The organism is Shinella sp. GW821-FHT10F02, assembly GCF_058809275.1.
Genome location: NZ_JBXASL010000001.1, coordinates 508380 through 564023, shown reverse-complemented (window position 1 = coordinate 564023; position 55644 = coordinate 508380). Strand labels below are relative to the sequence as shown.

53 protein-coding genes (2 of these 53 running past the window's edge) are annotated in these 55644 nt (G+C 64.5%); 24 read left to right on the top strand and 29 right to left on the bottom strand.

Features of this window, described 5'->3' with window-relative positions; all coding sequences use genetic code 11:
* A protein-coding gene (locus AC1RWL_RS02605; protein ID WP_493093393.1) for an ROK family transcriptional regulator crosses the window boundary here: on the bottom strand, positions 1-822 show its 5' portion. 366 nt of this gene lie to the left of the window's left edge; the window shows 822 of its 1188 coding nt (coding positions 1-822); its start codon is at positions 820-822; the stop codon falls past the left edge of the window.
* 341 nt (positions 823-1163) lie between these two features.
* Here AC1RWL_RS02605 and AC1RWL_RS02600 point away from each other — a divergent pair, with 341 nt between their 5' ends.
* From AC1RWL_RS02600 to ggt, 8 genes are all read left to right on the top strand, one after another.
* On the top strand, positions 1164-2741 hold the full coding sequence (locus AC1RWL_RS02600) for an ABC transporter substrate-binding protein (protein WP_493093394.1): 1578 nt from the start codon (positions 1164-1166) through the stop codon (positions 2739-2741).
* A gap of 74 nt (positions 2742-2815) precedes the next feature.
* A complete protein-coding gene (locus AC1RWL_RS02595) occupies positions 2816-3805 on the top strand; it encodes an ABC transporter permease (protein WP_256115129.1) in 990 nt (329 codons plus the stop codon).
* Positions 3795-4742 (top strand): ABC transporter permease, encoded by a 948-nt coding sequence (locus AC1RWL_RS02590; RefSeq protein ID WP_435264474.1) that lies wholly within the window; start codon positions 3795-3797, stop codon positions 4740-4742. The genes AC1RWL_RS02595 and AC1RWL_RS02590 overlap by 11 nt, the downstream gene beginning before the upstream one ends.
* A 7-nt stretch (positions 4743-4749) precedes the next feature.
* Complete coding sequence (locus AC1RWL_RS02585) at positions 4750-5940, top strand: amidohydrolase family protein (RefSeq protein WP_493093395.1); 1191 nt, start codon at positions 4750-4752, stop codon at positions 5938-5940.
* A 35-nt stretch (positions 5941-5975) separates the two neighbouring features.
* Complete coding sequence (locus tag AC1RWL_RS02580; protein ID WP_493093396.1) at positions 5976-6980, top strand: ABC transporter ATP-binding protein; 1005 nt, start codon at positions 5976-5978, stop codon at positions 6978-6980.
* Entirely contained in the window at positions 6973-7944 is a 972-nt protein-coding gene (locus AC1RWL_RS02575; protein ID WP_256115133.1) for an ABC transporter ATP-binding protein, read from the top strand. The genes AC1RWL_RS02580 and AC1RWL_RS02575 overlap by 8 nt, the downstream gene beginning before the upstream one ends.
* A 21-nt stretch (positions 7945-7965) precedes the next feature.
* Positions 7966-9462 (top strand): amidohydrolase family protein, encoded by a 1497-nt coding sequence (locus AC1RWL_RS02570; RefSeq protein WP_493093397.1) that lies wholly within the window; start codon positions 7966-7968, stop codon positions 9460-9462.
* A 165-nt stretch (positions 9463-9627) separates the two neighbouring features.
* Positions 9628-11232: a gamma-glutamyltransferase gene (gene ggt / locus AC1RWL_RS02565; protein ID WP_493093398.1), complete on the top strand. Its 1605-nt coding sequence runs from the start codon at positions 9628-9630 to the stop codon at positions 11230-11232.
* Between the two features lie 63 nt (positions 11233-11295).
* On the opposite strand, the gene AC1RWL_RS02560 is transcribed toward ggt, so the two are convergent.
* Positions 11296-12003: a fumarylacetoacetate hydrolase family protein gene (locus AC1RWL_RS02560; RefSeq protein WP_493093399.1), complete on the bottom strand. Its 708-nt coding sequence runs from the start codon at positions 12001-12003 to the stop codon at positions 11296-11298.
* Positions 12004-12129: 126 nt separating this feature from the next.
* On the opposite strand from AC1RWL_RS02560, the gene AC1RWL_RS02555 reads away from it, so the two are divergent.
* The 4 genes from AC1RWL_RS02555 (at position 12130) to AC1RWL_RS02540 (ending at position 15502) form a co-directional block, all read left to right on the top strand.
* Positions 12130-13164 carry an ABC transporter substrate-binding protein gene (locus tag AC1RWL_RS02555; protein ID WP_493093400.1) on the top strand — a complete coding sequence of 345 codons (1035 nt, stop codon included), beginning with the start codon at positions 12130-12132 and terminating at the stop codon, positions 13162-13164.
* Positions 13165-13229: 65 nt separating this feature from the next.
* Positions 13230-13970 (top strand): ABC transporter ATP-binding protein, encoded by a 741-nt coding sequence (locus AC1RWL_RS02550; RefSeq protein ID WP_493093401.1) that lies wholly within the window; start codon positions 13230-13232, stop codon positions 13968-13970.
* The gene (locus AC1RWL_RS02545; protein ID WP_492647740.1) at positions 13967-14818 is read left to right on the top strand and encodes an ABC transporter permease; all 852 of its coding nucleotides are present in this window, start codon (positions 13967-13969) and stop codon (positions 14816-14818) included. The genes AC1RWL_RS02550 and AC1RWL_RS02545 overlap by 4 nt, the downstream gene beginning before the upstream one ends.
* Positions 14819-14821: 3 nt before the next feature.
* Positions 14822-15502, top strand: a complete 681-nt coding sequence (locus AC1RWL_RS02540) for a GntR family transcriptional regulator (protein WP_256115141.1) — start codon at positions 14822-14824, stop codon at positions 15500-15502.
* 24 nt (positions 15503-15526) lie between these two features.
* Here AC1RWL_RS02540 and AC1RWL_RS02535 read toward each other — a convergent pair whose 3' ends face one another.
* Positions 15527-16426, bottom strand: a complete 900-nt coding sequence (locus AC1RWL_RS02535) for a LysR family transcriptional regulator (protein WP_493093402.1) — start codon at positions 16424-16426, stop codon at positions 15527-15529.
* A gap of 146 nt (positions 16427-16572) precedes the next feature.
* Between AC1RWL_RS02535 and AC1RWL_RS02530 the strand changes: the two genes are divergently transcribed.
* Positions 16573-17346, top strand: coding sequence for an SDR family oxidoreductase (locus AC1RWL_RS02530; RefSeq protein WP_493093403.1), 774 nt, complete (start codon positions 16573-16575; stop codon positions 17344-17346).
* A gap of 21 nt (positions 17347-17367) precedes the next feature.
* Here AC1RWL_RS02530 and AC1RWL_RS02525 read toward each other — a convergent pair whose 3' ends face one another.
* Genes AC1RWL_RS02525 through AC1RWL_RS02510 form a run of 4 tightly spaced genes read right to left on the bottom strand, consistent with a single transcriptional unit; the run spans position 17368 to position 21660 of the window.
* The gene (locus AC1RWL_RS02525; protein WP_493093404.1) at positions 17368-18330 is read right to left on the bottom strand and encodes a nucleoside hydrolase; all 963 of its coding nucleotides are present in this window, start codon (positions 18328-18330) and stop codon (positions 17368-17370) included.
* A 30-nt stretch (positions 18331-18360) separates the two neighbouring features.
* Positions 18361-19431, bottom strand: coding sequence for an amino acid ABC transporter permease (locus tag AC1RWL_RS02520; protein ID WP_493093405.1), 1071 nt, complete (start codon positions 19429-19431; stop codon positions 18361-18363).
* Positions 19428-20627 carry an amino acid ABC transporter permease gene (locus AC1RWL_RS02515; protein ID WP_493093406.1) on the bottom strand — a complete coding sequence of 400 codons (1200 nt, stop codon included), beginning with the start codon at positions 20625-20627 and terminating at the stop codon, positions 19428-19430. The genes AC1RWL_RS02520 and AC1RWL_RS02515 overlap by 4 nt, the downstream gene beginning before the upstream one ends.
* 10 nt (positions 20628-20637) lie before the next feature.
* Positions 20638-21660 (bottom strand): amino acid ABC transporter substrate-binding protein, encoded by a 1023-nt coding sequence (locus AC1RWL_RS02510; protein WP_493093407.1) that lies wholly within the window; start codon positions 21658-21660, stop codon positions 20638-20640.
* Between the two features lie 147 nt (positions 21661-21807).
* Between AC1RWL_RS02510 and AC1RWL_RS02505 the strand changes: the two genes are divergently transcribed.
* The 5 genes from AC1RWL_RS02505 (at position 21808) to AC1RWL_RS02485 (ending at position 25791) form a co-directional block, all read left to right on the top strand.
* The gene (locus AC1RWL_RS02505; RefSeq protein ID WP_493093408.1) at positions 21808-22722 is read left to right on the top strand and encodes a LysR substrate-binding domain-containing protein; all 915 of its coding nucleotides are present in this window, start codon (positions 21808-21810) and stop codon (positions 22720-22722) included.
* 183 nt (positions 22723-22905) lie between these two features.
* Positions 22906-23793 (top strand): helix-turn-helix domain-containing protein, encoded by an 888-nt coding sequence (locus tag AC1RWL_RS02500; RefSeq protein WP_493093409.1) that lies wholly within the window; start codon positions 22906-22908, stop codon positions 23791-23793.
* A gap of 143 nt (positions 23794-23936) precedes the next feature.
* Positions 23937-24338: a GlcG/HbpS family heme-binding protein gene (locus tag AC1RWL_RS02495; RefSeq protein WP_493093410.1), complete on the top strand. Its 402-nt coding sequence runs from the start codon at positions 23937-23939 to the stop codon at positions 24336-24338.
* 49 nt (positions 24339-24387) lie between these two features.
* Positions 24388-25191, top strand: a complete 804-nt coding sequence (locus AC1RWL_RS02490) for an SDR family oxidoreductase (protein ID WP_493093411.1) — start codon at positions 24388-24390, stop codon at positions 25189-25191.
* A 51-nt stretch (positions 25192-25242) separates the two neighbouring features.
* Positions 25243-25791 (top strand): nuclear transport factor 2 family protein, encoded by a 549-nt coding sequence (locus AC1RWL_RS02485; RefSeq protein ID WP_493093412.1) that lies wholly within the window; start codon positions 25243-25245, stop codon positions 25789-25791.
* On the opposite strand, the gene AC1RWL_RS02480 is transcribed toward AC1RWL_RS02485, so the two are convergent.
* Positions 25683-25961 (bottom strand): helix-turn-helix domain-containing protein, encoded by a 279-nt coding sequence (locus AC1RWL_RS02480; RefSeq protein ID WP_493093413.1) that lies wholly within the window; start codon positions 25959-25961, stop codon positions 25683-25685. The genes AC1RWL_RS02485 and AC1RWL_RS02480 overlap by 109 nt on opposite strands.
* A gap of 104 nt (positions 25962-26065) precedes the next feature.
* On the opposite strand from AC1RWL_RS02480, the gene AC1RWL_RS02475 reads away from it, so the two are divergent.
* Positions 26066-26566, top strand: coding sequence for a nucleoside deaminase (locus tag AC1RWL_RS02475; RefSeq protein WP_493093414.1), 501 nt, complete (start codon positions 26066-26068; stop codon positions 26564-26566).
* Positions 26567-26599: 33 nt separating this feature from the next.
* On the opposite strand, the gene AC1RWL_RS02470 is transcribed toward AC1RWL_RS02475, so the two are convergent.
* Both AC1RWL_RS02470 and AC1RWL_RS02465 read right to left on the bottom strand, forming a co-directional pair.
* Positions 26600-28057: an FAD/NAD(P)-binding protein gene (locus tag AC1RWL_RS02470; protein ID WP_493093415.1), complete on the bottom strand. Its 1458-nt coding sequence runs from the start codon at positions 28055-28057 to the stop codon at positions 26600-26602.
* 49 nt (positions 28058-28106) lie between these two features.
* A complete protein-coding gene (locus AC1RWL_RS02465) occupies positions 28107-29522 on the bottom strand; it encodes an LLM class flavin-dependent oxidoreductase (protein ID WP_435264456.1) in 1416 nt (471 codons plus the stop codon).
* A 195-nt stretch (positions 29523-29717) separates the two neighbouring features.
* On the opposite strand from AC1RWL_RS02465, the gene AC1RWL_RS02460 reads away from it, so the two are divergent.
* A complete protein-coding gene (locus tag AC1RWL_RS02460) occupies positions 29718-30929 on the top strand; it encodes an acyl-CoA dehydrogenase family protein (protein WP_493093416.1) in 1212 nt (403 codons plus the stop codon).
* A gap of 122 nt (positions 30930-31051) precedes the next feature.
* Here AC1RWL_RS02460 and AC1RWL_RS02455 read toward each other — a convergent pair whose 3' ends face one another.
* The 18 genes from AC1RWL_RS02455 to AC1RWL_RS02370 all read right to left on the bottom strand — a co-directional run bounded on the left by AC1RWL_RS02455 (position 31052) and on the right by AC1RWL_RS02370 (position 50306).
* The gene (locus AC1RWL_RS02455; RefSeq protein ID WP_493093417.1) at positions 31052-32266 is read right to left on the bottom strand and encodes an SfnB family sulfur acquisition oxidoreductase; all 1215 of its coding nucleotides are present in this window, start codon (positions 32264-32266) and stop codon (positions 31052-31054) included.
* Between the two features lie 31 nt (positions 32267-32297).
* Positions 32298-33275: an ABC transporter permease gene (locus AC1RWL_RS02450; protein ID WP_493093418.1), complete on the bottom strand. Its 978-nt coding sequence runs from the start codon at positions 33273-33275 to the stop codon at positions 32298-32300.
* A 1-nt stretch (position 33276) separates the two neighbouring features.
* Positions 33277-34323, bottom strand: coding sequence for an ABC transporter permease (locus tag AC1RWL_RS02445; RefSeq protein ID WP_493093419.1), 1047 nt, complete (start codon positions 34321-34323; stop codon positions 33277-33279).
* Positions 34313-35848, bottom strand: coding sequence for a sugar ABC transporter ATP-binding protein (locus tag AC1RWL_RS02440; protein WP_493093420.1), 1536 nt, complete (start codon positions 35846-35848; stop codon positions 34313-34315). Before AC1RWL_RS02440 ends, AC1RWL_RS02445 begins: the two co-directional genes overlap by 11 nt.
* A gap of 69 nt (positions 35849-35917) precedes the next feature.
* A complete protein-coding gene (locus AC1RWL_RS02435) occupies positions 35918-36922 on the bottom strand; it encodes a sugar ABC transporter substrate-binding protein (RefSeq protein WP_439617805.1) in 1005 nt (334 codons plus the stop codon).
* 147 nt (positions 36923-37069) lie between these two features.
* Positions 37070-37918, bottom strand: coding sequence for a serine O-acetyltransferase (gene cysE / locus AC1RWL_RS02430; protein WP_439623251.1), 849 nt, complete (start codon positions 37916-37918; stop codon positions 37070-37072).
* 54 nt (positions 37919-37972) lie between these two features.
* Positions 37973-39013: an isopenicillin N synthase family dioxygenase gene (locus tag AC1RWL_RS02425; protein ID WP_319315103.1), complete on the bottom strand. Its 1041-nt coding sequence runs from the start codon at positions 39011-39013 to the stop codon at positions 37973-37975.
* Positions 39010-40404 carry an LLM class flavin-dependent oxidoreductase gene (locus AC1RWL_RS02420; protein WP_493093421.1) on the bottom strand — a complete coding sequence of 465 codons (1395 nt, stop codon included), beginning with the start codon at positions 40402-40404 and terminating at the stop codon, positions 39010-39012. Before AC1RWL_RS02420 ends, AC1RWL_RS02425 begins: the two co-directional genes overlap by 4 nt.
* Positions 40405-40412: 8 nt before the next feature.
* On the bottom strand, positions 40413-41678 hold the full coding sequence (locus AC1RWL_RS02415; RefSeq protein ID WP_493093422.1) for an SfnB family sulfur acquisition oxidoreductase: 1266 nt from the start codon (positions 41676-41678) through the stop codon (positions 40413-40415).
* A gap of 75 nt (positions 41679-41753) precedes the next feature.
* On the bottom strand, positions 41754-42566 hold the full coding sequence (locus tag AC1RWL_RS02410) for a MetQ/NlpA family ABC transporter substrate-binding protein (RefSeq protein WP_493093423.1): 813 nt from the start codon (positions 42564-42566) through the stop codon (positions 41754-41756).
* Positions 42567-42585: 19 nt separating this feature from the next.
* The gene (locus AC1RWL_RS02405; RefSeq protein WP_439623259.1) at positions 42586-43245 is read right to left on the bottom strand and encodes a methionine ABC transporter permease; all 660 of its coding nucleotides are present in this window, start codon (positions 43243-43245) and stop codon (positions 42586-42588) included.
* The gene (locus tag AC1RWL_RS02400; RefSeq protein WP_493158204.1) at positions 43235-44341 is read right to left on the bottom strand and encodes a methionine ABC transporter ATP-binding protein; all 1107 of its coding nucleotides are present in this window, start codon (positions 44339-44341) and stop codon (positions 43235-43237) included. The genes AC1RWL_RS02405 and AC1RWL_RS02400 overlap by 11 nt, the downstream gene beginning before the upstream one ends.
* The gene (locus tag AC1RWL_RS02395) at positions 44314-45546 is read right to left on the bottom strand and encodes an acyl-CoA dehydrogenase family protein (protein WP_493093425.1); all 1233 of its coding nucleotides are present in this window, start codon (positions 45544-45546) and stop codon (positions 44314-44316) included. The genes AC1RWL_RS02400 and AC1RWL_RS02395 overlap by 28 nt, the downstream gene beginning before the upstream one ends.
* Positions 45547-45772: 226 nt before the next feature.
* Positions 45773-47134: an O-acetylhomoserine aminocarboxypropyltransferase/cysteine synthase family protein gene (locus AC1RWL_RS02390; RefSeq protein ID WP_493093426.1), complete on the bottom strand. Its 1362-nt coding sequence runs from the start codon at positions 47132-47134 to the stop codon at positions 45773-45775.
* 54 nt (positions 47135-47188) lie between these two features.
* Positions 47189-47488, bottom strand: a complete 300-nt coding sequence (locus AC1RWL_RS02385) for a hypothetical protein (RefSeq protein ID WP_439623267.1) — start codon at positions 47486-47488, stop codon at positions 47189-47191.
* Entirely contained in the window at positions 47478-48266 is a 789-nt protein-coding gene (locus AC1RWL_RS02380) for an ABC transporter ATP-binding protein (protein ID WP_493093427.1), read from the bottom strand. The genes AC1RWL_RS02385 and AC1RWL_RS02380 overlap by 11 nt, the downstream gene beginning before the upstream one ends.
* A complete protein-coding gene (locus tag AC1RWL_RS02375) occupies positions 48266-49267 on the bottom strand; it encodes an ABC transporter permease (protein WP_493093428.1) in 1002 nt (333 codons plus the stop codon). The genes AC1RWL_RS02380 and AC1RWL_RS02375 overlap by 1 nt, the downstream gene beginning before the upstream one ends.
* A gap of 4 nt (positions 49268-49271) precedes the next feature.
* On the bottom strand, positions 49272-50306 hold the full coding sequence (locus tag AC1RWL_RS02370) for an ABC transporter substrate-binding protein (protein ID WP_439623273.1): 1035 nt from the start codon (positions 50304-50306) through the stop codon (positions 49272-49274).
* A 539-nt stretch (positions 50307-50845) separates the two neighbouring features.
* Here AC1RWL_RS02370 and AC1RWL_RS02365 point away from each other — a divergent pair.
* The 4 genes from AC1RWL_RS02365 (at position 50846) to ssuD (ending at position 55392) form a co-directional block, all read left to right on the top strand.
* Positions 50846-51808, top strand: a complete 963-nt coding sequence (locus AC1RWL_RS02365) for an amino acid ABC transporter substrate-binding protein (RefSeq protein WP_439623759.1) — start codon at positions 50846-50848, stop codon at positions 51806-51808.
* The gene (locus tag AC1RWL_RS02360) at positions 51808-53007 is read left to right on the top strand and encodes an amino acid ABC transporter permease (protein ID WP_493093429.1); all 1200 of its coding nucleotides are present in this window, start codon (positions 51808-51810) and stop codon (positions 53005-53007) included. The genes AC1RWL_RS02365 and AC1RWL_RS02360 overlap by 1 nt, the downstream gene beginning before the upstream one ends.
* The gene (locus AC1RWL_RS02355) at positions 53004-54056 is read left to right on the top strand and encodes an amino acid ABC transporter permease (protein ID WP_493093430.1); all 1053 of its coding nucleotides are present in this window, start codon (positions 53004-53006) and stop codon (positions 54054-54056) included. Before AC1RWL_RS02360 ends, AC1RWL_RS02355 begins: the two co-directional genes overlap by 4 nt.
* A gap of 166 nt (positions 54057-54222) precedes the next feature.
* On the top strand, positions 54223-55392 hold the full coding sequence (gene ssuD / locus AC1RWL_RS02350) for an FMNH2-dependent alkanesulfonate monooxygenase (RefSeq protein ID WP_439623279.1): 1170 nt from the start codon (positions 54223-54225) through the stop codon (positions 55390-55392).
* Between the two features lie 54 nt (positions 55393-55446).
* Here the strand turns inward: ssuD and AC1RWL_RS02345 are convergent, their stop codons facing one another.
* Positions 55447-55644: the end of an ABC transporter ATP-binding protein gene (locus AC1RWL_RS02345; protein ID WP_493093431.1), read on the bottom strand. It continues 555 nt past the right edge of the window; the window shows 198 of its 753 coding nt (coding positions 556-753); its start codon lies off the right edge, out of view; the stop codon is at positions 55447-55449.

The window sequence follows — 55644 nt, the reverse complement described above, 5'->3', positions numbered from 1 at the left end:
TTCCTCGATCGCGGACTGGCTGAGGAGATTCTCAAGCGGCGCGAGGCCATCGGGCTGCGAGCCGTCAGTCCGGTGCGCGACGACGATGCCACCCAGCTCGCCCGCCGCTCCTGTCGTTCCGCGCAGGAGCTTGCCATCGATCACCACGCCCGCCCCGACGCCGTCGCCCATCCAGAACAGGATGAAGGACTGGATGCCCCGCGCCACACCCGAGGACATTTCCTCCAGGGCAGCCAGGTTGACGTCATTTTCGATCAGCACATGGCCATGGCCGATCCACTCGCTGATGGCGTCGGCGATGTGGAAGCTCTCCCAGTTCGGAAGCTGCTGGCCCTTGCGGAGATTGCCGTGTTCGATGTCGACGATGCCCGGCAGGCCCACGACAAACTGGTCGATCGCACCGGGTTGAAAGGCGGCCTGCTGCGTCAGCTCCTCGACGACGTTGAACAGCCGGTGATGCGCATCGTAGCGTTCGTCCGGCTCGCAGGCCCGGTAGGCCGTGGCGATGGTTTTGCCCGTCAAATCGGCCAGCGCGGCATTGATGCCGTGGCGCGTGACATCGATGCCGACGACGAAGCTCGATGTCGGCTCGATCGACCAGAGGCCCGCCTTTGGGCCGGACGTGCCGGCCTTTTCACCATCCCGGTAGATCAGCCCGGCCGCCTCCAGGCGCCGCAGCAATTCGAACATTGCCGGCTTCGAAAGGCCGGTGAAGGCTTCGAGCTCCGTACGGGTCAGGGGACCGGCCGAAAGCAGCCTTTCCAGCACGGCTTTTTCGTTGAGCGTTCGCAACACGCGGGGGCTGCCGGCAAGAACATCCATTTTCACACAAACCGTCTGGTAACTTTCCTAACAGTCTGATACGACTCCCCTTGTGAGGTTGTCAAGGCACCTTCCGGCCCTCGGCGACACGCCCGACCGATACCCATTTTCAAGAAATGACTCCGCTTACGGATGTATAGCGGAGGGTGTATTCGCGCTTTATTTGCAATAATTGCATACAAAAAAATTATACAAAGTAGCGTTGACATTTCATACATTCCTCATGACACTAAATTGTGAACTGGCGCTGAACGCATACGGTAGCCCATTCACTCCGCCATGCGGGCAAACACAAAAACCGGGAACGTCAAGACAGACTAACTGTCAAACAGGAGGTGGGAATGTTGACTATAAAATCAGCAGCGATGGCGCTTGCGCTCACGACAGCGATGGCGGCACCCGCTATCGCCGCCACGATGCGGTGGGCGCCTCAGCGCGACATCGTATCCATGGATCCGTATTCGTACGGGGATACGTTCACGCTCTCCGTTCTGAACCACGTCTATGAAGGCCTCGTGCGCTACGACGCGACGTTGCAGATCGAGCCGGCTTTGGCCGAAAAATGGGAAGTCGTCAGCCCGACGGTCTGGCGGTTTCATCTGCGCAAGGGTGTGAAGTTCCATGATGGCGCGGACTTCACCGCCGACGACGTGCTTGCCTCGCTGAAGCGGGTGAGCGACCAGACGTCGCCCCTTCGCGGAAACCTGCCGGCCTATGTGAGCTCGGAAAAGATCGACGACCATACCGTCGATATCCATGTCACGGAAAACTATCCGCTGCTGCTGAATGACCTCACCAACATCCACATCTTCGACCAGGGCTGGCTGGTGACCAACAAGGCGGAGGCGCCCACCGACGTGGCCAAGGGCGTGGAGGGCTATGCCACCAGCCATGCAAACGGCACCGGCCCGTTCAAGTTCATTTCCCGCAAGCCGGACGTCGAGACCGTCTTCGACGTCAACCCGGATTGGTGGGACAAGCGGCAGCACAATATCGACCGCATCGTCATGACGCCGATCACCTCGCCGGCGACGCGCGTGGCGGCCCTCATCTCGGGCGAGATCGACTTCACGAACCAGGCGCCGCTGCAGGACATTCCCCGCCTGCAGGCATCGTCGAACGTCAAGGTGCTCTCGAACAACGAACTGCGCACGATCTTCCTGGTCATGAACCAGTCTCCCAAGGCGTTCGAATCCGATGTCACGGACAAGAACCCGTTGCAGGACATCAAGGTGCGCCAGGCGCTGTATCACGCGATCGATGCGGACGCGATCCAGAAGGTCGTCATGAGCGGCCTGTCGCGCACCACCGGCTCGCTGGTCGCTCCGGCCATTCCCGGCTACGTGCCCGACCTCGACAAACGCCTGAGCTACGACCCCGACAAGGCCAAGGCGCTGCTCGCGGAAGCCGGCTATCCGAACGGCTTCTCGTTCTCCTTCCTGTGCAGGAACACGGAATTCGTGAACGAGGAGCAGATCTGCCAGGCGGTCTCCGCCATGTGGGCGCGCGTCGGCCTTCGGCCCAACCTCAATGTGGGACCGACGACGATCCAGGATGCCAAGTTCGACACGCTGCAATTCGACGTCGGCACGCTTGGCTGGGCCAATGAACCGATGCTCGACAGCTATTCCATCCTGGTCCAGGTCGTTCATTCCAAGACGGGCAATGCCGGCGTCTTTAACTGGGGCGCATGGAAAGACGCAGAGATCGACGGGCTGATCGACGAGGCCGGCCGCACCATCGACCGCACCGCCCGGCTCGCGCTTCAGTCCAAGGCGCTGCAACGCGCCAACGACCTGTCGATGTTCATTCCCGTTCACCAGCAGCCCATGGCCTGGGCGGTCGGATCGAACGTCAAGGATGTGCTTCAGCTGTCCGACAACAAGGCGCGTCACTGGCTGACCCACATGGCCGAATAGCGCCCTGACCACGCCGCCGCGTGCCGTTGCCCGCGGCGGCGTGGACATCATGCAATTACATCGGGAAATCACGGATGTTGCTTCTCGTCCTAAAGCGACTGGCCAATGCCGTCGTCGTCCTTCTCTTCGTGGCCCTGCTCGCCTTCACGATCTTCAAGTTCCTCGGCGATCCGGTGCAGTTGATGCTGAACCCGCAGGCGACGCAGGAAGAGCGCGATGCGCTCACGCAACGCCTCGGCCTGAACGATCCGGTGCCGGTGCAGTTCGTCAAATTCGTCGCCAATGCCGTTCAGGGCGACTTCGGCATGAGCTACCGAAACCAGCTGCCCGTGATGGGGGTGATTGCGGAGCGCTTCCCCGCGACCTTCGAACTCGTGATGGTCTCCTCCATTGCCGCCCTGCTCATCGGGCTGCCGCTCGGGGTTTTCGCGGCGATCAACGGCGGCTCCTTCATGGTCCGCGTGGCGCATATCATCTCGATGATCGGCGTATCGGTGCCCGCCTTCGTGATCGGCATCCTGCTGATCCTGGCCTTCTCCATCGAGCTTCAGGTCCTGCCCGCTTTCGGGCGCGGCGAGGTGGTCGATCTCGGCTTCTGGACGACGGGGCTGCTGACGAGCAGCGGGCGCTACGCCCTGATCATGCCGGCAATCTCGCTCGCCCTGTTCCAGATCTCCTTCATCATGCGGCTGGTGACGTCGGAAATGCTTGAAGTCCTTCGAACGGATTTCATCCGCTTCGCAAGGGCACGCGGACTGCGGGCACGCGCCATCTATTTCCGCCATGGCCTGCGCAACTGTCTGATGCCCGTGGTCACCATCACGGGCATGCTGATCGGCGACCTGATCGCTTTCGCGCTCGTCACCGAGATCGTCTTCCAGTGGCCGGGAATGGGCTTCCTCTTCGTGCAGTCGGTCCAGTACGTGGATATCCCGGTCATGGCGGCATACCTCATGATCGTCTGCTGCATCTTCATCCTGATCAATCTCATCACCGACCTGATCTATGTCGTTGTCGATCCGCGCATGGGCGCCACGGCGATTGGAGGCAGCAATGTCCGTTGAACCCAAGGTCGAACGCGAGACCCTGCGCGTCCATGTCGCACGGCTGTGGGATTCCGATCTCGCCTGGAATTTTCGCAACAGCCCGTTGGCCGTGGTGTCGGCGACGGTTCTCCTGGTCATCGCCTTCACGTCGATCTTCGCCGGCGTGCTGATGCCGCAGAACCCCTTCGACATCATGCAGCTCTTCCTGGACAAGGCGAACCTTCCGCCCGTCTGGTCGGAAGGCGGGGCGATGCCCTATGTGCTGGGCACCGACATGCAGGGCCGGGACGTTCTTTCGGCCATCGTCTACGGATCGCGCATCTCGCTTGTCATCGGCGTGGCCAGCGTCGCCGTGTCGATGACGATCGGCGTGCTCGTCGGGCTTCTGGCCGGCTATATCGGCGGTGCGCTCGACAATCTTCTGATGCGGCTTGCCGATGCTGTCATGTCGATCCCGACACTGCTTGTCGCCATCCTCGTCAGCGCGATCTTTCGCGGACTGCTGCCGGTCGAATACCGGGATACCTTCGCACCGCTGATCCTCGTGCTCGCCCTGTCGCTCACCAGTTGGGTGGTCTACGCCCGCATGGTGCGCGCGGTGACGATGGTCGAGGCGCGCAAGGAATATGTCATGGCCGCCCGCATCATCAACGTGCCGCGGCGGCGCATCATCCTCAAGCACATCCTGCCGAACGTCATGACGCCGGCCCTGGTCACGGGCACGCTCAACCTCGGGCTGGCGATCCTCGCCGAAGCGACGCTGTCGTTTCTCGGCGTCGGCATGCCCAGCGCACAGCCCTCGCTTGGAACGCTGATACGGCTGGGAAACCAGTATTTCTTCTCGGGCACCTGGTGGATCGTGCTGTTCCCCGCCCTTCAACTGACGCTGATCATCCTCGCCGTCAACCTGCTCGGCGACTGGCTGCGCGACGCCCTCAACCCGAAATTGAAATAGGCTCGATATGTTTGACCTCGTACTTTCTAACGTCCGCGTGGACAAGGTGATCACCGACGTCGGCATCAGCAACGGCCGCATCGCAGCCATCGCGCCGGGCCTCGACCGCACCGGTGCTGCCGTCGAGGACTGCGACCATGCGCTCCTGCTGCCCGGCCTCGTCGAGGCGCATACCCATCTCGACAAGACGCTTCTCGGCATGGACTGGGTGGAAAACAGGCTCGGCCCGGAAATCCGCGAAAAGATCGACAACGAGCGGCAGATGAAGCGGGTCGTCGGGCTCGATACAGCACGGCAGTCCGCGCGCCAGGTGGTCATGTCCATCGCCAAGGGCTCGACGGCAATCCGCAGCCATGTCGATATCGACACCGAAAACGGGCTGGCAGATTTCGAGGGCGTGAGCGCGACGCGCAGCCGATACAGCGATGTCATCGACATCGACATCGTCGCCTTCCCGCAATCGGGCCTCGTGAGCCGCAAGGGCACCGCCGAACTGATGGATGAAGCCCTCAGGCAGGGTGCGGACGTGGTGGGCGGGCTCGATCCGTGCTCGATCGACCACGACCCGAAAGGCCATCTCGACCTGGTCTTCGACCTCGCGGTCAAACATGCAAAGCCCATCGACATCCACCTGCACGAACCGGGCGAACTCGGCATGTTCTCATTCCGGATGATCCTTGAGCGCACGCGGGCGCACGGCCTTTCCGGCAAGGTCACGGTCAGCCACGCTTTCTCGCTCGGTGCAAACGACTATCTCGGCATTTCGCGCCTGCTCGACGAGATCGCAACCGCCGACGTCGCGCTGATGTCGACCGGCCCCTCGATGGTTCCCGTGCCGCCGCTCATCCGGGCGCTGGATGCCGGCATCACGGTTTGTTCGGGCACGGACGGCATGCGCGACCTCTGGGCGCCCTTCGGCAATGCCGACATGCTGGAACGCGCGCAAATCCTCAGCCAGCGCAACAATCTGAGCCAGGACATCGAGATCGAGCGCGCCGTCGATGTGTGCACCTACGGCGGCGCAAAGGTCATGGGACTGGCCGATTACGGCCTCACCGTAGGCGCCTTTGCGGATCTCGTCGTCGTCGCCGGCCGAAACGTCACGGAGGCCGTCGTGACGCTTCCGCCCCGCAAACTGGTGCTGAAGCGCGGTCGCGTGGTGGCGCGTGACGGCAAGGCCCTGGTGGAGGCGCCTTGATGCTTGTGGATCTCGAAAGGCCAGGCGGAAATCCCATGACGAACACACCGACGGACCGACCCGATCCCTCCCCTCTTCTCACCGTGCGCGACCTCAGTATCGACTTCGTCACGCGGCGCGGCAGCGTGCGTGCGCTGGACCGGGTCAGTTTCGACATGGCGCCGGGCGAAATACTCGGCCTGGTCGGAGAATCCGGCGCCGGCAAATCCCTGTCGGGCAATGCCATCATCGGGCTGATCGATCCGCCGGGACGGATCGCCGAGGGCCAGATATCGCTCGATGGCCGGCGCATCGACACGCTTGCGCCGCGTGACATGCGCAAGCTTCGCGGCCGATCGATCGCGGCCATCTTCCAGGATCCACTGACCTCTCTCGATCCGCTCATGCGCATCGGCGACCAGATCGCGGAAACCATCCTCACACATCTGCCGGTGAACCGTCGTCAGGCGCGGCAGCGCGCGCTCGACCTGCTGCGCGCGGTGGGCATTCCGGCACCGGAGCTGCGCATCGATCACTATCCGCACCAGTTTTCGGGCGGCATGCGCCAGCGCGTCGTGATCGCCCTGGCACTCTGCGCCGATCCAAAACTGATCATCGCGGACGAGCCGACGACCGCCCTGGATGTTTCGATCCAGGCCCAGATCATATCCCTGCTCAAGACCATGTGCCGCGAGCACCAGACGGCGATCCTGCTGGTCACGCATGACATGGGCGTCATCGCGGAGGCGGCGGACCGCGTGGCAGTGATGTATGCCGGGCGGCTGGTGGAAATCGGCCCGGTCGAGGAGGTGCTGAGGTCACCCAAGCATGTCTATACCGCCGGATTGATCGGCTCGATCCCCAGCCTCAACCGCCGGCGCGAGCGGCTGGTGCAGATCGATGGCGCCATGCCCCGACCGGGCTCGGTCCCGTCCGGCTGTCCCTTCGCACCCCGCTGCCCGAAACGCATCGACAAATGCGCCGAGCGCCCGGAACTCTTGCCCATCGGCAACAGTCAGGCGGCCTGCTGGCGCGCAGGAGAAGGACATTCCTATGCATGACGACATCGCCCTTAAAGCCTCGGACCTGGCCCTCTGGTTCGATGCCTCGGAGCCATGGCTGGTCCGCATGCTGGGACGAAAGCCCAAGCGCACCCTGAAGGCGGTCGACGGCGTCAGCTTTGCCGTTCCGCGCGGCAGCACGTTCGCGATCGTCGGGGAAAGCGGCTGCGGCAAGTCCACCATCGCGCGCCTTGCGGTCGGGCTTTACACGCCGACCAACGGCAGCCTGACCTATTCCGGCGGCGCAGGCTCGGGCGGCCGCATGCGCGTCCAGATGATCTTCCAGGACCCTTATGCGAGCCTCAACCCGCGCTGGCGGGTCAAGGACATCATCGCCGAGCCCATCCGCGAGCTCGGAATCCGGAAGGGTGCGGCGATAGGAAAACGCGTCGACGAGTTGCTCGGTCTTGTGGGCTTGATGCGCGGCGACGGCGAAAAATATCCGCATGCCTTCTCGGGTGGCCAGCGGCAGCGTATTTCCATCGCAAGAGCGCTTGCGACCGAGCCGGAGTTCCTGGTCTGCGACGAGCCCACCTCGGCGCTCGACGTGTCCGTCCAGGCGCAGATCCTGAACCTGATGAAGGAAATCCAGGGCCAGTTTCACCTCACCTATATGTTCATCAGCCACAATCTTGCGGTGGTGCGGCATGCCTCCGACCATATCGCCGTGATGTATCTCGGCGGCATCGTGGAACAGGCGCCGACCGAACAGCTGTTCCGCAATCCGCGCCATCCCTATACACGGCTGCTGATCGACACGATCCCTGATCTGGAGGCTCCGAATCGGCAGCGCAAACAGCTCGCCGGCGAAGTTCCAAGCCCCCTCGACCCTCCCTCTGGGTGCCGTTTCCACCCGCGCTGCCCGCAGGCCCAGGACATCTGCAAGCGGGTCGCGCCCGCGCTGGAGGAGCAGAACGGCCGCCGGGTGGCCTGCCACTTTCCGCTCCAGCCTGCAACGCCCTGATCTCATTGAAGGAACATGAACATGAATGAGCAGACCGGCCGCACCATGCTTTCGGCACGCTGGATCGTCGGGCACGCCGAGGGTCGCCACACGCTCGTGCATCGCGGCGAGATTGTCTTCGAGCGCGGCCAGGTGATCTTCGTGGGCCATGGTTTTCCCGGCGTGGTGGCGCGCCGCATCGACTATGGCGAGGCGCTGATCGCGCCGGGCATGATCGACCTCGATGCCTTGTCGGATCTCGACACCACGGTTTTTTCCTACGACAACCACCCGGAATGGAAAAAAGGCCGGACCTGGCCGCAAAGCTATATGGACCGCGGCCCCTATGAAATGTATTCGCCCGACGAGCTCGCCTTCCAGAAGCGCTATGCCTTTGCCCGGCTGATCCGCAACGGTATCACCACCGCATTGCCGATCGCCTCGCTCTATTACCGGGAGTGGGGCGAGACCTATGCCGAATTTGCCGCCGCGGCCGTGGCTGCCGAAGACCTTGGCATGCGGGTCTATCTGGGACCGGCCTATCGAACCGGCAACCCGTTCGTTTCCGACAATGGCGCCGTATCCCTGTTCTTCGACGAAGAGCGAGGTCTTCGCGGGCTCGCCGACGCGGTGCGCTTCTGCAAGGATTTCGAGGGCAAGGCCTTCGGCCGTGTTCGAACCATGCTTGCCCCGGATCGTATAGAGACATGCACTGAAACTCTGCTGTCGCAAACGGCTCTGGCGGGCTCAGACCTTGCGGTGCCTGTCCGGCTTCATTGCAACCAGGGCCGCTTCGAGCGGGATACGGTTCGGCACCTGCACGGCAAGACCTCCGTCGAATGGCTGGACAGTCTCGGCTTCCTGAACCGCCGCACGCTTTTGCCGCATGGCACCTATGTCAGCCCATCGCGCAACATGGACGAGGCTGGCAACGATCTCGATATCATCCGGGATCGCGGATCGGTCATCGTGCATTGCCCGCTGGTGGCGGCGCGCCACGGAGACGCGCTCGCGACTTTCTCCAGCTTCCGCGAAAAGGGCATGAGGCTGGCGCTCGGCACCGATACCGCGCCACCGGACATGGTTCTGAACATGCAGGTCGGCATGCTGGTCAACCGCGTGCTCGACCGCAGCGTGACCACGGTACGGTCGGAAGACTATTTCGACGCCGCGACGGTGGGCGGCGCCGACGCACTCGGCCGGCCCGACCTCGGACGGCTGCAACCCGGCGCACGGGCGGATATCGTGGTGTTCGATCTGTCGACCCCCGATGTCGGCCCGGTGATCGACCCGATCCAGACGCTGATGCTCACAGGCAGCGGCCGCGACGTCAGGAGCGTCTTCATCGATGGAAGACCGGTCATGGAGGACCACATCATTCCCGGCGTGGATTTCGACGCCTATGGACGCCAGGCGCAACGGCAGTTCGATGCCATGACCGCCAAATATCCCGACCGCACCGTGCATCACCCGCCCATGTCGGAGATTTTCTCGTCGGCCTACCCTCTTGTTGAATCGCACTCATCCGTTCAAGGGTGATTTTAAAAAATGTATGATTTTGCCATTTATGCAAAAATTCGCTATGATATGTGTTGACGCCACCGGCCCCATCCTTATTTAGTTCACCCTCTCTTTGCGTCATAAAATGCTGCGGGCAGTTGTCATCTGCGACACGGCGGCAGCCACATATCTTGAGGATCTGCCATGATTGGCGACACCATTGTCGAACGCGATTTCATGCGCCCTGGAAAGTCTGTCGCCCTGGCAGGTAGGGCCATGGTCGCGACCTCGCATCCGCAGGCCACCAAGGCGGCGCTACGCATCTTGGAGGCCGGCGGCAATGCGGTGGACGCGGCGATTACAGCGGTTGCGTTGCAGGGCGTCATCGATCCGCACATGACGGGCATCGGCGGCGACTGCTTTGCGCTTTACGCACCGGCCGACAAGACGCCGATCGCCCTCAACGGCTCGGGCCGCGCCCCGGCCGCCGCGACGGTCGAGCGGCTGACCGCCCTCGGCCTCAAGGCGATACCCGATGGCTCGGTTCATGCCGTGACCATCCCCGGTGCCGTCGATGCCTGGAGCCATCTCAGCACGCGCTACGGCAAGCTCGGGCTCGCAGCGATCCTGAAGCCCGCCATCGACGCCGCCTATGAAGGCTTCGTCATCACCCCGCGCGTGGCACACGATTGGGCGCGTTATGCCGACCGGCTGCGCCCCTACCCCGCCTCCGTCGCCCAATACCTGCCGGGCGGCCTGCCACCCGCCGTCGGTGCCCGGCTGGACAATCCGACGCTCGGCGCAACGCTGGAGCACATCGCCCGCGAAGGCCGCGACGCCTTCTACAAGGGCGCGGTCGCCGAAGACATGGTCGCCACGCTGCAAAGCCTCGGCGGCCTGCACACGATCGAGGACTTCGACACCTATTCCGCTTTCGAGACGCAGCCGATCAGCGCTTCCTACCGTGACTACGACCTGCTCGAATGCCCGCCCAACGGTCAGGGCCTTGCAGCCCTGATCATCGCCCGTATTCTGGATGGGTTCGATCTCGGCGATCCGGACCTCGGCGAAGCCGATCGCATTCACCTGTTCACCGAGGCCACCAAGGCGGCCTACCGCCAGCGCGACCTCTATATCGCCGACCCGGACGCGATGCGCCATTCGGTCAACGACCTTCTGGCCGAACCCTTCATTGCCGGCCTGCGCGGCAAGATCGACATGGCGCGCGCCAGCGCTGTGGCGGACTACGACATGCCGGTGCACCGCGATACGGTCTACGTCACCGTCGTCGATGCCGAGGGCAATGCGATCTCGCTGATCAACTCGATCTTCTTCGCCTTCGGCAGCGGCATCTATGCGCCCAAGGCCGGCGTGCTTCTTCAAAACCGCGGCTGCGGCTTCTCGCTCGATCCCGAAAGCCCCAATGCCATCGGCCCGCGCAAGCTGCCGTTCCACACGATCATTCCCGCCATCGTCCTGCGCGACGGGCGGCCCGTCATGTCCTTCGGCGTCATGGGTGGGCAATACCAGGCGGTCGGCCATGTCCATATCCTGTCGCAGATCGTCGATCGCGGCCTCGACGTGCAGATGGCGAGCGACCAGCCGCGCAGCTTCTTCACCGACAGCGCGATCAGCCTGGAGCCGACCATCCCCGCCGAGGTAAAACATGAGCTCGAACGGCGCGGCCACGCCACGCGCTGGGCGGACGAGCCGCTCGGCGGCTGCCAGGCGATCTGGATCGATCGCGAGCGCAACGTGCTGTGGGGCGCATCGGACCATCGCAAGGACGGTATTGCGCTCGGATTGTGAGACAGAAAAGACCCAGGCGACACAATCGCCCGGGTCTTTTCATGATCAGATTTTTCGCCCGTCTCAGACCGGGTCGCTGATGGTGACGGAGAGCGAACCCAGCTTGTCGATGCTGCCGACCAGCACGTCGCCGGGCACGACCGGGCCGACGCCGTTCGGCGTGCCCGTCAGGATGATGTCGCCCGCCTGCAAAGCGAAATAGCGCGACAGGTTCGAAATGATCTCCGGCGTGCGCCAGATCATCAGTCCGAGGTCCGAATCCTGCTTCGCATCGCCATTGACGGTGAGCCGGATCGCGCCCGTATCGACATGGCCGACCTTTTCAACGGGATGGATGGTGCCGACGGGGCAGGAATTGTCGAACGCCTTGCCAAGCTCCCAGGGCTGGTTCGGACGGTCCGACTGTCCGTTGACGCTGCGGCGCGTCATGTCGAGGCCGACGGCATATCCATAGACGTGGTCCAGCGCCTCCTCGACGGGGATGTTGTAGCCGCCCGACTTCATGGCGACGACGAGTTCCAGCTCGTAGTGATAGTTGTCCGTCATCGTCGGATAGGGAAGGATTGCGCCGTCCTGCTCGATGCTGTCGGTCGGCTTCTGGAAGACGATCGGGAAATCCAGCTTCGGATCGCCGCCCATTTCCTCGACATGCGCAACATAGTTGCGGCCGATGCAATAGATGCGGCGAACCGGATAACGCCCCTCGCCACCGGAGACAGGCAATGACGGCCGTTCGCCGAGATCGACCACGAATTTTTCGGCGCTGCTCATATCTGTATGAATCCTCACTTTTACAAAAATAATGTACGATTTCACTTTTTCATACCGAATATGGATTGACGTATCAATGCATATTTCATTACATTTTCCAAAATCATACATTATAAGGAGGTGGACATGATTACGACAACGAGACGCACGGCGCTCTGCGCTGCACTGACAACGGCACTCTGCAGCTTCATCGCCGCAACGCCGCTCCATGCCCAGGAACTCAAGCAGGTGACGGTGGTCCTGCCGCATCCGGGCGCGATCGGGCATTTCCCGATGCACGTGGCGCGGTGCGAGGGCTACTTCGAAAAACAGGGCCTCAACGTCACCGTTCAGGCGGTCGACGGCTCGGGTCAGGTCATTCAGGCCATCGCCGCCGGCCAGGGCGATATCGGCAATCCCGGCCCCGGCCCGCTGCTCTCGGCGCGCGCCCAGGGCGTCGATGTCGTGATGTTCTACAATCACTTCGCCAAGAGCCAGTTCGGCATTCTCGTCGCCCAGGATGCGCCGTTCAAGGAACTGACCGAGCTGAAGGGCAAGGTCATCGGCGTCGGAACGGCCGACGGCGCGGAAGTCTCCTTCGCGCGTTCGATGCTCACGGCCGCCGGCATGACCGAAGGCACGGACTACACCTTCCTGCCGGTCGGCGATTCCGGCCCGGCGGCCGTCGCCTTCCAGCGCGGCGACATTTCGGCCTATGCGGCTGCAACCGCCGACGCCGCCATCCTGCGCACGCGCGGCATGGAAGTGCGCGACTTTACGCCGGAAGCCTTCCAGGGCTTCTTCGGCAATGGCTACATGGCCACCCGCGCCTATATCGACGCCAACCCGGATGTCATCAAGGGCTTCGGCCGGGCGCTGGTGCAGGGCGCGATCTTCGGGTCGGACCCGGCAAACCGCGAGAAGGTGCTCGCCTGCTCGGCAAAGGCGAACCCGCAGGAGGCAGAGGACAGGGTGATGCTCGAAGCGCTGTTCGACAATATCCGGCTGCGCGTCCAGCCGCTGGATCCGTCCAAGGGCTGGGGCTACTATTCACCTGAGGCATGGAAGGCGTGGGAGGACTCGCTCGTCGCCTCCGGCAGCCTGAAGGCCCCGCTTCCCGACCTCGACAAGGCCTATACAAGCGAGTTCGTCAGCTATTGGAACGAAGGCGTCAATCCGTGACGGCATCCTCTGCAAGTGTATTGGGCGATCGCATCAGCGATCGCCCTCTGTTTCAGGTACGCAGGGTGACGAAGTCCTATTCCGGACGCAATTTCGTCGCCCTCGAAAATATCGATCTCGACCTGCCCCGCGGCAGCTTCGCCTCGATCATCGGCTCCAGCGGCTGCGGCAAGTCCACGCTGCTGAAAATCATGGCGGGCCTCACCCCGCCGACGTCGGGCAGCGTCATGCTCGCCGGAAAGCCGGTCATGGGGCCGCGCGTCGAGACCGGCATGATGTTCCAGCAGGCGACGCTGTTTCCCTGGCTCACAGCAATCGAAAACGTGCTGCTGCCCATCGGTATCAAATCGGGAAAGGCGGCGGCCGAGCAAGCGCGCCAGCGCGCGCTGGAATTGCTATCGCTGGTCGGCCTCAGTGGTTTCGACAATGCCTATCCAAGCGAACTGTCGGGCGGCATGGCGCAGCGCACCGCCATGTGCCGCATGCTGATCACCGATCCGGAAATGCTACTCCTCGACGAACCGTTCTCCGCGCTGGACGAACTGACGCGCGATTTCATGAACATGGAGTTGCAACGCATCTGCATGTCGCGCCAGGCGACGGCGCTGCTCGTCACCCATTCCATCTCCGAGGCCGTCATTCTCTCCGATACGGTCTATGTCATGGCGGCGCGCCCCGGCCGCATCGTCAAGCGGCTGGAAATCGACTTGCCGCGCCCGCGCACGCTCGACATGATGACCCAGCCGGAATTCGGCGCCTACGTCAGCGAGATCCGCAGCCATCTCGACAAGGGGGCCTTCCTTTGACCATAGCGACCGACCGGCAGCACGAGTTTCCCGAGACCGTCTGGACCCAGCGCGTCTCCTTCATCAACCGCCTGCCGCAGCCCGTGGCGATCACGCTTCTCGTGCTTGCCATCCTCGCGATCTGGCAGCTCGTCGCCATGAGCGGCACGGTTTCACCGATCATCCTGCCCTCGCCCGCGCGCACCGCGCAGGACATCGTCGAGGTCGGCGCGAGCCTGTTTACCGGCGGTTATGTGTTCAGCGCCTTTCTCATCACGCTCCAGGAAGTGGTCATCTCCTTCCTGATGGCAACGGCGATCGGCGCTACCTTGGGCATGATCGTCGGCGGCACGGCCTTTGGCGAGCGCGCCCTGATGCCGGTCATCGTCGCCATCGACACCATGCCGAAAGTCGCCTTCGCACCCCTGTTCCTGAGCTGGCTCGGCTTCGGCATCGCCTCCAAGGTCGCGCTTGCCACCTTCATCGCCTTGTTTCCGATCATCGTGGGTGCTGCGGCTGGCCTGCATGCGGCGGACGAGAATGCGCGCATGCTTTTCCGCAGCATCGGCGCGACGCCCTGGCAGACCCTGGTGCGGCTCCGCATCCCGATGGGCCTGCCGCATTTCTTCACAGGCCTGAAAATCGCGGCCATCGGTGTCGTCGGCGGGGCCATAACCGGAGAACTGGTCGGCGGCGGACAGGGTTTCGGCGCGTTGATCCGCGTCGCGGCCTCCCAGCTCGACACACCTCGCGTCTTTTCGCTGATCTGCTATCTCAGTGTCATGGGCCTGATGACGTTCGGGCTGGTGGCCTGGGTGCAACGACGCTTTGTTTTCTGGCATCGTAGCAGTTCAATCGGTAATGGCTGAGGCATGACAAAAGTAAACGAAAAATCGGAAAAGGCGACGACGGCAACGCTGGCCTACGAACAGATGCGCAGCGACATCCTGCGCGGCAACCTGCGGCCGGGGCAGAAGCTGGCGATCGACGTCGTGGCACAGCGGTACGGCGTCGGCACCAATCCGGTGCGCGAGGCGCTCAACCGCCTCTCGTCCGAGCGGCTGGTCGATCGCCATGACCAGCGCGGCTTCTCCGTGCCGGAAATCAGCCTGGAAAACTGGCGGGAACTGGTGGGGACGCGCTGCATGCTCGAGCCCCTGGCGCTGGAGCAATCCATTCTGCGCCGCACCACGGAATGGGAAGAGCAGGTCGTGCTCGCCCTGCACCGGTTGTCGCGCACGCCATGGACGCAGGAAGACCCTGACATGGAGCGCCGCAAGCAATTCGAAGGCTTTCACCGCGACTTTCACCTCACGCTGATCGCCAATTGCGGCTCGTCGTGGCTCGTGCAGTTCTGCGAGGTGCTGATGGACCACGCGCAGCGCTACATCTTCATATCCGCGAGTGCCGCCTATCCCCGCCGCGGCGGCCAGGACGAGCACAAGCGCATCGCCGACGCCGCCCTCGACGGAAATGTCGCGGAAGCCAAGCAATTGCTCGTCGCGCACTACATGCGGACGCTCGAATACATCGAATCCGAAATCGCCAACTGACCTTTGGACGACATCGCGGCAGGACTACAGAAGCGCGCGCTTCATCAGGGCATCCAGCCAGTCCGCGAAAACCTGAAGCCGGCGGGAGAGATGCTGGCGATGCGGGTAGAGCAATGTCATCGGCATCGCCGCCGCCCGGTGGTCCGGCATCACCTCGACAAGCTCGCCTGCGTCGAGGTGGCTTCTTACATCATAGGCCGGGATCTGGATGAGGCCGAGGCCGGCAAGGCAACAGGCGATGTAGGCTTCGGCGCTGTTGACCGTGGCGCGCGCCCGCATCGGCACCATCCGCACCTCGCCGCCCTCGATCCACTCCCAATCCTCGACGCGCCCGGTCGAGGGCGATGCATAATTGACGGCGAGATGGCCGCCGAGATCGTCGGGCGCGCCGGGCGTACCGTAGGTGGCCAGATAGGCGGGGCTGGCGACGTTGATCAAGGCAAGGTCGCCGATCTTGCGCGCGACAAGGCCTGAATCGCTGAGCGGCCCGACACGCAGGACGCAGTCGACACTCTCTTCGACAAGGTTGACCGTGCGATCGGTGATGCGCAGCTCGATGTCGAGTTGCGGATAGCGTGCGAGAAACTCTGGAAGCGCTGGCGCGAGGATGAGGCGGCCGATCCGGCCCGGCACGTCGATGCGCAGCTTTCCGGAAAGGCCGACCGCCGTCTGGCGGAACAGGCCCTCCGTCTCCTCCACGTCGGCGATCAGGCGAAGGCAGCGCTCGTAGAACGCGGCGCCGTCCTGTGTCGGCGAGACTTTTCGCGTGGTGCGATGAAGCAGCCGCGCGCCGACGCGTGTTTCAAGATCGATGACCGCGGCCGATACCGAGGAACGCGGAAGGCCCAACGTATCGGCCGCGCGGGTAAAACTCGCGCATTCGACGACGCGGCAAAAGGTGCGGAAGAGATCGATACGGTCCAAGCGCGGGAGCCTGTTTGATTGTGCGCGATTCCTGACAGGTGATGTCAGAATATGGAACTTTATAAGCACAGCGTAGACGATATGGTGCGTCTTAGGAAGTGGCCGCGCTCGCGGCCGCTCGGGTAGTGCCAAGGAGATCCACCACCATGACCGACCACAGCATCAAGGGAAAAACCGTTCTCATCGCCGGCGGCGCGAAGAATCTTGGCGGGCTGATTGCGCGCGATCTCGCGGCACACGGCGCGAAGGCCGTCGCCGTCCACTACAATACCAGCGCCACGAAGCCCGCTGCCGATGAGACGGTGGCCGCAATCAAGGCGGCAGGCGCGCAAGCCTTCGCCTTCCAGGGCGACCTCACCGCCGCCGGCGCCGTCGAGACGCTGTTTGCCGACGCGAAGGCCGCGATGGGCAGCATCGACATTGCCATCAACACAGTGGGCAAGGTGCTGAAGAAGCCGATCGTCGAGATCTCCGAAGCCGAATATGACGAGATGACGGGCGTGAACTCGAAGAGCGCCTTCTTCTTCCTCAAGGAGGCCGGTAAACATGTCAGCGACAACGGCAAGGTCTGCACCCTGGTCACCTCGTTGCTGGGCGCCTTCACCCCCTTCTACGCCGCCTATGCCGGCACCAAGGCGCCGGTGGAGCATTTCACCCGGGCGGCTTCGAAGGAATTCGGCGAGCGCGGCATCTCGGTGACGGCGATCGGCCCCGGCCCCATGGACACGCCCTTCTTCTATCCCGCCGAGGGCGCCGATGCGGTCGCCTATCACAAGACCGCGGCAGCCCTTTCCGGCTTCTCCAAGACGGGGCTGACCGACATCGAGGACATCGTGCCCTTCATCCGCTTCCTCGTCACGGACGGCTGGTGGATGACCGGCCAGACCATCCTCGTCAACGGCGGCTACACGACGAAGTAAGACGCCATGCGGCCGGGGGCACTATCCCCCGGCCGCTATGGTCATCCGGCGTGACCAGCGACGGCCGTCGCCCATCCGGTCGACCAGAATCGACAGCAGTTTCTCGGCATCGCAATCCGTGACGACGAGGCAATTCGGCGGGCGGCCATCGCGATGGCGCTCGCTCACGGCTGCGACCGTCGCGCCACGCGCCTCCGGCGGATTGGCGAGCACCCGGACATGAGCCTCCACGCCGGAAAACAGGTCCGGCGCGATGTAATAGAGGATCGCACAGGGATCATGCAGGCACGGGTCGTTGCTGCCATAGGCCCGCAGCATCGCGCCGATCGCCACTGCAGCCGCCGTTCCCGCCTGTTCCAGCGCGGCGATATGCGCCTCCCCGATCCGCACCTTCTGCGTGACATCCAGCCCCAGCATGACGAGGGGAATGCCGGACGACATCACGATCTCCGCCGCCTCTGGATCGACGAGGATATTGAACTCGGCGAGCGGACCGGAATTGCCGGGGCAAAAGGCCGCCCCGCCCATGAACACGACGGAACGGATCAAGGGTGCGATATGCGGCGCCTTGACGATGGCGAGCGCAATGTTCGTCATCGGGCCGATGACGCAAAGGCTGACCTCGCCGGGCGCCGCCAGCACCTGGCGAATGATGAAATCCACCGCATGCTCCTCGACCAGAACACCCGGCTTGCCCGGCAGGTCGAGGTCGCACAGGCCATCCGTTCCATGCACCGAGGGCCATTTGCGCTGGTAAGGCCCCATCAGCGGCCGGGTGCAACCGGCATAGACCGGGACATCGCTGCGGTCGGCCAGCGCGCATATCCTGAGCGCGTTGTTCGCCGTGAACGACAGGTCCTTGTTGCCCGTGACGCAGGTGATGCCGAGCAGCTCGATTTCCGGGCAGGCGAGAGCGAGCAGTATGGCGATCGCATCATCCACGCCGGGGTCGCAATCGAGAATTATGCGGTGTCGTGCCTGCACGGAGGCTTCCTTTCAAAATGGGCGGATGGGTCAGTGCTTCTGGCGCGCGGAAAGGTCGGCCTCGACCCGACGGGAATAGCGCGAAACCGAAAAGCAGATGGCGAAGTAGATGAGGGCGACAAAGACGTAGGCCTCGCGATAGAAACCCAGCCATTCCGGATCGGACAGCGAGCGTTTCGACGCGCCGAGCAGATCCACGAGGCCGATGATGGCGACAAGGGAGGAATCCTTGATAAGGCCGATCAGCGTGTTGGTGAGCGGCGGAACGGAGATGCGTAGCACCTGCGGCAGCACGACGAGCCGCATGCCGGCCCAATAGCCGAGGCCCAGCGCATGAACCGCCTCGAACTGTCCCTTGGGAACGGCCAGCAATCCGCCCCGGATGACCTCCGCAAAATAGGCGGCAACGAAAAGCGTCATGCCGACAAGGGCGCGAAGCACGGCATCGATTTCCACACCCGCCGGCATGAACAGGGGCAGCATGACCGACGCCATGAAGAGAACCGTGATGAGCGGCACGCCGCGCACGAACTCGATATAGCCGACGCAAACGGAGCGGATGAGCGGCATGTCCGATGTGCGGCCGAGGGCGAGCAGGATGCCAAGCGGGAAGGCAAATGCCGAGCCGACCACGGCGAGCAGCAAGGTCAGCGGCAGGCCGCCCCATTGCGCCGTGGGCACCGCCGCCATTCCGGCAAACCCGCCGGCCATGACGGCGAGCACCGCCGCGATGACAGCCGGCCAGATCACCAGCAGCCAGGGCGTCCAGCATCGCTTGTTGGCGCTGACCAGCACGAGACCGACAAGCAGCAGCACCGCGAGCAAGGGACGCCACTGCTCGCCATAGGGATAGAGGCCGAACAGGATGAAACGGGCCTTTTCCCGGATGAAAGCCCAGCAGGCGCCTGCCGCCACGCGGCATGCATCGGCAGAGGGACTGCTCCAGACGGCATCGAACACAAGCCAGTTTGCGAGTGGAGGCACGGCCTTGAAGGCGACGAACAGGAGCGCCAGCGTGATCAGCGCATTGTACCAGGTGCTGAACAGGGAGCGCAGGAAGTCGGCACTGCGACGGCGTGATGGACGGAGCATCTCGGTCATCGCGTCACCAGCGCCATGCGATGGTTGTACCAGTTCATGAAGCCGGAAATGGCGAGGCTGATCGTGAGATAGACGATCATGAAGATCGAGACCACCTCGATCGCCTGGCCGGTCTGGTTCATCGTGACGTTGCCGACCGCAACGAGATCTGGATAGGCGATCGCGACGCCAAGCGAGCTGTTCTTCGTCATGTTGAGATATTGGCTGGTGATCGGCGGGATGATCATCCGGATCGCCTGCGGCAGGATGATCAGGCGCATGACGAGGCCGGGGCGCAGCCCGAGCGAACGACCGGCCTCCGATTGCCCCACGCTGACGGCCTCGATGCCGCCGCGCACCGTCTCGGCGATGAAGGTGGCGCTATAGGCCGTCAGGCCGAACAGCAAGGCGGCGAATTCCGGCGACAAACGCACGCCGCCGACAAAATTGAAACCTTGCAGGTGCGGCATGTCCAGCGCTGCCGGCGCCCCGCCGAAATACCAGCCCGCAAGGACCGGAACGACCAGAACAAAGAGGACCGCCGGCGCGATCACGGTACGCCGGCCGGTTCTCTCCTGACGGCGGGCGGCAAGCCGGTTCAGCAGCACGGCAAAGGCAATGCCGAAGGCAAGGCAAATCCCTGCATAGCCAAAGGCGGCATGCGGTTCCAGAATCGGCAGAACGACGCCCCGATTGCTAAGATACACACCTTCGAACGGATTGAGCGCCGCCCGCGGCACCGGCAATGTGACGGTCAGCAGCCCATACCAGAAGGACAGTTGCAACAGCAGCGGAATATTGCGCAGCCCCTCCACATAGGCGCCGGCAACACCCGCCAGCAGCCTGTTGCTGGAAAGCCGGGCAATGCCGACGGCGGTGCCGATCACCGTTGCCAGCACGATCGCCAGCAGCGACACTTTCAACGTGTTGAGAAAGCCCACGAGCAGCGCCCGGCCATAGCTGGTCGCCGCGGAATAGGCGATCACGCTTTCGCTGATTTCGAACCGTGCCTCGCCGGTGAGGAAGCCATATCCCGTCGCGATGCCCTGGCGGGCGAGGTTGCCCGCCGCGATCGCGACCAAGAGGCCGATAAACGACACGAGGGAGAGGGTGACGGCGAGCTGGAAAACCCAGCGCCGCACCGTCCGGTCCCGCAGGAGGGCTGCGAGGCTCTCGAAGAGCCCCGCCGCCGGTTTGTTTTCCGCTGGATGGGACATGGACCGCCGATCAGCGCGCCGGCGGCGCGTAGATCAGGCCGCCCTTATTCCACAAAGCGTTCGTACCACGCTGCAATCCAAGCGGCGTCTTGGCACCGACATTGCGTTCGAAGATCTCGCCGTAATTGCCGACGGCCTTGATGGCGTTGAGCGCCCAGGCCTCGTCAAGGCCGAGCGCCTTGCCGTTACCCGGCGATACGCCGAGAAGCGCCTGCACCGTCGGATCGGCGCTCGACTTCATTTCGTCCGCATTGGCCTGGGTAATGCCCTTTTCCTCCGCCTCGATCAGCGCGAAGCCGACCCAGCGGACGATATCGCCGAACTGCTGGTCGCCATGACGCATCGCTGCGGCAAGCGGCTCCTTGGAGATCAATTCCGGAAGAATGACGTAATCGTCCTTATTCTGGGCAAGCGACGAGCGCCATGCCGCAAGCCCCGACGTGTCGCCGGTATAGACATCGCAGCGACCGCTGTTGAAGAACGCATTGTTCAGTTCGTTGACGTCTTCGATCGCCAGTGGGCTGAACGGCTTGCCGATGGAGCGGAAGAAATCCGCGACGTTGAGTTCGTTGGTGGTGCCCGTCTGCATGCAGATCGTCGCGCCGTCGAGTTCCCTGGCCGAGGTGATGTTCAGCTTGGCTGGAACCATAAAGCCCTGGCCGTCATAGAACAGCACGGCGCCGAAATCCAAACCGAGCGCGGTATCGCGCGTCAGCGTGTATGTGGTCACGCGCGACAGGATGTCGACCTCGCCGGATTGCAGCGCGGTGAAGCGGTTCTGTGCGGTCAGGGGCTTGAACGTCACCTTGGTCGCATCGCCCAGGATCGCGGCCGACAGCGCGTGGCAGAAGTCGACGTCCATGCCCGCCCATGTGCCGGTGCTGTCGGGCGCCGAGAACCCGGCTATGCCCTCGCTGACACCGCAGACGAGCGATCCGCGCGCCTTGACCTTGTCGAGTGTTTCCCCCGCCAGCGCAGCGGAAAAAACCGCCGTCGAAGCCAATAGTGTTGCCAGAAGTACTTTCATCATCATCCCCTCTTTTGCTTTTTCCCGATGCGCGGCTACCCAGCACCGCTTTTCGTATTTCATTAGAAATCGTAACCATTGGTCCGGTCAATCAACCAAGCTCTGCTTTTCTCTTTAGTTTTTCTAATCTAAATAGAATGGAGGAGCACCGTTATGTCCGTTCGTCTACCCACATTGCGCGCCTTGCAGGCCTTCGAGGCAATCGGCCGTTTTGGCAGCGTCGCCGCCGCCGCCCGCGATCTCGGCATATCGTCAGGAGCCGTCAGCCAGCATATCGGCCGGCTCGAAGAGGAAGTGGGCGTCGCCCTGTTCGAAAGGAAAGGCCGCAGCCTGGTCCTCACCTCATGGGGGCAGATCTATCTGGAAAGAATACGCGTCGGTTTCGATCATTTGCGCGCCGCCAGCACCGTCCTGCAAAGGGCGCGCCTGAAATCGGGCATCGTGGTGAGCGCCCCGCCGTCGTTGACGATACGATGGCTTGGTCCTCTTCTCGCAGAGTGGCAGACCATTTCTCCGGGCTTGAGCGTGCGGCTGATCGGCGAGGACGACGAGCCGGTCTTCGAGGAAGAGCAGGTGGATTTCCGCATTTCCTATGGCAGCGCGCGCCATCGCTATGCCCATTTTTCCGAACTGTTCGTCGACAAGGTCGCGCCGCTGTGCTCGCCCGCGTTTCTCGAAAAACACCCCGTGACCACGCCCGCCGACATCTTCAAAGGTCCCCTGATCGGCATCGAATGGGAGAACCCCTACCAGTCCCCGCCCACCTGGTCCGACTGGGCCGCCCAAGCCGGCCTTGCCCGGCGCGAACCGCAATGCGACCTGTCCTTCTCGCTGTCCAGCGCGGCGATCGACGCCGCGGTCAACGACGCGGGCTTCGTGCTCGGCCAAACCTCCATGATCGCCAACGACCTCGCACAGGGAAAACTCGTCGTCGCCTGCAACTGCTGGATCGCCCTTTCCGAGCCCTACGCGCTCGCCTGGAACAGGGCGGCGCTCGATCGCCCGTTCGGCCGGGAATTCAGGGACTTCATCATCCGCTCAGGACGCCGCCTCGGGAACACCGCTTAGGTTTGCCGAGCGGCCCTATGGCAATCACTTGCACTCGCCAGAATTCTCGTCAAAATCCTCACCGCAATGCGCAGGCTCCCGACGGGAAACATGGATCCGTTGACGGCAGCGTGAGGGCGGCAATCGACCGCCGATACCGGACATTTCAAATTTTCGACCCTATCTTCACCGCGAGGATGCGACATGACTTTCATGGCATCGCAAGGAGACAGAAAATATCGGACCAGCGAGCGCGTGGGCGAGCTGGTCGAATGTTCATCGCTGCAAGTCGAGCTCCGGCGTTTCGATCCTGGGTGGCAGATCGACCTCACGCTCGAATGCACGGAAGTCGCCGTCCTGCTCTCGGGCCAGTCGAAGATCCGGTGGGCCGGTGACGGCCACAAACATGAGGCTATCGCCCGCCCGGGCGTCGCATGGATATGTCCCGCGGGTGTCCATGAGAGCGGCGTGGAAATAATCGGCACCATGCCGGAGTCCCTGCACATCTTCCTACCACCGTCGCTCGTGGGCGAAAGCGCGCTTGCAAACTTCGACATGGACCCGGCCAGGGTGCAGCTCGCCTATGCGGGCGGCGTGCCCGATCCCATGGTCCTGCAGATCGGCCAGCTCTTTCGCAGCTTGCTGAATCGAAATCTGGAGCCGACGGATCAGTTGTTCCTCGACGGGATCCAGCTTGCGCTGGCAGCGCACTTGCTCGGCACCTATTCGTCCGCGCGCTGGCAACCCGCCGAGCGGGCGCTGAGCATCGGTCCGAAAAGGTTGCAGCGCGTTCTCGATTTCATCGAGGCCCGCATCGCGGCGGTGATCTCGCTGGACGATCTTGCCGCCGAGGCCTGCCTCAGCCCCTTTCACTTCGCCCGCCGGTTTCGACAGGCCATCGGCCTCACCCCGCACCGCTATGTCACCGAGCGTCGGATCGAGGCCGCCAAGCAGAAGCTGCGGCTCGGGCAGTCCTCGCTCGTGGAGATCGCGCTCGACACGGGCTTCGGTTCACAGGCGAATTTCACCCGCGTCTTCCGCAAGACGACCGGCCTGACACCCGGCCAGTACCGCGCGGTCGTCAAGGGCTGACGCTGTCCGCCTGGCCGACGCTAGAGCGCAAGATCTGCACATAGCGTAGCAAGAGCTGAGAATACCCAAACGCCACTTCCGGCCTACACCTGTCTCATCGAACGGGCGCACAAATCCCCGTCCGAAACGGAGGAGGCAGGGAGATGATTACCCTTGACGACGCCCGCAGGATCATTGCCGCCGGTGAGGCGCGGGCACGAGAAATCGGCGTTCCGGCCAATATCGCAGTCCTCGATGCCGGCGCCCACCTTAAGGCCTTCGGCCGCATGGACGGCGCCTTGCTCGGCTCCATAGACATCGCCACCAACAAGGCCCGGACGGCCGCGCTGTTTTCCATGCGCACTGAAGCGATCGGCGAATTCTGCATGCCTGGCGGCACCTCGTTCGGCCTGGAGCAGAGCAATGGCGGCCTCGTCGTCTTCGCCGGCGGCATTCCCCTCTTCGATGAAAGCAACGTCCTGATCGGCGCCGTCGGCGTCTCCGGCGGCGCCGTCGCCCAGGATCTCGACATAGCCGAGGCAGCGGCAGCCGCTCTGCGCCCGTAGGCGGGCCACGGCAATTCGACCCCACCCAGATCGACGAAAGGATCATCTCATGAGCAAGACCATTCTGATCACGGGCGCCGGCTCCGGCTTCGGCAAGGCCGCCGCCATCGGCATGGCCAGGAACGGCCACAACATCATCGCGACGACGCAGGCTTCATCGCAGGTCACGCCGCTGCGCGAGGAGGCCGCAACACTCGGACTGAAGAACATCCGCGTCGAGCGCCTCGACCTCACCGACCCTTATGACATCCGGCAGGCACAAGGCTTTGACTTCGACATCCTCTGGAACAATGCCGGCATGGGCGAGGCCGGCCCGGTCTGGGAAATTCCGGTCGAGCTCGTTCGCAAGAACTATGAGATCAACGTCTTCCTGCCGCTCGCCCTCACCCAAGGTGTCGTCCAGAAGTGGGTGCGGGAGGGCAGGAAGGGCAAGGTGGTCTTTACCTCCTCGATGGGCGGCCTCTTCACCCCGGCCAACTGGGGCACCTACGTCTCTACCAAACACGCACTGGAAGCGATTGCCGAAGCGCTACAGCAGGAGCTGTCGGCCTATGGCATCAAGATCCAGACGATCAACCCGGGCGCCTATTACACCGGCTACAACGAAACCATGGCCGACAATCCGTTCCGCTGGCTGGACGACAGCCGGAACTTCACCAAGCGCGCCGACCTGCGCAAGGGTTTCGACGATTTCTTCTCCACCCCCGAAGGCAAGATGGACCCGCAGGAAATGATCGACCGCATGATCGAGATCGTGCCTTCCGACACCGGCAAGTTCCGCAACGTCGTTCCGAAGGTGATCGAGGACATGCTGAAGGACCATCAGCTCAAGGCCTGGGAAAACCAGATCTGATCGGCACCGCAAACGGCTGCCGCGCCACCACCGTGAACCTTGGAGGAAGCCATGTCCATTACCGCAAGCCCGGCGGCTCCCGGCCTGAATTCCTACGCCCGCCGCATCTTCAATGTGGCCCTCGGCGTTGCCGCCACCATCCTGTCCCTGATCGGGCTTGAAGCCCGCGCCTCGGCACAGACGCTGACCGAAACCGAACGCCGCAACAAGGCGGCGGTCGAGGCCGGCTTCGAGGCGTGGGCGACCGGCACGGGCAGCCCCTATGACCTCCTCGCCGACGACGCCCGCTGGACGATCGAGGGCTATTCGCTGGCATCGAAAACCTATCCGAGCCGCGAGGCGTTCCTGAGCGAGGTGATCCGCCCGTTCAATGCCCGCATGAAGTCACCGCTGAAGCCCGCGATCCGTAACGTCTATGCCGACGGCGACACCGTGATCGTCTTCTTCGACGCCCGCGGCATCGCCCGTGACGGGAAGCCCTATGTCAACACCTATGCCTGGTTCCTCGACATGCGCGACAACCGCATCGTCCGCGCCTCCGCCTTCTTCGATTCGGTCGCGTTCAACGATTTCTGGACCCGCGTGATCCCGTCCGAATAGGCCAACTGGACACAATGGGCATCCTGCGCGATCGCAGCGCTCGGGATGCCCATTGTCTGCTCCGTCAGTTGCACGCCCAGCGGCCTGCGCACGAACAAGCCTGCGCCAAAAGTCTGTTCGAGGATCTGCATCCGGCGACTGAGGACGGAGGCGGACACAGCCGCCTCCATGCGCAGTTTCTTCGCACACTATGCGCAATTCATTCCAATTGGCGCGAGGCCCCATCTCGGGCACTCTGATTGCTGAAGTTTCCAGCGTTGAGGAGGAGTGGCCGATGCTCGACGAACAGAACAGGGGACAGGCGACGGAGATCGACCTGCGCAATCTGCGCGAGACGATGAAGATCGCGGAGGAAAGCCGGGCGGCGGGGAATCACCCGTTCGGCGCGCTGCTGGCGGGAGCGGATGGGGCGGTGCTGCTGACCTCCGGCAATACATTCAAGGACGACAAGGGTGTCGGCCATGCGGAGATGAATGTCGCGCGCGACGCCGCCAAGGCCTATACGGCGGAATTTCTTGCCGAATGCACGCTCGTCACCTCGGTCGAACCGTGCTGCATGTGTGCGGGTGGCACCTATTGGGCGGGCATCGGCCGCCTCGTCTACGGCATGACGGAAAAGCGCCTGGCGGAACTGACCGGCGACAACCCGGAAAACCTGACGATGGACATGCCCTGCGAGCGCATTTTCGACGCCGGGCAGCGCAAGGTGGAGGTCATCGGCCCCGTTCCCGCGCTCGAAGGGGAGATTGCGAAGGCGCACGAAGGTTTCTGGTGATCGCCGGAAACCACCAACCTTGCGGCCGTGGCCTCAAACCTCGATAGCTCGTCCCACGGTGAGCACGGGCTCGACGGTATCGAGAACATCGACAAGATCGTCGGCGATGCGCGTTGCGACGAAAACGGCGTGGTCGGTCACCTGGGGCAGGCCCATCAGCTCCCCGAACGTGCCGCGCGCCAGCGGACCGGCGATGAAGAGAGTTTGTGCTGTGCGTCCGTCCGGGCGGATGGCGCGGCTTTGCTCGTCGACGGCGAGGCCGAGGCCGACGCTGTCGAGTTGCAGCACGCCGGCCCGGGCGAGGCCCTCCAGGAACGGCTGGCTCGCAAGGATCGATCGGTGGCCGGGGCCGGTCGTCACGACGACCGCGTCATAGCGCCCTTCGAACGGTTCGCGTCCGTGACGGGGCCGGAATGTCACGGCGATCTCGCCATCCGCTCGCCGTGTGACGCGGGCGATGGAGGCGGCGTGGAGGACGAACGTGCCGGTCGCCTTGCGCCGGTCGATGGCCGCTTCCACCTGCGGTGCGATACGGAAACGGTGCACATCCCAATAGGGGCGCAGGAAGCGCACGATGCGCCGCCTTTCGGCCACGGGCAGCGCCCGCCAGATGTCGCCGCCCTGCCCGCGCAACCGGTCGAACACCGCATGCCAGGTCACGCCCGATGCTTCAGCCTCGGCAAGGGTTTGGCGAACCCGGCGCAACAGGGCACGCGCCGAGCGGGCCGGAAAATCGATGAAGTCGCCGAACGGGTCCTGGGGGCTGAGATTGTGGCCGCGGGAGCGCAGCCCGCGGCGCGACACCGCCGTCACCAGGCCCCGGTGCCCGGCAGCGTCGAGGGTGGCGATCACATCCGCGGCGGTCAGGCCTGTGCCGACGACGAGCACACGATCATCCGGCCGGATCGACGACAGGGCCGCTGGAAGGGTAGCGTCCGGAATGTAGCGGTCGTGCCCGGCGAGCACCTTGTCGAGAGCCGCCGGGGACTGCGGGCTCGGATGGCTCGTCGCCAGCACCAGACGGTCGGCCCAAAGCTCCGATCCGTCATCGGCCGTTATATGCCACCCGCCGCCCTCAGCCTCCGTTACGGCGCGAACGCGGCTGCGGCGATGCTCGATCGCTCCTGCAGCGACGAGCGGCTGAAGCTGGGAGGAAACGTAGCGGCCGAAGGCCGAGCGGCGCGCGAAGACGTGGCCGTCCGCGGTGGTCGCATCCGGATCATCCCGAAGCGCGCCAGTTTCGACAAGCCAGCGCTGGAAATGCTCGTCGTCACCCGGAACGAGCGTCATGCGCGCCGCCGGCACGTTGATGCGGTGGACGGGCTCGTCCGTATCATAGGCGACACCGCCGCCTAGCACGGCCCGCGGCTCGTAGACGACGATCTTTGCGGCCCCGGGGCCAAGCAGGCGGGAGAGATGATAGGCGAGTGCGGCCCCGGTGAAACCACCACCGATAACCGCAACGACAGGTTTGGCTGATCCATTGCTCACGGCTTGAAAACCCGCCTGTGCTTCATCGAACGCCAAGCCTGCCGGCATATCAGGCGCCCACTGTCTTCAGGGCCGGCACCGCTTCGGCCTCGCGGCGCTTCACCGCCTCGATGTCCCGGTAGCCGTCGGCCGGATGTGTCTTCGGCAGATAAGGACCATCGCCGAAAAGCTTTTCGCGCAACGTACCAGGCTTGTATTCGGTCGGGTAGGCGCCCCGCTTCTGCAATTCCGGCACGATATGGGCGACGATATCCTCAAAACTGTCCGGCGTCACGGCATAGGCGATGTTGAAGCCGTCGACATCGGTGTCGGCCACCCATTCCTGCAGGATATCGGAAATGCGCTCCGGCGAGCCGACGAAGACCGGCCCCATGCCGCCGATGCCGCCGAACTGGGCGAGTTCGTCGATTGTCCAGGACTTGTCGCCGCCGGCAATGTGCTCGACGAAGGAATGGATGGCGTTCGTCTCGATCCGCTCCACCACGTCCGTCGGCGCATATTGCCCGAAATCGATGCCGCTCCAACCGGACATGAAGGTAAGCGAGCCATCATAGGAGACGTAGCTCTTGTAGTCCTCGAACTTCTTCTGCGCCTTGTCTTCCGTCTCGTCGGTGATGATGGTGATCAGCGTGTAGATGAAGACCTTCTTCGGATCGCGGCCGGCGGCGGCGATGCGCTGGCGGATATCGGCGACATAGGCCTTCAGCACGGATTTGGTCGGCGCGGCGACGAAGATGCATTCCGCATGGGCGGCGGCAAATGCCTTGCCCGGACCGGAGGCGCCTGCCTGGTAGAGCACGGGCGTGCGCTGCGGCGAGGGTTCCGTCAGGCCGTAACCCGGCACCTCGAAGAACTTGCCCTTATGGGCAATTTCGTGAACCTTTTCCGGATGGGTGAAGATGCGCTTTTCGCCGTCGCGCACCACCGCCCCCTCCTCCCAGGACCCTTCCAGCAGCTTGTAGAGCACCTCGACATATTCGGCGGCCACCTCGTAGCGGTTGTCGTGCCGGCGAAGGCCGCCCTGCCCGACATTCTTCGCGCCGCTTTCCAGATAGGAGGTGACGATGTTCCAGCCGACGCGGCCCTTCGAGTGGTGGTCTGCCGTCGCGAGGCGCCGGGCGAAGGTATAGGGATGTTCGAAAGAGGTGGAGGCGGTGATGCCGATGCCGAGATGCTCGGTGGCAAGCGCGATGGGGGCTGCAAGCTGCATCGGGTCGTTCACCGGCAGCTGCGCCGCCTGGTGGATGGCGTGGTAGTTCGAGCCCTTGTAGACGTCGTAATAGCCGATGACGTCGGCGATGAAGATGCCGTCGAAGACGCCGCGCTCCAGCGTGCGGGCGAGATCCTGCCAATAATCCAGATCCTTGTATTTCCAGGACTTGTCGCGTGGATGCGCCCACAGCCCCGGCGACTGGTGGCCGACACAGTTCATGTCGAAGGCGTTGAAACGGATGGGGCGGGCCATAGGAATCTCCAGCGTCTTGAGGATGCCTAAAGGCATCGAACTTTGGGGGGGGAGGATAACGCCTGCATCGCACAAATACAGAAATTCTATCTTTTATATAGATTAGTTTCGGAAATGACTTTGCTGGCTCCGGGATGGCGCGTCGGGGAAAATGCGGACCGAGCAGCCGAACGGCGCTGGAACAGGAGAGCCGCCATGAACGCCCTACACCTTCTCAAGGACCCCGATCTTCAGGATGACCGCGCGCGGCTTTTCGCCAGGGCGGAGGAGATTTCCGCCGATCTCGCCCGTCGCGGGGCGGAGCTGGACGCGGAAGGCAGGCCGCCGATCGCGGAAATCGAAAGGCTGAAGAAGGACGGGCTACTGAACGCCCTGCACCCGGTGGAGATCGGCGGCGGCGGGCTCGACTGGGTGGACGGGCTTCGGCTGGTGCGCATCCTGGCGCGCGGCGAAAGCTCGATCGGCCAGCTGCTCGGCTACCATTTCGTCAACAGCCAGTACATCTACTGGGCGGCGGACGATCCGGACAAGGCCTGGGACCTCGGTGTCGAGACGGTGGCGAAGACGCTCTATTGGGGTGCCGCCGTCAACCCGCGCGATCCGGGCCTGACGCTGACGCACAACGGTGAGCACTATCTATTGAACGGCCGCAAGACATTCTCGACCGGCGCCCATATTTCCGACCGTCTCAATGCAAATGCGGCTTTCGGCGACCAGATCGCCAATCTCGTGCTGCCGACCGATCGCCCGGGCTATGTGGCAAATGACGACTGGGACAATATCGGCCAGCGGCTCTCCGACAGCGGCAGCGTCGAATTCCGCGATTTCCCGGTCTATGACAGCGATTTCCTGCTGCCGCTCGCGGCCAGGGATGCGGAACCCGCGGTGCAGGCGACCTTCAACACGCCGCTCATCCAGCTCGTCTTCGTCAACTTCTACATCGGCACGGCGGAAGGCGCGCTCGATGCGGCCATCGATTATGTGCGCACGACGACCCGCCCCTGGTTGACCTCCGGCGTCGAGAAGGCAAGCGAGGACCCATATATCCTGGAGCGCATCGGCGAATTCCGCGCGGCGCTGAAGGCCTCCGCGGCGCTCGCCGATGCCGCCGCGACAACCGTCCAATCGGTGCTGGCGCGTGGCCGGACCGTTACCGCCCGGGAGCGCGGCGAAGCGGCGATCGAGGCCTATGCGGCCAAGGTCAACGCTACCCATGTGGCGCTCGACGTCACCGCCCGCGTCTTCGAGCTGACCGGCGCGCGCTCGACGGCCTCGCACTACCGTTTCGACCGCTACTGGCGCAACGTGCGCACCCATACGCTGCACGACCCGGTGTTCTACAAGGCGCGCGAAGTCGGCGATTTCGCCCTTAACGGCCGCGTGCCGGAGCCGAGCCTCTATAGCTGAGGCGATCAGCCGGCAGGAAGGAAAGGCGGCCGGTGGCCGCCTTTTTCATGGGCGCATAAAAAAGGGCCGCAATCCCGACGGATTGCGGCCAGGCGACCACCCCCCACCACGAGGGTTGGATTTCAGAGCGCGCCGTTGCGCGGCGGCGTGACGCCGTTCAGGTGATAGTTGCCGACGACGTGGTATTTCCAGCGCACCGGATCGTGCAGCGTATGCGTGCGCGCATTGCGCCAGTGGCGTTCGAGATTGAGGCCGCGTTTCGTGGCGGCGGTTCCGGCAAGCTCGAACAGCACGTTCGTCGCGTCGATGGCGAGTTCCGTGGTCAGCACCTTGGCCGCGGCCACAGCAAGGGTCGCCGCCACGGAATTTTCCTGGCTGAGGCTGACCTGCGCCTGGTCGACCCTGCGCCCCGCCCTCTCCAGCGTCGCCTCAGCGGCCTCGATGCGGATGGCGAGTTCGCCGATGCGCGAGATCGTCAAAGGATCGTCGGCAGCGCGCTCGACGCCGCTATCCGTCCAGGGCCGCGCCTTGTCGCGCACGAAGCCGATGGTTTCCTTCAGCGCCGCCCGGGCGATGCCGAGATCGACGGCGGCATGGATGATCTGCCCGACCGAGCCGATCGTGCCGGGGCGCTCGAAACCCTTCTGGTGCTGGACCACGGCATCGGCCGGCACATAGACGTCGCGCAGGATCGTCGTGCCGCTGCCAGTCGTGCGCTGGCCGAAACCGTCCCAATCGTCGACGATCTCGATGCCCTCCGTCTCGCGCGGCGCAAAGGACATGGTCAGCCGCTCCTCGCCATCGAGCGCGAAGATCACCACCCAATGGGCGAAGAGCACGCCCGTCGAATAGAATTTCCGCCCGTTGATGCGGAAGCCCGCGCCATCAGGCGCAATCCGCGTGTTGTAGTTGCCGACGGTCTTGGTGCCGACCTCGGAGAGCGCATTGCCGAAGCGGTCGCCGGCGAGCGCCCGGCCGAAATAGAACCGCTTCTGCGCCTCGCTGCCGTCGTGACGGAGCGCTTCGAGAATGTAGAAATGGTTCTGCGGGATCTGGCCGATCGAGCTGTCGGCCTCGGAAAGAATGGCCGTGACCTCGGCGAGCACCACGTTCGACACGTCGATGCCGCCATAATCCGAAGGCACCGTGATGGCGAGCAGGCCGGAGGCGGAGAGCCGGTCGAGTTCTTCGTAGGGAAGCGCGCGCTCGTAATCGCGCCGGCTCGCACCGGCCGCGAACTCGTCTGCAAGCGTGCGCGCGACGGCGAGCGCTTCCTCTTCGCTGGCGATGCGGTGGGCGGTCTGCTGCGGTCGGGCGAGCTGGGTAACGCTGCTCATGATCGTTCCTTTCGAGAGAGACGGCCCGGCCTTACGCCCGGGCGGCGGCCTTGCGGTTGGCGAAGCCGATGGCAAGGACCGAGAAGATGAGGAGCCCGGTGCCGACCTGCTGCCAGTAGAAGTTCAGGCCGGAGAGAAGCAGGCCGTTGGCGACGATGCCGAGCAGCAGCACGCCGAGCACCGTGCCTGGAACATTCGGCCGGCCATGCGGATCGAACGTCGTGCCGATGAAGGTGGCGCCGATGGCGTTGAGCAGGAAGGCGTTGCCGGAGGACGGGATGTAGACGGTCACCGTCGAGGTGAGGATCAGCCCGACAATCGCTGATATGGCCGACACCAGCACATAGGTGGCGGCGGTGACACGCGACAGCCGGATGCCGGAATAGCGCACGACGCTCGCCTGGATGCCGGTGGCGAGCACCACCCGGCCGAAGCGGGTGCGCGACAGGACGAGCCAGGCGCCGGCAATCACGAGAGCGGCGACCAGCAGCGGCACGGGAAGGCCCGCAACCGAGCCGTGGCCGAGGAAACGGAAGGCCTCCGGCACGCCGGCGGGCGGCAGGTAGACCGGATTGCCACCGTTCGTCAGCAATTGCTGCACGCTGCGGCCGACGAAAAGTGTGCCGAGCGTGGCGAGGAAGGGCGAAATGCCGATGCCGGCGATCAGCACGGCATTGAACAGGCCGACGAGAGCTCCGCCGGCAAGCCCGCCGAGGGCTGCCAGCGGGATCGGTTGCCCGGCAAGAACGAGGGAGACGAAGGCGAAGCTGGCGAAATCGATGGCCGTGCCGACCGACAGGTCGATGCCGCCGGCCGAGACGGCAAAGGTCATGGCGACCGCGACGATGGCCAGCAGCGCAAAATTGTTCACCAGCACGCTGATGAGATTGGCGCCGGAGAGGAAGCCCGGGGCAAGGGTTGCGAAAGTGGCGAAGACCGCGGCAAGGGCCGCGACCAGCGCATAACGCCCGATGCCGCGCGTGAAGGCCGAGAGGGATGCCGTCGCCATGTCAGATCATCTCCCGGCGCAGCAGCGTGGTGGCGGACACCACGAGCAGGATCAGCAGGCCCTGCACGCCGCTCACCAGCGTGCTGGAAATGTTGAGAAGCTGGAAACCGTTGATGAGGAAGCCGACGAAGAGCGCGGACAGCAAGGTGCCGGTGATCGTCGGCACCAGCCGGCGGGAAAACACCACGCCGAGCAGCGCCGTCACGACGACCGGCAGCAGCATCTCGCCCGCCCCCGTCGTGCTGCCGCTCAAATAGGACACCGACAGGATGCCGGCAAAACCGCCGCAAAGGCCGCTTGCCAGGAACGAGCCGGCGACGAAGGAGCGGACCGGCAGGCCGGCGGCACGCGCCGCATCGGGATATTCGCCGACCGCGTAAAGCCTGAGGCCGAGCGGCGTATATTGCACGATAGCCGCAACGACCAGCGTGAAACCGAGCAGGACATAGGCGAGGACGGGAACGCCGAACGGGCCGCTTGCGGAAAGCGTCGAGAGGAATTCGCCGGAGGCCGGCACGACGGTGTTCTGGGTAAGCACGAGTTCGAGGCCGGCCACGACATTCATCACGGCAAGCGTCGCCAGCAGCGGCACGATGCCGGCAAGCGTCACCGCCGCGGCATTCACCGCGCCGATGGCAAGCCCCGTGCCGAGCGCGCCGAGGATCGCCACCGCATCGCCCTGCCCCGCCTGCGCCAGCGTCGCATAGACGGCAGCACTCAGGCCCATATTGGCGGCAAGCGACAGGTCGATGCCGCCCGTGACGACATTCGAGCCGCCGGCGATGACCACGATGGTGAGGCCGATCGCCAGCACCCCGGCAATGGCGGACTGGCCGAGCACGTTGCCGATATTGCCGACCGTCAGGAAGAACGGTGCTGATATGGAGAAGAACACCAGAACGCCGGCGAAGACGGCCAGCGAACCGCCGCGAAGCGCAAGCGTCGCCAGGCGCCGCCCCAGCGCCGGGCCAGGCTTGTCCGGCTCCGGTGACGTCTTCTCTTCGAGCCCGAAGACGGAGGGCGGGATATAGGGGGCGTCAACCAGCATGGCGCAGCGTCTCGTGGGCGCCCGTCACGTCGGTCAGGACCTGATCGGGGCTCGTTTCGGAGGAGATGAATTCCCGCGTCACCCGGCCGCGGAAGAAGACGAGGACTCGGTCGGTAATGCCGAGCAGTTCCTCGATATCGGAGGAGAGCACGAGGATGCCCGCGCCGCGCTCGGCCAGCTCGCCGATCAGCCGGTAGATCTCGACCTTGGCAGCGATGTCGACGCCGACGGTGGGCTCATCCAGCAGGTAGATTTCCGACTGGCGGCTCAGCCATTTGGCAATCGCCACCTTCTGCTGGTTGCCGCCAGAGAGCGTGCGCACCAGCGCATCGATGCCGTCGGTCTTGATCTCCAGCCGCTTGACGAGGTCCTCGGTCTGGCGCCGCTCGGCGCCACGGTCGATGAGGCCCCTGGAAAACCGGCCGAGGCTGGCGAGCGTGGTGTTTTCCGTCACCGCAAGATCGAGCGCCACGCCGTCGCGGCGGCGGTCTTCCGGCACGAGGGCGAGGCGTTTTGCCGTGGCCTTCGCCGGATCGGTGGCAAAGACGGCCTCGCCGTTGACCGAGACGGTGCCGCCGGTCGGCTGGTCGAGGCCGAAGAGCGTGCGCACGACCTCCTTGGCACCCGAGCCGACGAGGCCGGTGAGCCCCAGCACCTCGCCGCGGCGCAGCGTGAAGGATACCTCGTCGTAACGATCAGTCAGCGTAAGGTTTTCCACCTGCAACAGTGTCTCGCCGGGTGTGACCTGTGGCTTTGGATAGAGTTCGCCGATGGCGCGGTTGACCATCAACGCGCCGATCTTCGATGCCGAGGTTTCGGCTACCGGCAGGGTCGCGACGTCGCGGCCGTTGCGCAGCACCGTCACGGTGTCGCAGAGATCGACGATCTCGCCGAGATAGTGCGAGATATAGAGGATTGTGATGCCCTCGTCGCTGAGGCGCCGGATGAGCCGGAAGAGAAGATCTGCCTCGCGCCGCACGAGCGCTGCCGTCGGCTCGTCGAAGACCAGCACCTTGGGATTGGCGATCAGCGCCCGCGTGATCTGCACGATCTGCTTTTCGGCCGCAGAGAGATCCGCGATGAGGGCCGAGGCGGGCAGTTGCAGGCCGAAATAACGATCCAGCATCTCCGCCGCCTTCCGGCGCATCGCCGCGCGGTCGAGGAAGGGCGTGCCGGCAATGCGCGGCTCGCGGCCGAGGAAGAGGGTCTCGCCAACCGTGAAAGTCGGCACCAGCAGGCGGTCCTGGTGGATGAAGTGGATGCCGAGCGCTTCGGCAAGATGCGGCGTCAGCCGGTCATAGGCCTTGCCGTCGATCTCGATCGTACCCTCGTCCGCCCGGTGCAGGCCGGCAAGCAGCTTGATCAGCGTCGATTTGCCGGCGCCGTTCTGGCCGACGAGGCCATGCACCGTGCCGCGCCGCACCGTGAGCGACGCGCCGGAAAGGGCTGCCGCACCGCCGAACCGCTTGACGACCCCTTCGAAACGAAGGATCGCGTCGCCGCCGTTCTCTACCGCATCCACCATCGTCACATTCCCTGCATCGAGAAACCGGAGGGACCGCGACCCATGGGTCGCGGTTCGCCGTCAAAAGGATCAGCCGATGCCGAGCTTCTTCGACACTTCGCCGACGGTCTGCTTGTTGGCGAGGAGTGCGGGCACATAGGTCTCGCGCGGCAGCGTCTCGCCAGCGAGGTAGCGGGCGACGTTCTGGATCGCCACGCGGCCGAGTTCGGCCGGCTGCTGGGCCACATCGGCGGCGGCGGGCGAATTCGGGTCGGCCACGAGCTGGAGCACTTCCGGGCTGCCATCGACGCCGTAGGTCTTGATCTCCGTGCGGCCGGCGGCCGTGAGGGCCTGCGTGGCGCCAAGCTGCGGGATGTCCCAGGCCGACCAGATGGCCTTGATCGAGCCCTTTTCCGGATATTTGGCGAGGATCGCCGTGATCTGGGTGAAGGCGTCCTGCACCGTGTTCGGGATCACGTCGCGCAGCTCCGGCTGGATGATCTGCACCTTCGGGAAATATTTGACGACATTGACGAGCTGGTCGTAGCGGATCGCGCAGGGCGTCACGCCGTAGAAGCCGTTGAAGACGACGATATTGCCTTCGCCGCCGATATCCGAGACGAGCTGGAGGGCGAGATCCTTGCCGATGCCCCAATTGTCCGAGGTCGCGTTGTTGATCGAGTTCACCGAGCCGACGTCAATGGTCAGGACCGGGATATCCGCCTCGCGGGCCTTCTTCAACCACGGGTCGATGACGCTCAGCGTGCCGAGCAGCTGGACGATGGCGTCCGGCTTCTGGGCGATCAGCGTCTGGAGCTGGGAGACGAGCTTGCCGTCGTTGCGGCCGGCATCCACCGCGATCGGCTCGCCGCCGAGACGCTTCACTTCCTCGATCTGGGCATTGTAGGCCTGGAGATCGAAGAAATGGTCGGTGCCGGTCGCGCTGATGCCGATGCGCTTGCCCTTGAGGGAAAGCTCGCCTGCGGCCGAAGCCGAGCGGGCGGACAGGAGCCCTGCACCGGCGACGACGCCTGCGACGGCGGTGAGTTTCAGGAGATTGCGGCGGTTCACGCCGGCGGTGCGTTCGTCAGTCATGGTGGTCCCCATCCATGCGTTTGATGATATAATCTATAAATTAGATGCATTATCGGCGCAGAACAGGCAGAATTTTCCAAATCGCGGGGACCTGTGAAAATAATCCGCTTGCGAAGGGCACGCCGCCGTCCGGCATAAGCCGCGCGTTCAGATGATGTATTCCGGCTCGCTCAGTGTCTGGTCCATCGTGATGCCCGGCAGCGCGGTATGCGGCTTGCCGACCGGGCGGGCGGGAACGCCGACCACCGACGTATAGGGTGCCACCGGTGCGACGACGACGCTGCCGGCGCCGATCTTGGCGCCGATGCCGATCTCGATATTGCCAAGCACCTTCGCACCGGCACCGATCAACACGCCGCGTCGCACCTTCGGATGACGGTCGCCCGTGTCCTTGCCCGTGCCGCCGAGCGTGACGTTCTGGAGGATCGAGACCTCGTCCTCCACGACGGCCGTCTCGCCGATGACCAGCCCGCTGCCATGATCGAGCATGATGCCGCGCCCCATGACGGCGGCCGGATGGATGTCGATGGAGAAGGTTTCCGAAATCCGGCTCTGGATGTGCCGGGCGAGATGGCCGCGGCCGGTCGTCCAGAGCCAGTGGGCGACACGGTAGCCTTGCAGGGCGGAAAAACCCTTGAAGTAGAGGAAGGGCGTCAGCACCTCCGTGTTGCTCGGATCACGATCCTTCACCGCCTGGAGATCGGCGGCGGCGGCACCCAGCAGGCCCGGCTTGTCCGTATAGGCGCCGTAGATCAGCGCCAGCAGTTCGTCGCGGTCGACATCGTGGTCGGCAAGCTTGATGGCCAGGCGGTGCGATAGCGCATGGCCGAAGCTTGAATGCATCAGCACGGCCGAATTCATCGCGCGGGCCAGCGCCTGGTCGCGATGGACGGCGGCGGCCGCCTCCTGCCGAAGCGTCTCCCAAAGGGCCGCCACCTCGCGGCGGGACGCGTCCTCCACCGGGAGGATGACGATGTTGCTTTCCTGTCCGGACATGGTCCCGCCTCACGCAAAAGAGAAACGCCCACCCTTGCCGGGCGGGCGAAGGGTTCAGGCCTTCACCGGCTTCTCCAGGAGATGGAGCAGGTCGGGATGGTGTTTTGCCGCGACGTCGGGATGGGAGCGCAGGCGGCTCTTCAGGTGATTGATGCCGACCTCGCGGAAGATCGGGTTGAGCGGATCGACCGTCACGCCGCGCTCGCCGCGCTTCAGTTCCTCCGGCAGCGGAATGACCGGGATCGTCGCGTCGTAGCGGGCGCCGAGGAAGAAGGCGACCGAGAAGCGCTCCGTGCCGGAGGGGGGTGTCACGACACCATGCACGTCCGCTCGCACAAATCCGTTGGTCGCCAGTTCCAGAAGCTCGCCGCTGTTGATGACGAAGGTGCCGGGCACCGGCGGGGCCTCGATCCACTCGCCCTCCTCCGTGCGGATGCGCAGGCCCGGCGTCGTGTCCTGCAGCAGCACCGTGACGAAACCGCCGTCCTTGTGCGCGCCGACGCCCTGGTCGCTGCCGGCGGCATCGCGGCCGGGATAGCGGATGATCTTCAGGAGCTGGGACGGCGACGGTTCGTAGATATCGGCGAAGGCGTTTTCCGGCTGGCCGAGCGACAGCGCGATCGCCTTCAGGACGTCGATGCCGATGCGGGTGACTTCCGCCTGGTAGCGCAAGAGGAGCGGCTTCAGTTCCGGCAGGGCCTCCGGCCACTGGTTCGGGCCGTAGAGCCGGTTCCAAGGCGTGTCCGGGCCGGCCTCGACCGGTTCGCCTTCCGTGTTGATGTCGAGCTGCTCGCGCCAGTCCTGTTCGCCCCGGGTGCGCTCGTAGCCGGCGCGGTTGTAGCCACGGAAATGCGAGGTGTTCACCATTTCGATCGCCAGCTTGTCCGCTTCCGGCAGCGCGAAGAAGCGCTTGGAGACGGCGAGCACCTCGTCGATCAGGCTCTGCGGCACGCCGTGGCCGGTCAGGTAGAAAAAGCCGTGATCGTGCAGGACGCGGGTCAGTTCCTTGACGAAACCATCGCGCTCGGCGGGGCTGCCGTAGAAGCGCGAGAAGTCGATCGTCGGCAAATGGGTGGGCTTGGTGTGAATGGTCATGATCTTGCTCCTCGGATGAATGGTGTGGGCGCAGCGCCGGCGCCGTTGCGAAAACCCGCGGCGGGATGGCGGTCCGGCAGCCGGTCGCCCGCGCCGAACAGGCGGTTGCGCAGGCTTCCCGCGCCATAGCCGGTCTTGTAGCGGCCCCGCTCCTGCAACACGGGCACCACGAGGTCGACGAAATCCTCGTAGCTCTCCGGCGTCACGGTGCGGGCAAGGTTGAAGCCGTCGATCTCGCCCTCGTCGATCCACGCCTCCAGCGCGTCCGCAACCTGCTCGGGATCACCGACGATCAGAGGATAACGCCCGCCGAGCGCCATGCCCGACAGGATGCTGCGCTTCGTCCAGCCGCGCTCGCGCGCAAGATCGACAGAAGTCTGCACGAAATTGCCCTTGCCGTAGGTGATCAGCTCGTCGAGCTCGTACTGCGAAAAATCGATGCCCGTGCCGGCGGAGAAATGGGCAAGGCCGGCCTCCGGGCTCGCATAACGCACATAGTCCTCGTATTTCTCCTGCGCCGCCTTTTCCGTCCGGTCGACGACGACGGTGACACCCGCGAAGATGCGCACGTCTTCCGCCCGCCGGCCCGCCTCGACCGCCCCCTCACGGATCGCGCGGGATGCGGCGCGGGCCACGCCCGTGTCCGGTGAGGAGATGAAGACGCATTCGGCGTGGCGCGAAGCAAAAGTCCGGCCGCGGCCGGAGGTGCCCGCCTGGTAGATGACCGGCGTGCGCTGCCGCGACGGCTCGCTCAGGTGGTAGCCTTCTGCCCGGTAATAGGTGCCCTCATGCCGGATTTTTCGCACGCGCGACGGATCGGCGTAGAGGCGCGCCTTGCGGTCGCGGACCACCGCATCGTCGTCCCAGCTGCCTTCCCAGAGCGCATAGAGCAGGTCGAGGCATTCGTCCGCCCGGTCGTAGCGCGTATCGTGCTCGCCGAGCGCCTTTTCGCCGACGGCGCGGGCAGCACTGTCGAGATAGCCGGTCACGATGTTCCAGCCGATGCGGCCGTCCGTCAGGTGATCGAGCGTCGAAATGCGCCGGGCGAAGATATAGGGCTCCTCGGCATGCACGTTGACGGTGACGCCGAAGCCGAGCCCCTTGGTCACCGCGGCCATGGCCGAGACCAGCATCAGCGGATCGTTGACGGGAAGCTGGATGGATTCGCGCAAGGTCAGGTCGACGGACTGCTGGTAGACGTCATAGACCCCGACGATATCCGCCAGAAACAGGCCGTCGAACAGGCCCCGCTCCAGCGTTGCCGCCAGCGATGTCCAGTAGTCCAGCCGCGTATAACGATGCGACTGGTCGCGCGGATGGGTCCACAGGCCATGGTTGATATGGCCGACGCAGTTCATGTTGAACGCGTTGAGCAGGATTTCCTTTGGCATAGCCCCGATCAGATCCAGGAATGCAGCGGCGGCTGCACGCCGTTGAGATAATATTGGCCGACCGCGTGGAACTTCCAGCGCACCGGATCGTGCAGCGTGTGCGTGCGCGCGTCGCGCCAGAAGCGGTCGAGATTGTGGGTGCCGAGCGTCGAGCGTGTGCCGGCGAGCTCGAAGAGCTTGTTGGCGGCGGCAAGCGCCACTTCCGTCGTCAGCACCTTGGCCTCGGCAACGGCGATCTTCGCCTTGCCGATCGTCTCATCGTTGACATTGGCAATCGTCTCGTCGAGCTGCCGGCCAGCGCGCTCCAGCAGCGCCTCGGCGGCGTGCAGGCGGATCTTCAGGTCGCCGATCGCGGCAATCGTATAGGGATCGTCCGCCGCCCGGTCCGCACCGCTGTCGATCCACGGCCTTGCATGGTTGCGCACGAGATCGATCGTCGCGTCGATCGCGCCGCGCGCAATGCCGGCATCGATCGCCGCGTGGATGAGCTGGCTCTGCGGGCCGACGGCGCTCTGGTTCTCGTAGACGATATGGGCCGGCAGCACGCGGCTTGCCGGGATTGCCACTTCATCGAGGATGACCGTGCCGCTTGCCGTGGTGCGCTGGCCGAAGGCCGACCAGTCGTTGACAACCTCCAGCCCTGCGGCATCCCGGTCGGCGACGGCGACGACGACATGGCCGTCCTCGTCCAGTGCAACGATCGGCACGAGATGGGCAAACAATGCACCCGTCGAATAGAATTTCCGGCCGGAGACGACGAAATGCTCGCCCTTGCGCACGAGCTTCGTCTCGAAGGTTTCGACATTCTTGCCGCCGAATTCGGAGAAGGCATTGCCGAGACGCTTGCCGGCGAGCACCGCGCCGAAGAGTTCGCGCTTCTGCTCTTCGCTTGCCGTCTGGCGGATGACGTCGATGATCTCGAAACTGTTCTGCGCGATCTGCGTCAGCGACGGGTCGCCAGCCGCGAGCGTTGCAAAGACCTTTGCCAGTGTCACCTGCGAGACGCCAGCACCACGATAGGCCTTGGGAATGGTGATGCCCCACAGCCCGCTTTGCGAAAACAGGTCCACCTCGCGGAACGGCAGAAGGCGCTCGCGGTCGCGCTCCTTCGCCTCGGCGGCAAAGAGCGGCCTCAGCTGCTCGGCGACGGCGATCGCCTCCGCATCGTCACGGATGACGTGCGCGGCGGCGGCCGGTGGGCTGGGCAGCCAGCCCGGTTCGCCCGGTGCCGGATCGGTGGGGAGGATTTTCGCAGTCGCGTGGGTCAGGGTCATGGTGCAGCCGTCGTCAGGTCGAAAAGAGTGGGCCGGGCTGCGACAGCGCGCAGCCCGGCGGCGAAGGACTGGAGTTCAGAAGGCGGCGACCACTTGCCCCTTGTAGCGCTCCTCGATGAACTTCCGGGTCTCCTCGCTGTTCAGCACCTTGGCGAGCTTGGCGACGCGCGCGTCGTCCTTGGTCTCCGGACGCGTCACGAGATATTCGCTCCAGACGTTGTAGCCGTCTTGGCCGCGGTCGATGAGCAGCGCCTTGGTGATGTCGAGCTTGGCCTCGAAGACGTAGTTGCCGTTGAGCGCGGCCAGATCGACCTCGCCGAGCGCGCGCGGCAGGAGGGCGGATTCGAGTTCCACGATCTTCAGGTTCTTCGGGTTCTCGGTAATGTCCTTGATGGTCGGCAGCGTGTCGTCCGGCGAGGTCAGTTCCGGCTTGCCGGAGACCTTGATGAGGCCGAGCTTCTGGAGCAGCAACAGCCCGCGACCGCCATTGACCGGATCGTTCGGGATGGCGACGGTGGCACCGTCCTCAAGCTTGTCGACTGCGTCGATCTTCGTCGAATAGGCGACGAAGGGCTCGATATGGACCGGCACGATCGGCACGAGTTCCGTGCCGCGCTGCTTGTTGTAATCGTTCAGGAACGGCCGGTACTGATAGTAGTTCGCGTCGAGTTCGCCGGAGACGAGCTGGGCGTTCGGCTGGATGTAATCGGTAAAGACGCGGATATCGAGATCGAGGCCGTCCTTGGCGAGGATCGGCTTGACGAATTCGAGGATCTCGGCGTGCGGGATGGCGGTGGCGCCGACGACGAGGGTTTCATCCGCCTTGGCGGCGCCAAAGGCGGCGAGCGCCACGGCGGCAGCAAGGGCAAGCGATTTCAGGATGCGCATATGGTCCTCCTAATGCGGGTTATTTGCGGGAAAAGCGGGTGACGAGACGGTTGCCGCTCGCCTGGATGAGCTGGACGAAGACGATGAGGATCGCGACGCAGACCAGCATGATTTCCGTCTGGAAACGGTGGTAGCCGTAGCGGATCGCCAGATCCCCGAGCCCGCCGCCGCCGATGGCGCCGGACATGGCCGTATAGTCGACGAGCACGATCGCGGTGACGGTGACGGCGGCCAGGAGGCTCGGCAGGGCTTCCGGCAGCACGGCGCGAAAAATCGTCTGCGAGGTCGAGGCGCCCATGGCAAGGCTCGCCTCGATGATGCCGCGATCCACCTCGCGCAGTGCCGTCTCGACGAGACGCGCGAAGAAGGGCGACGTGCCGACGACAAGCGGGAAGATCACGCCGCGGATGCCGAGCGAGGTGCCGGTGACCAGCACCGTGACCGGCATCAGCACGATGAGCAGGATGATGAAGGGCACCGAGCGGATGATGTTCAGCACGAAGGACAGGCTGCCATAGGCGACCGGCGCCTGGAAAAGCTGCTGGCGGCCGGTGAGAAACAGCAGGATGCCGAGCGGCAGACCGACGAGAACGGTGAGCAGCAGCGCGCCGCCGACCATGGCCAGCGTCTGGCCGAGTGCCGCGCCGATATCGCCCCAATAGAGGTTTTCAAACGACATGGAGCGGCCTTTCCTGAAGGCGGGGCGGCACGACGGGAAGCTCCTCGGCAAGTGCACCGCCCTGCAATTCCACATCGACGCCGCTGGCGCGCAGGCCGGCAATGGCGCCCGCCACGTCTCGGCCGCTCAGCGACACGACGAACTGCGCATAGGGCGTTTCGCGGATATGCCCGATGCGGCCGCCAAGGATGCTGTAATCGACGAGATTCTCACGCGCGATGCGGCCGAGGATCGGCTTGTGTGCTGTGGGGCCTGTGAAGGTGAGCCGAACGGTGCGACCGCCGAGATCGGACACGGCGATCGCGTCCAGCGATCCGCCGTCCGGTTCAGCTTCGCGCACCAGCCGCAGCGTTGCCGGGTGGCGCGGATGGAGGAAGACGTCGGTCACCGGCCCCTCCTCCACGACACGGCCGCGATCGAGCACGGCGACGCGGTCGCAGGTGCGGCGGATGACGTCCATCTCATGGGTGATGAGCACGATGGTGACGCCGAGCTCGCGGTTGATCTGGCGCAGCAGGTCGAGCACGGAGCCCGTCGTCTGCGGGTCGAGCGCGCTCGTCGCCTCGTCGCAGAGCAGCACCTGCGGCTCGCAGGCGAGCGCCCTTGCAATGCCGACGCGCTGCTTCTGGCCGCCGGAAAGCTGGCGGGGATATTTGTGCGCATGCTCGGTGAGCCCGACGCGGGCGAGCAGTGCCGCCACCCGCTCGGCGATCTCGATCTTGCCGTATTGCCCCGTGAGTTCCAGCGGATAGGCGACATTGCTGGCGACGGTGCGGGCGCTCAACAGGTTGAAATGCTGGAAGACCATGCCGATCGAGCGGCGAAGCTCGCGCAGGCGCTCGCCCTTGGCATCCGTCACCCGTGCGCCGCCGACGAAGACCTCGCCGCTTGTCGGGCGCTCCAGAAGATTAATGAGGCGCACCAATGTGGACTTGCCGGCCCCGGAGGAGCCGATGATGCCGAAAATCTCGCCCTTGGCGACCGTGAGGTCGATGCCGTCGAGTGCGGCAACCGATCCATCCTTGCCGGCAAAGCTTTTGGTGATGCCCTCTAGTCTGATCATCGCCGTCAGCCCGCGCTCGCGCCGATGCGCCACTGATAGGGCGGCGGCGTGCCGTTGACGGCGAAATCGCCGATGATGCGGTGCTTGTAGATGCGCGGATTGTGCGAGGCGAGCGTGCGGGCATTGCGCCAATGCCGATCGAGGCCCGCCGGCTTCTTCGTCGCGGACGCGCCGAGCGCGTCGAAAAGCAGGGTCGATGCGTCGAGGATCAGATCGGAGACGACCGTCTGCGCCTGCGCGGCCTCCAGTTCGGCGATGGCATTCGCCTTTTCCTCGGCTTCCGCATCGTCGATGAAATGGGCGTCGTAAGCGCGCTGGACGCCGGCCGCCGCCTGCAGGGTGATGGCGCTTGCGGCATAGGCGGCTGCGCGAATGCGGCCGACGACTTGGAGCACCTGCGGGTCCTGGCTGGAGCGCGCGGCGGCGGCGTGGGTGTAGGTGCGGCGGCGCTCCGCTACGGCTTTCGCAACATCGCCCGTGATGGCGCGGCCGATGCCGGCGAGCGTGGCGAGATGCACGAGCTGGTAGAAGGCCGCGCTGTATTTGAAGCGCTCGTCATCGACGACGATGTCTTCCGGCTGAACAGCGACGTCGCGGAAGGTGGTCGTGCCGCTCGCCGTCAGCGTCTGGCCAAAACCGTCCCAGTCGTCAATGACATCGACACCCTCGGCCTCGCGCCGCACCGCGACGGAGATTCCTTCTCCCTCCGCATTCGACGCGCCGACATCGATCCAATCGGCAAAGAACGAGCCGGTCGTGTAATATTTCGCGCCATTGAGGACGAGCCTGCCGTCCTTTTCGGCGACATTGGTGGCGAAGCGTTCAAGGGCGGCACCCGTGCCGATTTCGCTCCAGGCATTGCCGGTAATCTCGCCGCGCGCAATGCGGCCGACCCAGAGGGCACGCCGCTCGACATCCTTGGTGTTCAAAATATCCTCGGTGAAGCCGAAATGGCCGCGCAGCGCCTGCGTGATGTTCGAATCCGCCTCGGAAAGCTCGACGAGCAGGTTGAAGAACTGCGGCAGGCTGGCACCCTTGCCGCCATCGGCGACCGGAAGACGCACGGCGCCAAAGCCCGCTTCCTTCAGGCGGCGGATCGCCTCGTGCGGCAGGTCGCGCTCCAGGTCGCGCTCCGTGGCGCGCGCGGCGATCTCCGCGAAAATCGGCCGGAACGGCGCGGCAAGCGCCTCGTAGTCTTCACCGGGGCCAGCGCCCCAGGCATTGTCGATCTGCGTCATTGTCTACTCATCGCTGCCGTGAGCAGGAAAAAGGCCCGTCACGCTTGGAATTGACGGCGAGAGTAGCGTTTGCCGGGCTCAAATACAGAAATTCTATCTTTTTTATGTATTATAAAGCGGAATGGCATTTCTTTTTGCTGCGGCCCCGCGATCGCCGCCGCCGACACGCAAACCCCGGCGCGAGGAGGGAGCGCCGGGGTCTTACGCCGAAGCGGTCGTGCTAGCATCAAGCCAGCGCGATGGCCCGCTCCAGATCGGCGATCAGGTCGTCCGGGTGTTCGAGGCCGATGGAAAGGCGCACGTAGCCGGGCGTGACGCCGGTCGCCAGCTGGTCTTCGAGCGAAAGCTGCGAATGGGTGGTTGTCGACGGGTGGATCGCCAGCGAACGGGCGTCACCGATATTCGCGAGATGGTAGAAGAGCTGGAGGCTGTCGATGAAGCGGCGGCCCGCCTCGCGCCCGCCCTTCAGCTCGAAGCCGACCAGCGCGCCGAAATAGCCGGGCTTGAAGTATTTTTCCGCCCGCGCCTGCGCGGTCCCGTCCTGGAATTTCGGGAAGATCACCCGCTCCACCTTCGCGTGGCCCTTGAGGTATTCCGCGACCTTCACGGCGTTCTCATTGTGCTGGCGCAGGCGCAGCGGCAGGGTTTCGAGGCCCTGGATGAACTGGAAGGCGTTCTGCGGGCTGATCGCGGCGCCAAGATCGCGCAACAGGACGGCGCGGGCGCGCAGGATATAGGGATGGAAGGCGATCGTCGCGGCCTTCTCGATCCAGGTCTTGCCCTGGTAGCTCGGATCGGCCTCGTTGAGGTTCGGCTGGCGCTCGGCATGCTCGGCCCAGGGGAAGGTGCCGCTGTCGACGATCGCGCCGCCGATCGAGGTGCCGTGGCCACCGATATATTTCGTCGTCGAATAGACGACGACCGCGGCACCATGCTCCAGCGGACGGATGATCAGGGGTGCGGCCGTGTTGTCGACGATGAGCGGAATCCCGTGCCGGCGGCCTATGGCGGCGACCTCGGCGATCGGGAACACCTCAAGCTTCGGGTTCGGCAGGGATTCAGCGTAATAGGCGCGCGTGCGCTCGTCCGTCGCCGTCTCGAAGGCTTCCGGATTCGACGCGTCGACGAAGCGTGTTTCGATGCCGAAGCTTTTCAGCGTCGCGGCGAACAGCGCCCAGGTGCCGCCATAGAGGCCGGCGGCGCTGACGATGTTGTCGCCCGCCCGCGCCACGTTGAGGATCGCATAGGCCGAGGCTGCCTGGCCGGAGGAGAGCGCCAGCGCTGCCGCGCCGCCTTCCAGCTCGGCGAGGCGCTGCTCGAAGGCGTCCTGCGTCGGGTTGGAGACGCGGGTGTAGAGGTGGCCTGCGGCTTCGAGCGCGAAGAGCTTGTCGGCGCCATCCGTGCCGGGGAGCTGGAAGGACGAGGTCTGGTAGATCGGCACGGCGACCGCGCCGCTGGTCGGATCGAAGCGGAAGCTGCCGCCATGCAGCGCGATGGTCTCCGGATGCCGGCTCTTGAAGGTGGCGGTTCCGGCCGGCACCTGAACGACATCCTGCTCGGCGACCTCGGGTGACTGGTGGATCGTCATGAAGCTTCTCCTTGGATGAGGCGCCCGCAGGCGCGCGCGGGGGATGAGGCGCCCTCAGGCGCGCGAGGGACGGGCCGACAGAAGGACGCCGGCGACGAGAATGGCCGCGGCGGCCCAGAAGGCTTCCGGCGCGTACCACCGGATGCCGTAGAGATGATCGTTGGTGCAGAGCGCCTGGGCGAGCGAGCAGAGGTCGGTCGCACCCGCGATGCAGGTCACGGCCTGGCCGACGGTGAGATAGTCGTTCTCGACGACCTTGCTGAAGATCAGCCACCACCAGCCGAGCGCCAGCAGCGCGAAGACGCCGCCGGCAATGGCAATGATGAAGTCGGTCGCGCGGCTGCTAGACGTCATGGGATATTCCCAGCTTTTCGAGCAGCGAACGGCGCAGCGCGATGAGATGGGCATCATCGCGCCGGCGCGGATGGGGCTGGTCGACCCGCACTTCCGCGACGATGGAGGCCGGCCGGTCGGAGAGCACGATGACCCGGTCGGCAAGCAGCAGCGCTTCCTCGACATCATGCGTCACGAGCAGCGCCGTGAAGCCGGCGCTCTTCCAGAGGTCGAGCAGCTCGTTCTGCATGCGCAGCCGGGTCAGCGAGTCGAGCTTGCCGAAGGGCTCGTCGAGCAGCAGCAGCTTCGGATCGTTGACGAGCGCGCGGGCGAGCGCCGCCCGCTGCGCCATGCCGCCGGAAAGCTGATGCGGGTAGAAATCGGAAAAGCCTTCCAGCTTCACCAGCTTCAAAACCTCGTCGATGCGGTATTCGCGCTCGCGGATGAGACCGCGGGCTTCAAGCCCGATCGCGATATTGCCGCGCACGGTGCGCCAGGGAAACAGCGTCGGGTCCTGGAAGACGAGGATGCGGTCGGGATCGGGTGCCGCGATCGGCCGGCCATCCTCGCGCACGCTGCCGGTGGTGGGCGTCTCCAGCCCGGCGGCAAGCCGCAGCAGCGTGGACTTGCCGCAGCCCGACGGGCCGAGCAGGGCGACGAATTCGCCGGGCGCGATGGTGAGGCTCACATTGTCGAGGACCTGAAGATCCTTGCCGTCGACGTCGTAGCGATGGGAGACGGCCTCGACATCGAGCGCGATGCTGGTGGAGGCGGCGGGCTCCGCAAGGGCGAGAGACATCAGAGGATCCCCTTCTGCCAGTTGAGAAGGCGGTCGCGGGCCACGAAGAGCAGGCGCACGAGGCCGGCGCAGATCAGGGCCATGACGATGAGGGCGGCATAGACATTGGCATAGGCCGAATAGGCCGTGTTGAACTGGAGATACCAGCCGAGGCCGAACTTGGCGCCGAGCATTTCGGCGACGACCAACACCGCGAAGGAATAGTAGAGCCCCATGAAGAGGCCGACGAAGACGTTCGGCAGGGAGGCCGGGATGGCGACCTTGAAGATGAGGAAGCGGTTGTCCGCCCCGAGCGTGCGGGCGACATCGTAGTACGACCGGTTCACCTGGCCGACGCCCGCCGCCGTGAGGATCGCGACCGGAATGCCGGAGGCGAGCGCCACCAGGAAGATCGAGGCGTGGAAGGTCGAGGGGAAGATGAAGAAGGTGCAGGGTATCCAGGCGCTCGCCGGCACCGGGCCGATGAGTTTTAGCAGCGGCATGCCCCAATAAGCGAACCGCTTCGACCAGCCGAGCGCCACGCCGCCGGCAAAGCCGACGAGGATGCCCGAGAAGAAGCCGAGACCCCAGAGACGTCCGGTATAGGCGATGCAGATCAGCAGCCGGTCCCAATCCGTCACGTAGACATGCAGCAGGCCCTGCGGCGGCGAAAAGAAGGGTTTCGGCAGCCAGCCGAGCTTGGCCGTCAGCACTTCCCAGATCGCAAGCCAGAGCCCGAGCACGATGAACCAGGGGCCGTAATGCACGAGCGTGCGCCCAACGCTGCCGAGCCGGTGCACCGAGACCGACAGCGCCAGGAATATCCCGGCGCCGACGAGCGTGACGGCCGCGAACAATTCCGTCGCGCCCCATTTGATGACATCGGGCAGCCCATAGGTCAGCGCCGAGGCGAGCAGCCAGGTGCCTGCCGCAAAGAGCCCGTTGCGCCAGATGCCCCCGGGCGGCAGGGCGAAGGATCGCCGCCCTGCCCCGCCGAATGTTTCCTCGACCGCCGCACTCATCGGGTCACGCGAAGATGTCGATGGTGATGCGGTTGGCGATCTCGTCCGGATCGGTGCCGGCGTCGATGACCCCCGTCAGCTTGAGGTCCTCGTAGCCGATCTTGACTTCCTTCAGCAGTTCCTTGCCGAACCAGTGGTCGTGGTAGGTGAAGGAGGCGAGAACTTCCGTGAGGTCCTCTAGCGGCAGGCCGGGCCGCAACGTGTCGAAATACCACTTGGCCACCTCGTCCGGATGCGTGGACGTGTACTGATGGATTTCGAGGTTCGCCGCCGCCACGCGCTTGATGGCGTCCTTGTTGGCTTCGTAATAGTCGCCGTTGACGCCGAGCACGCAGCAGACGCGATCCTTGAACGTGCCGGTCTGCGTGTCCGCGACGCGGCGGAAGCCGTGCTGCTTCTCGTAGGAATAGGCCCAGGGGTCCATGTGGGCGACGGCATCCGCCTCGCCCTTCAGCACACCCTCGGCGACGAGATCGAAGGGGAAGACCTTCCAGGTCACGTCGGTTTCCGGATTGAGGCCCGCCTTGGCGAGCGCCACCGAGAAGGCGACGCGCGAGGGCGACATGACGTCGAAGGTGCCGATCGTCTTGCCCTTGAGGTCCGTCAGCGTCTTGATGTCGGATTCCGGCTTGACGAGGATGCTCTGGCAGCCACCATGCGAACCGGCAAAGAGCCGCACGTCAAAACCCTGTTCGATCGGCTTTAGCCAATCATAGAGCAGGCCCGGGCCAGCTTCGGCCTTGCGGGTGGCGAGCGCCTGGATCAACGTCTGGCCGCTGGCGCCCTGGTAGAACAGTTCCACATCGAGGCCGTGTTTGGCATAAATGCCCTTGGCAAGGCCGAAACCGACGGGAGAATGACAGGCGGCGACTTCGGTCCATTCGAGCTTGATCGGAACGAGGTTGCCGGCAATGGCGTAGCGCGTGGAGCGCGCGCCGATCACACCGGCGGTCGCGGCAACGGCGGTGACACCCGCCGCCTTGATCAGGCCGCGGCGCGAAAGGCCTTTGGAGAAGATGGTTTCGGATTGCTGGCTCATCGGAGATCCCCTCGGAAATTGATGGAGCCAGATTAACAGTATTACATATAGTTTATAGATTTTATGGATTATATCTTGCCGTCCGGGAGGAATTTCCTTCCGCGCACGGCGGCTCCCTTGGATTGGCGTCCTCCGAAGGCTTCATCGGGCGTGTCGGAGATTGCATAGCTCACTCAGATCCCGCGTGCCCAAGGCCGGTGATAACGTCGACTGCGGCACGATCTCCACGCGCACCACCGGCCGGCCCGGCGCGGGCAATTTGATACACCCGCGATATTCGCGAAAATGGATTGAAACAGCTCTTCTAACCGCGCCGCACGGGAAGCAATTTCCCTCCTGCCCCCATAAATTGGGACGCGCATTTCTTAATTACACTAATTTTATAGATAATATAAACATACCTTCCGCCAATCGGCCCTCTGCCCATCCGCCGGAAGCTCGGTTCTTTTTGAAAATGGGGACATTTCAATATGATAGTACAGAAAACCTTCCGAAGGGCGATCCAGTCGGCGGCGGCCGCCGCCTTCCTGGCGACCACGATGCTCGCCGGTCTCGCCCATGCCGGCCCGACGCTCGACAAGATCAACCAGCGCGGCGCCATCAAGGTCGGCGTCGGCACGACGCCCGGCTTCTTCGCGCCGGACAGCAACGGCAAGTGGCAGGGCTTCTTCATCGATTTCGGCCGCGCCTTGTCGATCGCCGTCTTCGGCACGCCGGACAAGGTGGAGTTCACCTCCTCCTCGCCGCAACAGCGTCTTCCCGCCCTCCAGAGCGGCGAGTTCGACATCCTGCTTTCCGGCGTGACGGTCACCACCACCCGCGCCTTCAAGCTCGGCTTCCACTTCGGCCCGACGATCTTCTATGACGGCCAGGGCATCCTGGTGCGCAAGGACCTCGGCGTGACGAAGGCGGCCGATCTCGACGGCGCCACCATCGGCGCCCAGAGCGGCACGACGGGCGAGCTCAACGTCGCCGATTTCTTCCGCAAGACCGGCAAGACCTTCACGCCGGTCACCATCGAGGACACCGGGCAGTTCATTGATGCGCTGGAATCCGGCCGCGTCGATGCGATCACGCAGGACTCGTCCGATCTGGTCGGCAAGCGCACCCAGCTTAAGAACCCCGACGACTACGTGCTGCTGCCCGAGCGCCTGTCCAAGGAGCCGCTCGCACCGGCGATTGCCGGCGGTGACGACCGCTGGCTGGAACTGGTCAACTGGACGGTGAACGCCACCATCCAGGCCGAGGAATGGGGCATCACCTCGGCGAATGTCGACGAATTCCTGGAATCGGACGATCCGGCCATCCAGCGCTTCCTCGGCGTCGATCCGTCCTTCGGCACGGAGCTCGGCCTCGATCCGAAATGGGCCTACAACATCATCAAGACGGTCGGCAATTACGGCGAGATCTACGATCGCAACCTGAAGCCGCTCGGCTGGGAACGCGGCTATAACAGCCTGTGGACCAATGGTGGCCTGCTGTATTCGCCGCCCTTCCGCTGATGTCTGACAGACGCGTGTTCCACGCCATCGTGCCGGGCCCTCCAAGGCCCGGCATCCTGGGCAAATTCCGCGTCTGGTGGGGCGGCTGGCCACTCGGCCAGCTCGCCTTTCTCGTGGCACTCGCCACGCTTGGCGCGCTGTTCGTCGCAAATGTGGTCGAGACCATGGCGCGCGTCGGCATCCTGCCCGGCTTCGGCTTCCTCACCAGTTCGGCCAATTTCGAGATTGGCGAAAGCGCCATCGCGTTTCGGGCCGGTGACACCTATCTTTGGGCGATCCTCGCCGGGCTTCTCAACACGCTGAAAGTCTCGCTGCTCGGCTGCCTGCTCGCCACGATCTGCGGCGTCGCCATCGGCATTGCCGGGCTTTCGCGCAACCTGCTTTTGTCCGGGCTCGTGCGCTGGTTCATCGAGATCACGCGCAACACGCCCTTGCTGCTCCAGCTCTTCTTCTGGATGTCGCTTGCCAAGGCCCTGCCGGCGCCGCGCCAGGCCTCTGCCCTTTTCGGCAGCGTCTTCCTCACCAGCCGCGGCGTCTACCTGCCCTCGCTGTCGCTGGAGGGTGGCCCTTTCGGTCTCCTCGTGACGCTGGCGCTTGCGGCGGCTCTCGCTCTCGCCCTCATCCTGCTGCTTCGCCTTTCCGGCCGCCTGACGCGCCGGTCGGGCGCGCTCGCGACCGCCGTCGTCTTCGTGGCGAGCCTTTCCTTCCTCGTCCTCTCCGGTGCGCGGCCCGTTGCCGAGGCACCGGCGCTCTCCGGTTTCAACATCCGCGGCGGCCTCAACCTCTCGCCGGAATTTGCCGCCCTGCTGACCGGCCTCGTCGTGAAATTCTCGGCCCTCATCGCGGAGATCGTGCGGGCGGGCATCCAGTCGGTCGGCGGCGGCCAGTGGGAGGCGGCGCGCGCGCTCGGCTTGCATGACGGCCAGATCATCCGGCTCGTCGTGCTGCCGCAGGCGCTGCGCGTCATCACCCCGCTGACGACATCGAGCTATCTCGACCTCACCAAGGATTCGAGCCTTGCCGTCGCCATCGGCTTTCCCGACCTCGTCAGCATCATCAACACGACGGCCAACACGACCGGCCAGTCGATGGAGGCGCTGATCATCCTCATCGGCACCTTCCTCGTGATAAACCTCAGCCTGTCCGCCCTGATGAACGCCTACAACAACCGTGTCGCGCTACGGGGGACCGTGCGATGACCGCCCCGGCCCGCATCCTGACAGGGCTCAGAACCGGCCTGTTCGGCACCCGCGCCAACACGTTCATCACGCTTGCGACGCTGCTGGTCCTGTCCCAGGTCGTGCCGCCGCTCTTCCGCTGGGCCGTGCTCGACGCGACCTTCGCCGGCAATGCGGATGCCTGCACGCGCGACGGCGCCTGCTGGGCCTTCGTTACGGCGAAACTGCGCTTCATCCTCTTCGCTTTCTACCCGCCCGACCTGCAATGGCGGCCGACGCTCGTCATCCTGCTTCTCGCGGCGATCCTGTCTTTGAGCGCGCTGCCGCGCTTCTGGGGCCGCCCGCTGCTTTTTGCCTGGCCGCTAACCATCCTCGCCTGCTGGCTGCTGATGCAGGGTGCCTTCACCGACACGCCGATCCCCTCCAACCAGTGGGGCGGCCTGCCGGTCACGCTCTTCGTCTGGGCCGTGTGTTTTGCCGCGGCAACGCCCATCGCCGTGCTGCTGGCACTCGCCCGCCGTTCGAAGCTCGGCGGCCTGCGCACCTTTTCCGTGCTCTATATCGAGCTGATGCGCGGCACGCCGATGGTCGGCATCCTCTATGTCGCCATGCTGATCCTGCCCATGGCCCTGCCGGACGGGCTTTCGATCGACAAGATGCTGCGCGCCATCGTCATGGTGACGCTGTTTTGGGCCGCCTATATCGCCGAGGTCATCCGCGCCGGCCTCCAGGCCATTCCGAACGGGCAGACGGAGGCGGCGACTGCGCTCGGCCTCTCCTACTGGCGCACCCAGCAGCTGATCGTCCTGCCCCAGGCGCTGCGCATCGTCATTCCGGCCATGGTCAATCTTGCCATCGGCTTCCTGCTGGCGACGTCGCTGCTGGCGGTCATCGGCATCTTCGACCTTCTCAACGCCGCGCGCGCCTCCGCCGCCGATCCCAAATGGCTCGGCTTCTACAACGAGGCCTATCTCGTCGTCGCGGCCGTCTATTTCGTCATCTGCTTTGCAGCCTCCCGCTACAGCCAATGGCTCGAACGAAGACTGCAGTCCGGCCGCCGAGAGGCATGACGGGGCGATGGGGAGCGCGATGAATAATCCTTGCAAGCGCGCCACAAGAGAATAGATTTCCTTACCGAAACTATAGAATTTATTATTTTACGCGGAGCTCCACTTGCCCTCCGGCAGGCGGGGGCTCTCCAGATGATCGGCAGCCGCCCCGGCAGGAAGACATGTCATGACCAAGCCCGACCAGCCCCTCGATTTCCTCTGGTTCATCCCGAGTTCCGGCGATGGTTCCTATCTCGGTTCGGACGAACTCAGCCGCCCGCCGGATCCGGGTTATTTCCGCGAGATCGCCGTTGCCGTCGACCGTCTCGGCTATTCGGGTGTGCTCATTCCGGTCGGCGCGGCCTGCGAGGAATCCTTCGTGCTGGCCGCCGACCTTGCAGCGCGCACGGAGAAGCTGAAGTTCCTCGTGGCGATCCGTCCCGGCACGGCGACGCCGGCCTATTATGCGCGCCTCGCCGCGACGCTCGACCGGGTCTCCAACGGGCGCCTGCTGCTCAACATCGTGGTCGGCGGCAGTTCGCAGGAGCTTGCCGGCGACGGCATCTTCCTACCGCATGACGAGCGCTACGACCACGCAAGCGAATTCTTCCAGGTCTTCAACGAGCTGATCGAGACCGGCCGCTCGACGCTCGACGGCAAGTACATCAAGGCGATCGATGCCAAGCTCGGCCTGCCGCCCGTCCAGCAGCCGCGCCCGCCGATCTATTTCGGCGGCTCATCCGAAGCGGCGATCGATTTTGCCGGCGGCCTCGTCGACAAGTATCTCACCTGGGGCGAACCGCCGGCACAGGTCGGGGAAAAGATCGCCCATGCCCGCAAGGCCGCCGCCGCCAAGGGCCGCGAGGCCACCTTCGGCATCCGCCTGCATTTCATCGTCCGCGAGACGGACGACGAGGCATGGGAAGCCGCCGACCGGCTGATTTCCAGGCTTTCGGACGAGGCCATAGCCTCGGCGCAGGAGGTGCTGACCAAGAATTCCGACTCGGTCGGCCAGGCGCGCATGGTGGCCCTGCACAACGGCCGGCGCGACAAGCTGGAAGTGTCGCCGAACCTGTGGGCCGGCATCGGCCTCGTGCGTTCCGGCGCGGGCACCGCGCTGGTCGGCTCGCCCAAGACGGTCGCTGCGCGCCTGCGCGAATACCAGGCGCTCGGCATCGATACCGTCATCGCCTCCGGCTATCCGCATGTGGAAGAGGCCTACCGGGTTTCCGAGCTGCTCTTCCCGGAACTCGGCCTTCCCGGCCCGCGCGGCCAGCTGCGCGCCTCCTTCGGCGACCGCCAGGTCTTCGGCGGCGGCGGCCATGGCGGCAACGTCAAGCTGACCTCGGCATCATAACCGCCGTCAGGTGACGGATTCCGGTTCGCCGCCCGGCGGACCGGCCTTAACTGATCACACGCGCTCCGGCATCCTCGGCGTGCTGGCCAGCAATTGCCTTGTATAAGGGTGGGCCGGGCGCGCGAGAATGTCGCGCGTCGCCCCCTGCTCGACGATCCTGCCTTTTTCCAGCACGACCAGCCGTTCGCACAGCAGGGCGACGAGCGCGATGTCGTGCGAAACAACGACGAAGGTCATGCGCGCCGACAGGCT

Bases quoted from the DNA above. Each gene is read 5' to 3' on its own strand.
- AC1RWL_RS02600 (WP_493093394.1), top strand. From the start codon at position 1,164: ATGTTGACTATAAAATCAGCAGCGATGGCGCTTGCGCTCACGACAGCG.
- AC1RWL_RS02595 (WP_256115129.1), top strand. From the start codon at position 2,816: ATGTTGCTTCTCGTCCTAAAGCGACTGGCCAATGCCGTCGTCGTCCTT.
- AC1RWL_RS02590 (WP_435264474.1), top strand. From the start codon at position 3,795: ATGTCCGTTGAACCCAAGGTCGAACGCGAGACCCTGCGCGTCCATGTC.
- AC1RWL_RS02585 (WP_493093395.1), top strand. From the start codon at position 4,750: ATGTTTGACCTCGTACTTTCTAACGTCCGCGTGGACAAGGTGATCACC.
- AC1RWL_RS02580 (WP_493093396.1), top strand. From the start codon at position 5,976: ATGACGAACACACCGACGGACCGACCCGATCCCTCCCCTCTTCTCACC.
- AC1RWL_RS02575 (WP_256115133.1), top strand. From the start codon at position 6,973: ATGCATGACGACATCGCCCTTAAAGCCTCGGACCTGGCCCTCTGGTTC.
- AC1RWL_RS02570 (WP_493093397.1), top strand. From the start codon at position 7,966: ATGAATGAGCAGACCGGCCGCACCATGCTTTCGGCACGCTGGATCGTC.
- ggt (WP_493093398.1), top strand. From the start codon at position 9,628: ATGATTGGCGACACCATTGTCGAACGCGATTTCATGCGCCCTGGAAAG.
- AC1RWL_RS02560 (WP_493093399.1), bottom strand. From the start codon at position 12,003: ATGAGCAGCGCCGAAAAATTCGTGGTCGATCTCGGCGAACGGCCGTCA.
- AC1RWL_RS02555 (WP_493093400.1), top strand. From the start codon at position 12,130: ATGATTACGACAACGAGACGCACGGCGCTCTGCGCTGCACTGACAACG.
- AC1RWL_RS02540 (WP_256115141.1), top strand. From the start codon at position 14,822: ATGACAAAAGTAAACGAAAAATCGGAAAAGGCGACGACGGCAACGCTG.
- AC1RWL_RS02530 (WP_493093403.1), top strand. From the start codon at position 16,573: ATGACCGACCACAGCATCAAGGGAAAAACCGTTCTCATCGCCGGCGGC.
- AC1RWL_RS02520 (WP_493093405.1), bottom strand. From the start codon at position 19,431: ATGACCGAGATGCTCCGTCCATCACGCCGTCGCAGTGCCGACTTCCTG.
- AC1RWL_RS02515 (WP_493093406.1), bottom strand. From the start codon at position 20,627: ATGTCCCATCCAGCGGAAAACAAACCGGCGGCGGGGCTCTTCGAGAGC.
- AC1RWL_RS02510 (WP_493093407.1), bottom strand. From the start codon at position 21,660: ATGATGATGAAAGTACTTCTGGCAACACTATTGGCTTCGACGGCGGTT.
- AC1RWL_RS02505 (WP_493093408.1), top strand. From the start codon at position 21,808: ATGTCCGTTCGTCTACCCACATTGCGCGCCTTGCAGGCCTTCGAGGCA.
- AC1RWL_RS02500 (WP_493093409.1), top strand. From the start codon at position 22,906: ATGACTTTCATGGCATCGCAAGGAGACAGAAAATATCGGACCAGCGAG.
- AC1RWL_RS02495 (WP_493093410.1), top strand. From the start codon at position 23,937: ATGATTACCCTTGACGACGCCCGCAGGATCATTGCCGCCGGTGAGGCG.
- AC1RWL_RS02490 (WP_493093411.1), top strand. From the start codon at position 24,388: ATGAGCAAGACCATTCTGATCACGGGCGCCGGCTCCGGCTTCGGCAAG.
- AC1RWL_RS02485 (WP_493093412.1), top strand. From the start codon at position 25,243: ATGTCCATTACCGCAAGCCCGGCGGCTCCCGGCCTGAATTCCTACGCC.
- AC1RWL_RS02480 (WP_493093413.1), bottom strand. From the start codon at position 25,961: ATGGAGGCGGCTGTGTCCGCCTCCGTCCTCAGTCGCCGGATGCAGATC.
- AC1RWL_RS02475 (WP_493093414.1), top strand. From the start codon at position 26,066: ATGCTCGACGAACAGAACAGGGGACAGGCGACGGAGATCGACCTGCGC.
- AC1RWL_RS02465 (WP_435264456.1), bottom strand. From the start codon at position 29,522: ATGGCCCGCCCCATCCGTTTCAACGCCTTCGACATGAACTGTGTCGGC.
- AC1RWL_RS02460 (WP_493093416.1), top strand. From the start codon at position 29,718: ATGAACGCCCTACACCTTCTCAAGGACCCCGATCTTCAGGATGACCGC.
- AC1RWL_RS02455 (WP_493093417.1), bottom strand. From the start codon at position 32,266: ATGAGCAGCGTTACCCAGCTCGCCCGACCGCAGCAGACCGCCCACCGC.
- AC1RWL_RS02450 (WP_493093418.1), bottom strand. From the start codon at position 33,275: ATGGCGACGGCATCCCTCTCGGCCTTCACGCGCGGCATCGGGCGTTAT.
- AC1RWL_RS02445 (WP_493093419.1), bottom strand. From the start codon at position 34,323: ATGCTGGTTGACGCCCCCTATATCCCGCCCTCCGTCTTCGGGCTCGAA.
- AC1RWL_RS02440 (WP_493093420.1), bottom strand. From the start codon at position 35,848: ATGGTGGATGCGGTAGAGAACGGCGGCGACGCGATCCTTCGTTTCGAA.
- AC1RWL_RS02435 (WP_439617805.1), bottom strand. From the start codon at position 36,922: ATGACTGACGAACGCACCGCCGGCGTGAACCGCCGCAATCTCCTGAAA.
- cysE (WP_439623251.1), bottom strand. From the start codon at position 37,918: ATGTCCGGACAGGAAAGCAACATCGTCATCCTCCCGGTGGAGGACGCG.
- AC1RWL_RS02425 (WP_319315103.1), bottom strand. From the start codon at position 39,013: ATGACCATTCACACCAAGCCCACCCATTTGCCGACGATCGACTTCTCG.
- AC1RWL_RS02420 (WP_493093421.1), bottom strand. From the start codon at position 40,404: ATGCCAAAGGAAATCCTGCTCAACGCGTTCAACATGAACTGCGTCGGC.
- AC1RWL_RS02415 (WP_493093422.1), bottom strand. From the start codon at position 41,678: ATGACCCTGACCCACGCGACTGCGAAAATCCTCCCCACCGATCCGGCA.
- AC1RWL_RS02410 (WP_493093423.1), bottom strand. From the start codon at position 42,566: ATGCGCATCCTGAAATCGCTTGCCCTTGCTGCCGCCGTGGCGCTCGCC.
- AC1RWL_RS02405 (WP_439623259.1), bottom strand. From the start codon at position 43,245: ATGTCGTTTGAAAACCTCTATTGGGGCGATATCGGCGCGGCACTCGGC.
- AC1RWL_RS02395 (WP_493093425.1), bottom strand. From the start codon at position 45,546: ATGACGCAGATCGACAATGCCTGGGGCGCTGGCCCCGGTGAAGACTAC.
- AC1RWL_RS02390 (WP_493093426.1), bottom strand. From the start codon at position 47,134: ATGACGATCCACCAGTCACCCGAGGTCGCCGAGCAGGATGTCGTTCAG.
- AC1RWL_RS02385 (WP_439623267.1), bottom strand. From the start codon at position 47,488: ATGACGTCTAGCAGCCGCGCGACCGACTTCATCATTGCCATTGCCGGC.
- AC1RWL_RS02380 (WP_493093427.1), bottom strand. From the start codon at position 48,266: ATGTCTCTCGCCCTTGCGGAGCCCGCCGCCTCCACCAGCATCGCGCTC.
- AC1RWL_RS02375 (WP_493093428.1), bottom strand. From the start codon at position 49,267: ATGAGTGCGGCGGTCGAGGAAACATTCGGCGGGGCAGGGCGGCGATCC.
- AC1RWL_RS02370 (WP_439623273.1), bottom strand. From the start codon at position 50,306: ATGAGCCAGCAATCCGAAACCATCTTCTCCAAAGGCCTTTCGCGCCGC.
- AC1RWL_RS02365 (WP_439623759.1), top strand. From the start codon at position 50,846: ATGCTCGCCGGTCTCGCCCATGCCGGCCCGACGCTCGACAAGATCAAC.
- AC1RWL_RS02360 (WP_493093429.1), top strand. From the start codon at position 51,808: ATGTCTGACAGACGCGTGTTCCACGCCATCGTGCCGGGCCCTCCAAGG.
- AC1RWL_RS02355 (WP_493093430.1), top strand. From the start codon at position 53,004: ATGACCGCCCCGGCCCGCATCCTGACAGGGCTCAGAACCGGCCTGTTC.
- ssuD (WP_439623279.1), top strand. From the start codon at position 54,223: ATGACCAAGCCCGACCAGCCCCTCGATTTCCTCTGGTTCATCCCGAGT.